This is a genomic window from Ruegeria sp. A4 (assembly GCF_056543025.1).
The window spans coordinates 53,705-109,093 of record NZ_JBQGAW010000008.1 but is presented as its reverse complement, the minus strand read 5'-3'; the positions used below and the strand labels follow the sequence as shown (position 1 = coordinate 109,093).

The following is a 55,389-nucleotide window of genomic DNA, read 5'->3' as shown; positions in this document are numbered from 1 at the left end:
ACAAGCAAAGGATAACAGATGAAAACCGCCATACTGTCGATCAGGCCAAGGACCGTAAAGCCGAACACCGCAATGCAGATCTCGGCCGCCAGCAACAAGCCCCGCACGATCTGCAAACCCAACTGACTTGTCTTTGTGGCCGCCTTCAGCCCACCGGGGGCCCGCGCGGCCAGAGCGATGACAAAAGCCGCAAAGAACCAATAGCGGATCATGACCACCATGTAGGTGTTGTAGGTTCCGGCCAGATGGCGCGAGATACCGTCCTGCAACGCAAAGACAATTGTCGCGCCCACCATCAAAGCGATGCCCGCGCCGACATTGTTCTTCTGGGTCATGCTTTGTGTGCCCGTGTCATGTGCCGCTTGCGACCATAGCCGGGCATGCGGGTTACGTTGAAACCTGCACTCTCAAGTCCCCGGCGCACGAAACCCGCGGCCGTATACGTGGCCGCTGTACCGCCTTTGACAGTGTGGTTTGCCACGTCCTGCAACAGGTCCGCGCCCCACAATTCAGGGTTCTTGGCTGGTGAAAACCCGTCGAGAAACCAGGCATCTGCCATTCCGTCCCAGTTCGGCAATGTCCTGCGCGCATCGCCGATCACCACCTCAAACCGAAGCGAATCCAACACACATGTGCGTCCTGTCCAATGCGCCAGAAACCGACTGCTCCACGGATGCAATTCAGGAAAGGCCCCAAGCGCGCGCTGCATGTCTTCCGGCGCCAAGGGAAAGGCTTCGAAACTAGTAAAGCGCAATGGCCCTTTCTGACCGGATGCCTCCCATTCCGACCAGGCGGTCAGCAGGTTCAGGCCGGTGCCGAAACCCAACTCGGCAATATGAAACCCCGGTGCAAACCGCGCAGGCAAATCATTTCCCGCCAGAAACACATGGCGCGTCTCTTCCAGCCCGTTCTGAAACGAGTAATATGGGTCGTCGAAGCGGTGCGAGACCGGTATCTGATCTTCGGTCCACGTCAATTCGGCGCGCTGGTCTGCCATTGGGGAATCCTGTAGCTAAGCGGCGCGACACTGAACAAGGAAAAGGGAATTGGCAATGGTCGATGTGACGGTTCGCGGCGCAGGAATTTTCGGCCTGTCCATCGCCTGGATTTGTGCGCGCCGCGGTGCGAAAGTGCAGGTTGTCGATCCGTCCGGTCCCGGCGCCGGGTCCAGCGGAGGTCTGGTCGGCGCATTGGCCCCGCATGTGCCGGAAAACTGGAACGCCAAGAAAGCATTTCAGTTCGACAGTCTGATCATGGCTGAACCCTTCTGGCGACAGATCGAAGACACTGGCGGGGTTTCACCCGGCTATGGCCGGCTGGGCCGCCTGCAGCCGATCCCGGACGCGCGTGGTCTGGAACTGGCCCGCCAGCGCGAAGGCACCGCAGATGAGCTTTGGCAAGGTCGGGCGGAATGGCGTGTCATCACCACGGCCCAAGCGGGTTCTTGGTGCCCACCCAGCCCCACAGGCTTTGTCATTCGCGATACGCTGACGGCACGAATGCACCCCCGGCGGGCCTGTGCCGCGCTGGTCGCAGCCCTGGAGGTCATGGGCGTTCACATTGTCAATGAAGCCGAGGACAAGGGGCAGGTCGTCCACGCCACGGGCCTTGCAGGATTGCAGGAACTGAACGACGCCTACGGCAAGACCGTCGGAAATGGTGTCAAAGGGCAGGCCGCCCTGTTGCGCTTCGACGCGGGGGAAGTGCCACAACTATTCGCCGACGCGATTCACATTGTCCCGCATGCTGACGGAACACTTGCGATCGGATCGACCTCGGAACGGGATTATGAGGACCCGACCAGCACGGACGAAGCTCTGGACGACGTGATAGACCGCGCTACGCGCGTCCTGCCCCTGTTGCACGGGGCCGAGGTGATCGAACGTTGGGCCGGTGTGCGCCCGCGCAGCAAAAGCCGTGCGCCGATGTTGGGCGCCCATCCCCTGCATCAGGGGCAGTTCATCGCCAATGGCGGGTTCAAGATCGGTTTCGGCATGGCACCCAAAATCGCCGAGGTCATGGCCGATCTTATGCTGGAAGATCGGGATACGATCCCTGATGAGTTCCGGCCCGAAACCTCATTGTGACTGCGCGACGGCTTGCATGCATTGCCGCCCGTCAGGGCCGCGCACCCACATGTTTTCACCCCTCCGGTACAACTGGGCCGTTTCGAAATGCATCAATGGTGAAGTCGCGCGGAACGAAAACGAGGCGAGCGGACCGATCAGGTCAACCGCGAAAAGCATCAGAAGCTGCGCCAGAAGCGGCCCGTGCACGACCAGCCCGCCATATCCTTCCACATCGCGCGCATAGTCCAGATCATAGTGAATACGGTGGCCATTGAAGGTCAGGGCCGAGTATCGAAACAACAACGTTGAATCGAACCCGACTTCGCGGGAATCGGTCTCATCAGTGCGCGCTGTGGGCGGTTGGGGCATTTCAGCATCCGGCGCAGGATCTTCGCGATAGACAAGATCCTGCCATTCTGTCACGCACAACTGACCGTTCTGCCAGATCTCGTGCCGCAAAGTGACAAAGCCCAACGGGCCGGACCGCCCCACCTTGGCGCTTTGACTTTCAAGAACCGATTTCTTTTCGGCGGTGATCCCTGCGATCAGAGGAGCGTGAAAGGTCAACCGCCCGCCAGCCCACATTCTGCGCGGCAACCCCATATCCGGGATCAAGCCCCCAACCTTGGGATGCCCATCCCGGCCCAATTCGTCAGCCGGTTGCGGGGTCCAGAAATAGAGCTGATGGAAGAAGGGCGGCAACTCCGAACCGCTGGCGATCGTTGGCACACCACCCAGCGCGACCTGAAATGCGGCCGCGCGGGCCGGATCCAAGAGATCGGTCTGTCGCCCTTGCGTCATTTGCCTGACCCGCGATCAGAAACCGGCCTCGGCCCGGAGTTTCTGCATCAAGTCATGCAAAGACTTTTCGTACCGGTCCGAACGCAGCTTTCCCTGATCGTCGAATTCGTTCGAACTGTTCGCCAGATGGATTTCGGGCCCCTGAAGGATGCGCGGCTGAAATGGAACCATACAGGCCCGCAGGATCATCTGCGCCCGTTCCCCGCCTGCACGACCAGCGGCCGCCGACATTACCGCAACCGGTTTGTCGGCCCATGGATTGCCTTGCGTTCGGCTGACCCAATCCAGCGCGTTCTTCAGAACACCCGATGGGCCCTTGTTGTACTCAGGTGTCGAGATGATCACCGCATCGGCTTGTGCGATCTGATTGGCCAGCGTATGAACCGCCTCGGGAATCCCTTCTCCGTCTTCCAGATCACCATCGTAGAGGGGCAGGTTCAAATCCGCTTCGACAAAGCTTGCCGGATCGAACAACCGTGCCGCCTCGCGCAGAAGCTTGCGGTTGGTCGCGTTCTGGCGCAGGGACCCGGACAGGCCAAGAAGGGTCGGTTGGGACATCGGGAAAACTCCGTTTCTGTGTTTCCCGCAAGTTAGACCGAGATCACCCCGATCCAAACCCCATTTGACGCACAGTCATTGCGCAATCCGAGCCGCCCATTGGGCGGCCCCGCTGTTCACGCCGCGCAGTGGTTACGCGTTTCCGCTGGGCACCACGACAATCTCGACACGCCGGTTTTGCGATTTTCCTTCGGGCGTCAGGTTGGACGCGACAGGGTTGTTTTCGCCCTGCCCGATCGTGCGAATGCGGTTATAGCTGACACCGTTGGCCTGAAGGATATCGGCCACGGCATTCGCGCGACGCTCTGACAGGCCCTGATTGTAGGTTGCGTCGCCGTCGCTGTCAGTGTGCCCGATGATCTGCACGTTCGAATTCGGGTAGTTGACCAGGTTCTGGCCCACTTTCACCAGATCAGACCGCAACGCCGGGCGCACGGTCGAACTGTCGGTGTCAAAGGTGATGTCATTCGGGACCGTCACAATCAGGCGATCGCCTGCGTTGACGATTGTAATTCCGTCATTCGCCAGCTGTTGACGCAGCTCCGCAGCCTGCTTGTCCAGTTGATTGCCGATCACGCCGCCCCCGGCAGCACCGATTGCAGCACCGGCCAGCGCGCCCAGACCGGGGTTCGAATTATTGGCAATCGCCCCGATTCCAGCGCCGACCAGCCCACCCAGAACGGCGCCCTGTTTGGCGTTCTGGTTCGGGTCGTCTTGTACTGTCAGCGTCCCCGGGTCGGTACAGGCCGCCAACACAAGGGCTGAACACAAACCTGTGGCCACGAAAAACTTGGAAATCGTCATGATATCACCTTCTGCTCCAGCACCCGTTATTCGGGCGTGCTTCGTTTTCCTCAGTATATCACCGTGCAGGCTTGGCGGCTCAAGCAACAATGCGGTGAAGTCGGCGAATACCCGCCAAACACGTATTCAAACCGCTTCAACGAACGTTTCTGCATTCTGCTGTTCCTGCCAGAGCTCGCGCAACGACCTGCTTTGTCCTGAAAAGCTATCTTCGGTGCATTCACTGGACCAGATACGGTCGGTGCGGAAATGGCGAAACCCGTTGCGCAATTCGCACCAGCCTGCCAGCATCGTGCATTCGATGTGATAGATCAGCGCCAAAGGGCGCACGACCCGAATCGTGCGTTCGCCTTCGCCATCTTCATAGGTGATACGGATTTTCCGCTCTGCCCTGATGGCTTCGCGGTAATGCGCGATCGAAACGCAACCCTTGTTTGGATCATCCGCCGGGGCACCCCATGGGGCAACCTGCAACCAATCCGCTGGGCAATGCAGCGCGTCGATCTTCTGGCATATCCGGCTGGCGGCCCTTTGCAGGTGACTGTCGCCGGTACGCGCAAGAAGAGACAGGCCGACCCACAAGGCTTCAACCTCTTCTGCATCGAAATTGAGCGGCGGCAGATCATAGCCGCGCCGCATCACGTACCCGATACCGGCCTCACCTTCGATGGGCGTCCGTTGCGCCTGCAACTCGCCAATATCCCGATAAACCGTGCGCACGGACACCTCCAACCTTGCGGCCAACGCCTCTGCCGTGACCGGAGCGCCCGCAGCCCGCAGGATCTGGATGATTTCAAACAATCGGGTCGAACGGCGCATTGCATCCTCCTGTCAACATGCTGACACCCTAGCACACCCCACTGACAAGAGGGTGTCAGGAGTGATGGGCCAGATTGGAATGGCATCGAAAGAAGGAGCACGAAAAATGCCTTACCTCGACACCCATGTCATGATGACACTCAGGCTGGGGCAATGGTCTCAGGACCATACTCTGCGCGCCTTCGAGATCGAGCGCGAAATCGCCATGGCCCGGCAGTGCAAGCAGCCCGTTTCACAGAAACGATCCAGACGATTTTCTTTGGGAAATCTGAAGATGCTCTGGACCAGCACGGCCTGAGATCAGAACTCGGGCCGGGCCCGAAACTTCATCGAAATCCCACCTTCCGGGTGTTTCAGACGCAGTTCTTCCGAATGCAGCATCAATCTGGGGAAGTCCAGCGCATCGCCCGTCGCATAGAATGGATCGCCCAGGATCGGGTGGCCCAGCGCCTGCATATGAACGCGAAGTTGATGAGACCGGCCCGTTTTGGGAAACAGACGCACACGCGTCGTATTGCCTTCGGTCTTCACGACACGCCAGTCCGTCACGGCAGGTTTGCCCGTCGTATGGCAAACCATCTGTCTGGGCCGGTTGGGCCAGTCCACGATCAGAGGCAAGTCCACGGTGCCGGTCTCAGGTTCCAGCTGCCCCCAGACACGGGCGACATAGGTTTTGCGGGTCTGACGCTGCTCGAATTGCATGCTCAGGTTGCGCTGCGCGTGCGGCGTCTGGGCAAAGACCATGACACCGGACGTGTCCCGATCCAGCCGGTGCACCAGCAGTGCTTGTGGAAATGCATCCTGCACCCGGGTCAACAGACAATCTGACAGATTCGCGCCCCGCCCCGGAACCGAAAGCAGGCCCGATGGTTTGTTCACCACGATCAGCTGTGCATCTTCATGCAACACATCCAGTGGGGTTTGAGGGGGTTCATAGGTGTCGCTCATGCAGGGTGCCTATCGCAGCTCGTGACCTCCCGCAACGTCGTCCTTGCATGCCCGCCCATGTTCGGTGACCTTCTCTTCAAAAGCGGAGGAGATGCCATGCACCCGACAATTGAACGCATGCAAGAGGTTGTCGCAAAGGGCGATGAGGCCTTGATCCATCAGCTCCTGGCCGAAGATGTGCAGTTCCTGCCACCCACATACTACAGCACCTGGACAGGGCGCGCACCGGTCGCTGCCGTTCTGGGGCATGTCGGGCAGGTGTTTTCAGATTTTCGTTATCGGCGCGTCATGGGCGACGGGAAAGACTGGGCATTGGAGTTTCAATGCAAAGTCGGTGATCTGGATGGTATCGGCGTGGATCTTGTTACGTTGAACGACGATGGGTTGATCCAGGTTTTCGAGGTCGTCATGCGCCCTTACAAAACGGTAGGTGCCTTGCGCGATGCAATGATGGCGCGGGTCATGACAGACGCTCGTTTTCTGGAATTCAAAAACGCGCTGAGCTGACAATGCCTCGTTCACTGGCTGCCGATCAGATTTTGCGGGTTCCGTTGCTTCCGGTGCTTGCCGCGCAGGGCCTATCGGTACGCAGGAACGCGCAGTTGCTGCCGGAACCAACTGGCCCGCGCGAAGGCCGCACAGGGCGCGGGCCGCGTCTGCGGCTTCTGATCACCGGTGACAGTTCGGCAGCCGGAGTAGGCGCAGGCACGCAGGATCAGGCATTATCCGGCCATCTGGTCAACTGTCTGGCCGGGCACTATGCGGTCGAATGGCGGCTGGAAGCGACAACAGGGCACACCACCCAGGACACGATCGACCGTCTTTCGCAAATGGAAGGCGAATTCGATGCTGTCGTTACGGCACTCGGCGTCAATGATGTCACCCGGGCTGTGACACGCCAGCAATTTGCGCGCCGCCAGACCCGCCTTATCCGCTTGCTTTCAGAAAACCTGGGGACTCGTCGCATCGTCGTAACCGCAGTCCCGCAGATGAACAGGTTTCCGGCCCTGCCTCAGCCGCTGGCCTGGGTGCTTGGACGCCAGGCTGCGCGCCTGGATCAAGGGTTGCAAGAGGTTGCGGCTGCATTTCCGCATGTTCAACACCTGCCACTCGACCTGCCGGACGACCCGGCATTGGCTGCACCGGATGGCTATCATCCCAGCCCCCGGGCGTATGCGCTTTGGGCGGATGCAGCCGCGCGCCTGTTGCTTCAGGCATGACCGCGAGCCTGCCGGATCATAGGGATCGAGTAAACGACCAGAGCCGCCCAGATCAGTGGGAATGCGATCATCCGGCCCGTGTCTATCTTCTCGCCGAACAGGGTTATCGCTGTAATGAAGATCATGGTCGGTGCGATGTATTGCAGGATGCCCATCGTGGACAGGCGCACCAGTTTGGCGCCGTTTGCATAGACCAACAACGGCAACGCCGTCACGACCCCTGCACAGGACAACAACAAGGTGTCCGACATCGCGACACCGAAATGACCAGTGCCCCGCACACCCAGAAAGGTGACATAGACCAGTGCCGGAATCAAAAGGATCAGGACCTCAAGCAGGAAACCCTGGTTCGGCCCAATCGGCAGCGAGCGCTTGAAGAACGCGTAGAATCCCCAACTGATCATCAACCCAAGAGCCGCCCAAGGCAACCGACCGGCTTCCACCACAAGTACCACCACACCCAGCGCGGCCAATCCGACCGCGAACAATTGTGTCCGTGTCAGGGGTTCCCTCAACAGGATTGCCCCCAGCGCGATACTGAACAGGGGGTTGATGTAATAACCCAACGCCGCATCCAGTGCGTTGCCCGTGGAAATGGCCCATACGTAAATCGCCCAGTTCACGGAAATAAGCGCTGCTGTCAAAGCGGCCATACCCAACATCTTAGGATTGCCAAGCGCGGCCTTCAGATCCCGGGTTCGGCCCAGGACAACCAGCAACAACCCGGCCACAGGCACTGACCAGATAACACGGTGCGCTACAACCTCAACCGCGCCCATATGATCCAGCGCTTTCATGTACAGAGGCAAGAACCCCCACAGGACATAGGCCGTGACTGCCAGCGCAAGCCCCTTTGGTGTGTCCGTGTTCTGTGAAGGTAGAAGCGTGTCTGCCACATCGGGTCTCCGGTTGATACCGGTTCGGTTTAAGGCAGAAATGAACGGGTTGAAAACTCTGAAAACAGTGAAGTGTCACATAACAATGTTTGATGAGTTGTCAAATCACGCTTTTTAGGTCAGGTCTGAAATGCGAGGCTCTGCCTCGCGCTCCGGGATATTTGTGGCCAGATGAACAAGGGACCCGCTCTTCATCTGGCCACAAATATCCCGGGGGAGTCGCCGAAGGCGGCGGGGGCAGCGCCCCCACCAAACCCCGTGGTCACACCTTCACCCGTTCGGATTTCGGGTCATACATCGGCTTGAGCGACGCCTCGGCCCGAACTTTCGTGCCACACACGTCGATTTCGTAGGTCGAGGCCAGAACGTCTGCGGCCTTCTCCCCTTCGCAGGGCACGTAACCCAAACCGATGGCGCCTCCCAGCGTGTGGCCATAGTTGCCCGAGCTGAGATAGCCCACATACTCGCCATCGCGGATGATCGGTTCATTGTGGAACAGCAGCGGCTCGGGATCGGTCAGGCGGAATTGAACCAGGCGCGATTTCGGCCCGCTTTCCTTGCGCGCGATCACCGCCTCGCGGCCGATGAAGTCGCAGCCCTTGTCCACCTTGACGGCAAAGCCCAGCCCCGCATCCACCACGTGATCCTCGCAGGTGATGTCATGGCCGAAATGGCGGAAACCTTTTTCGATCCGGCAGCTGTCCATCATGTGCATGCCACAGAGTTTCAGCCCCATGTCCTGCCCCGCATCGTGCAGCGTTTCAAAGACGTGGCCCGCCATGTCGGAAGAGACATAGATCTCCCATCCAAGCTCGCCCACATAGGTGACACGGTGGGCGCGGGCGAGGCCCATGCCGATCTCGATTTCCTGCGCGGTGCCGAAGGGGTTTGCCGCGTTGGTGAAATCGTTTGGCGAAACCTTTTCCAGCAAGGCCCGCGCATTCGGACCCATCACCGCCAGAACGCCTTCACCCACCGTGACATCGGTGATGACCACGTTGAAATCGCCCGAATGACGCATCATCCAGGTCTGGTCCGCCAGGCGCGTCGCCGCCGGGGTGACCACCAGATAGGCGGTCTCGGAAAGGCGGGTGACGGTGACATCTGCCTCGATCCCGCCGGAACGGTTCAGAAACTGCGTGTAGACGATCTTGCCATTGGGCACGGCATAGTCGCCGCCACCGACATAGTTCATGAACTTCTCGGCATCGGGGCCCTCGACCCGGATCTTGCCGAAGGAGGACATGTCGTACATGCCCACGTTTTCGCGCAAAGCGTGGTGTTCAGCGGTCGAGTTCTCGAACCAGTTCTGACGCTTCCAACTGTAGTTGTATTCGCGTTCCTGCCCTTCGTTGGCGAACCAATTGGCGCGCTCCCACCCGGCCAGTTCACCGAACACGGCACCGTGTTCATTCAGGTGGTGGTGGAATGGCGTCCGGCGCACGCCGCGCGCGGTGGCCTTTTGGCGATAGGGGTAGTGGTCGGCATAGAGCAGGCCCAGCGTTTCCTTGGACCGTTCGAAAAGATACTGTTTGTTGCCCTGGAAGGGTTGCATCCGGCTGATGTCCACATCGCCCAGGTCAAAGGGTTTTTCACCCGAATCCATCCACTCGGCCAGCGCCATGCCCGCGCCGCCCGCCGACTGGATCCCGATCGAGTTGAAGCCGGCGGCGACCCAGACATTGTCCATCTCGGGCGCAAGGCCAAGGTGATAGGCGTCGTCGGGCGTGAAGCTTTCAGGCCCGTTGAAGAAGGTGTGAATGCCTGCCTCGGCCAGCATTGGCATGCGGTTGCAGGCGGCCTCGAGGATCGGTTCGAAATGGTCGAAATCCTCGGGCAGTTGATCGAACTCGAAACTGTCTGGGATGCCCTCCATCGCCCAGGGCTTGGCGTTGGGCTCGAAGGCACCCAGCAGGATCTTGCCCGCATCCTCCTTGTAATAGGCGCATTCGTCCGGCACCCGCAGCACCGGCAGCTGGGTCAGGCCGTCGATGTTCTCGGTCACGATATAGAAGTGTTCGCAGGCGTGCAGCGGCACGTTGACGCCCGCCATGCGGCCAACTTCGTGCCCCCACATGCCGGCGCAGTTCACCACCATGTCGCATTCGATATGGCCCGAGGCGCTGCCGTCATCGGCCACCCAGTCCACGCCGGTCACGCGGCGCCCTTCCTTGACGATATCAGTGACCTTCACCCGTTCCTTGACGATGGCGCCGCGCTGGCGGGCGCCCTTGGCCAGAGCCAGCGCGATGTTGGCCGGATCACCCTGCCCGTCCAGCGGCAGATAGACCGCGCCCTTGACACCTTCAAGGTTGATATGCGGATAAAGCTCCTGCACGCGCTCATTCGAGATTTCTTCGACCTCGACGCCAAACGCCCGCGCCATCGCAGCCTGACGATAGATTTCCTCTTTGCGTTCCTCGGTCAGCGCCACGGTGATCGACCCGCAGCGCTTGAAGCCCGTGGCGACACCGGTTTCCTCTTCCAGCGCGCCATACAGCTCCTGGCTGTACTTCGCCAGCTTGGTCATGTTCGCGGTGGCGCGCAGCTGCGCGATCAGACCCGCCGCATGCCATGTGGTGCCCGAGGTGAGCTGCTTGCGTTCAAGCAACACGACGTCTTTCCAACCCTTCTTGGTCAAATGATAAGCGACCGAGCATCCGATGACGCCACCGCCGATGATGACCGCTCGGGCCTTGCTGGGAAGATCAACCATCCTGAAATCTCCGCTGTGTCAGGTTTGGCGTAGGTTGCCACGGAAGATCGACAACAAATGCACCAAAAGCGTCACGAAATCCGCAGTTTTCACCGATGTGATGCCGCTCGCTTTTGCCGACGTACGACAAAGGGCGTGACCCCGAAGAAGCTTTTGTAAACAGACGAAAACCCGTTCGGAAAACCACAGGCCAAACCAATTTCGCGTACGCTCATCGTGGTGTTCAGCAACAGGTTATTTGCCTTGGCCAGTCGCATTTCCCGGTAGAATCCGTTGGGAGTGGTTCCAAAAAAGGTTTTGAACTTACGCTCGAGGGACCGGTTCGACAGGTGCAGCGATTCGACGATCTGATTGATCGGCAGAGGGTCTTCGATATTGGCTTTCATAAGCTTTATGCACTGATCCAGCTTCGAATCGCCTGTCGCCGTCAACTTGGCGCCCGAAAATGGCTGCATCGAAGCGAAATCGCGGATGTTCTCATGCAGCATGATGTCGGCCACGGTCATCTTCGCAGGCCCCGAGATATGGCGCCCGATCACCGCCAAGGCGATATCCGTCGTGGCCTCCATCCCGGCACATGTCACAACCGCGCCCTGTTCGGTTGCGATCGACAGTTTGGCTTCGAACCGGGCGCCGCGTTCCCGCAGAAACGATGCGTTTTCCCAATGGGTTGCCAGGTCGGCCGTTCCCTGCTCGTCGATATAGCGGCTGGCGGCTTCGGCCAGCAGGAACACCTTGGCGTCCCGGAAGGTATAGTCCGACACCACCCGCCCCAACGACAAATCCGGATGGTCCGGGTCTGAATTGCCGATTACGAACAGGTAATCCGCCCTTGGCTGTGACGGCACCGCTTCTGTTTGAACCACGGCGTCACTGCTGCTGGCAATCGGGCCACCTTTGAGCGAGCGATAGGTGAAGGTGAACGGAGGGCTTGGGCATACGCGGTTGGCCAGTCTCAACACCTCAACCAACGACGCCAGCTCCAACAGCACGAAACCCGGCGCGACAAGGATGTCGAAATGCCGGATGGCCTGTTTTGGAGCGTCCGAAGTAGATTTTGCCGCCATTTTCTTCAAACGATGTTGTGACCGGCGGCCCGCAACCGGTTCGCCAGTTCTTCGATATGATTCGGCCCGATTTCGCAGCATCCGCCAACAATCGTTGCCCCCTGATCTATCCACCGCATCACCTGATCCGCATAAGCCCTGGGGCCAAGGTCATGACGTTCTTGCAGGGCATCCACGGTCGGCGCATCCTGAAGGAAATCATCCGAAATATGCGTGAAGCCATTGGCGTAGGCCCCAAAGGGCCGATTCATGCCGGACAGAACTTCCAGCGCCGCCGGGATCGCCTCGGGGCACGAACAATTGATCAACACGGCATCGGGCGAAAACTCCTTCACCAACGGAGCAATGTCCGCCAAAGGTTCGCCGGACCTGAGAAGGCTGCCATCGTCATCATTGACTGACAGAGACAGCCAAACCGGTTTTTCGCATCCGACCGTGCCACGCAATGCGCCCTCGGCCTCTTGCACCGAGGACACGGTCTCGATCAAAAACAGATCGACCCGCGCGGCCATCATGGCCACAAGTTCGGCGAACTTTTCGGCCGCATCCGCAGGGTCCGGGTTAAGGTCGGGGCGATATGAAGCGAGCAATGGCCCCAGTGCACCCGCAATCCGCCCCCCGGTTGCCGCGCGGGCAAGTTCGGCCTGTGTCAGGGCGGTGTCGATCAGGGTAGGCATATGATCCTCCATCCCCACCCGCACCAGACGAGAGCGATGGACGGCATAAGTATTGGTTGTCGCGACCGTCGCACCCCGGCTGAAATAATCGCGGTGCACTTCCGCGACCAAATCGGGGTGATCAATCATCACGCGCGTCGACCACAGCGGTGTCGCCTGATCGCCACTGCGTTTTACCAGTTCCTGCCCGATAGAGCCGTCCAAAAGAGTGATATCTGCCATGTCATTACTCCTCAGGGCACCAATACCAGTTTTCCCGGAAGGGTCTTCGATTGAAAGTCAGCCTGTGCAATACCAATATCCTTCAACGGATAGGTCCGGGAAACCAGTGGCTTGATCCGTCCGGTATTCACCAGTTCAACAAGACGGTCAAAGACTTCGAGCGCCTGGTGCGTGCACCCATGTATGGTGATGTCGCGCAGATATATGTCCCGCAGATCAGCTTCGACAATCGGGCCTGCTATTGCCCCCGAAACGGCATAGTGCCCGCCGGATTTCAGGGAAAGGATCAGCGATGGCCAGGCCGGGCCACCCACAACGTCGATCACCACATCGAACATATCCTGCGGAAGCGGGTCGTTCCGATCAAACGTATTCTCGGCCCCCTGGGATTTCACGATCTCGGCTTTCGTGCCCGCTGTTACAGCCCAAACCGACGCCCCGCGCAGGGCGGCCAGTTGCACCGCCGCCAACCCGACGCCACCCGAGGCGCCGGTGATCAGCACCTTGTGCCCGGCCGTCACGCCTGCGCGGGTCAGCAGGTTCTCCGCCGTCCCGAAGGCGCAAGGAATGGCGGCGATTTCCACATCCGAAAGGGGCGACGCGCTGACGTCATAGAGATCATCGGCTTCAACCAGACAATACTGCGCAAAAGCCCCGTCGATTTCGGAACCCAGCGCAATGAAGCCCTGCGGGTTTCCCGGGCGCGGGCGCGGCAGGTTTATCGGACAGGTCACGCGCTGACCCGGTTTGAAGGCAACACCCGGCCCAACCTGTTCCACGATGCCGCAAAGATCTCCGCCCTGAATGCGGGGAAAGTGCAATGCACCGCCCCAACCGCCCGCTTCGACCTTCTGATCAACGGCATCCGTCGCGCCGGTGACGTCCGAGGAATACCAACCGACCCGTGTGTTGATATCCGTGTTGTTCACGCCTGCGGCGGCGACCCGAACCAGAACTTGCCCTGCCCCGGGTTCAGGAACCGGGATATCATCTCGCCATTCCAGAACTTCGGGGCCACCGTGGCCCGTCAGATAGACACCGGACATCGTCTTTGGAGCATTCATTTCGCTGGCTTCTCAGGTCTGGTCGGCGGGATGGGGCGGAACCGGTCCCATCGGCACGATGTCATATCGGGCATTCAGGTCGGCCATCTTGGCCTCGTCCTCGAAATCCGCCGGGGTCATGGTTGCCAGTTCCGCAAGGAAACCATCAAACCCGGATGGTTGAAAGATCATGAGCATCCGTGCCGGTTTTTTGTCGGCAACCCGGCAGGCATGCGACACACCCGCCGGAACATGCATGGTGGTGCCCGGCGTGCACAGGTGCCAGTCTCCGTCGACATAGAAATCCACGGCGCCCTCCAGGAAATAGAACGTCTCGGCATGGCTGTCGTGGCGATGAAGGCCAAGCGCGAAGCTGGCCTTCAAGTTGTCTTCCATCAGTGTGTAGGCTCCGCCCGTGTCCTCACCGGAAACTTTCACGAAGGTATGGTCGTTTTCCCAGTCATAGTTGGGACCTTCACCAGGTCCCATCTTGGAATATCGCGGGCGCATGGGGGCCTCCTTTTTGTCAGGCGCGCAGCCGCTCGTTTGCGGGATCCCACAGCGGCTGATCCTCCTGTACCACGGCGCGGCACTTCTGGCCGTAGATTTCCACTTCGAGCTCGGTGCCCGGGTTGGCCAGATCGGCCTTGATCATGCCCAGCGCGATGGATTTGCCGACGCGGTACCCCCATGCGCCCGAAGTGGTCTCGCCCACGATCTGATCGCCCTGCCAGATGCAGGACATGTAAGGCGCATCGCAGTCACCGGCCTCGACGACCAGCGTAACGAAAGACTTCTTCACTCCACGCTGCTTTTCGGCCAGCAACGCGGCCTTGCCCGGGAAGTCCTGCGGCTTGTCGAACTTGATGAAGCGCTCCAGCCCACCTTCCAGCAGCGAGTAGTCGGTGCTCAGATCGCCCTTCCACGCGCGGTATCCCTTTTCGATGCGCAGGCTGTTCAGCGCATACATGCCAAACGGCTTGGCCCCGGCGGCGAGGATCGCGTCGTAGATCGCCGGCATGTGCTCGTTTAGCGCGTGCACCTCCCAGCCCAGTTCACCGGCGAAGGACACACGGATCAGGTGCGCGGGTTGCCCGGCCACGGTGGCGGCCTGATGGGTCAGCCAGCCCAACGAAAGGTCGGCATCGGTCAGACCCGACAGGATCTCGCGCGATTTCGGCCCGGTCACGATCAGCGTGTCGCGGGTGGTGGTCACGTCCTCGACGGTGACGCCCGCGGGCATCGCGTTCATCAGGATGTCGCGGTCGTGCCATTGCGCTGTGGCGGCGGTGATCATCACGAAATCATCCTCGCCCAGTCGCATGCAGGACATCTCGGTCAGGATGCGGCCACGGTCGTCAGCGACATAGACGAGGTTGATCCGCCCCACCTTGGGCAGACCACCGGTGATCAGCCCGCGCAGCGCCTCGGCCGCGCCTTCGCCCTTGACGACAAAGCGCGAGAAACCCGGCAGGTCGAGCACGCCGCAATGGTCGCGCACGGCCTCGCATTCTTCCTTGATCCGCTGCTCCCACGGGCCCGAGCGGCCCCAGGTGTGGGTGCTTTCCTCGGAGGTGTCATCGCCCGGTTGCGCGAACCAGTTGGCGCGCTCCCAGCCATTATAGGCGCCCATCACACCGCCCAGTTCCTTGACCTTGGCATGAACCGGCGACAGCTTCTTATCACGCGCGGCAGGCCATTCGTGATGCGGGAAGTGCATGGCGTATTCGTTGCCGTAAACTTCCATGCCCTTCTGGTTGCAGTAGTCCTGATCGGTGTAGTCGGTATAGCGGCGCGGATCGACGGCCCACATATCCCATTCGGTGGCGCCATCCACGATCCATTCGGCCAGTACCTTGCCCGCGCCGCCGCCCTGGGCGATGCCAAAGGTAAAGGTATGCGCTTCGAAGGCGTTCTTGACGCCGGGCATCGGACCGATCAGCGGCAGGCCATCGGGCGCATAGGGGATCGGGCCGTTGATCACGCGCCCTACGCCCGAGGTCGCCATCAGCGGCACCCGTTCCATCGCGTCGGTGACGATATCCTCGATCCGGTCCAGATCGTCGTTCCACAGCTGAAAGCTGAAGTCCTCGGGCATCGGGTCGTCCTCGGTCATCCAGTGCCCCTTGCAGTTGGGTTCGTAGGGGCCAAGGTTGAAGCCATGCTTTTCCTGCCGCAGGTAGTAGGAAATATCCACGTCGCGCAGCAGCGGCAGCTTGCCGCCGTTTTCCTTCGACCAGGCCTCGACCTCGGGGATCTCGTCAGTCAGCAGATACTGGTGGCTCATGACCATCGCTGGCACGGTACGGCCACCATAGGGCTTGAACCATTCACCCACACGCTGCGCGTAGTAGCCGGCGGCGTTGACGACATAGTCGCAGTCTATATCGCCCTTTTCGGTATGGACGGTCCAGGTGCCGTCGTCATGTTGGCTCACGCCTGTGGCAGGGCAGAACCGGATGATCTTCTGGCCCATGTCACGCGCGCCCTTGGCCAGCGCCTGCGTCAGCTGCGCCGGGTCGATGTCACCGTCGGTCGGGTCATACAGGACTCCCTCAAGATCATGAGTTTCCAGGAAAGGGTAGCGTTCCTTGGCCTGCTCCGGCGTCCACATCTCCATCGGAATTCCCTGATAGCGGCCCATCGACATGGCCCGCTGGAACTCCTGCATCCGTTCCTTGCTGTGCGCCAGACGGATCGACCCCGAAACATGGTAGTTCATCGGATAGTCGACCTCTTCGCCCAGACGCGAATACAGCTCGGTCGAATAGCGCTGCATGTTCATGATCGCCCACGAGGTCGAGAAGGTCGGAACGTTACCGGCCGCGTGCCAGGTCGAGCCTGCGGTCAGTTCGTTCTTTTCCAGCAGAACGCAGTCGGTCCAGCCTTTCTTGGCCAGATGATACAGCGAGGAAGCCCCCACCACACCGCCACCGATGATGACCACGCGGGCTTTTGTCGGAAAATCACTCATGTGTCTTGGTCCCTGTTACTTTGCCCGTTGGGGCAGATCGTCCGTGATGTCGTAATAGTCGCCCTTGTCAGCCACAAAGATGTGCCTCGAGAGCTTTTGGCCCGTGGGCGCATCGAACGCGCCCATGGAAATCGAGATCGTGTCCTCTTCGGTATGTTGCCAAAAGAGAAATGAGCCGCATTTGCTGCAAAACCCGCGCCGTGCGATGTCTGATGCGCGAAACCAGTTCAGCGTGTCGCGGGCCGAGAAACTCAGGTTGTCCTGATGGGTCGTGGTCGAGGCCCAGACATGGCCGGATTGCTTTCGGCACTGCCCGCAATGGCAGGCTGAAGGCGGAGAAAGGTCTCCGTCGATGGTGAAAGCAACTGAACCGCAAAGGCAGGACCCTCTGTACATAAGACTACCCCCTTGCCGCGGGTGCGGAACTGGTTCCCAGCAACACGCCGTAGATGATGAAACAGGCCGCCATCACCCGGCGCACCCATGTGTTGAACACTGCGCCCAGCGCCGCCTTGCCCATCAAAGCGCCCAACACGGTAAAACCGGTATAGCTGAGCGTTGTGATGAAAAGTGCGGTTGGCATGATCACGACCATCTGTTGCCAGATCGGCACGTCCGGCTGCACGAATTGCGAAAACGCGGCCAGATAGCCCGCGACGCTTTTTGGGTTGATCGTGGCCACTGCCAGCGCGTGCAGATAAACGTGCCGGGCCGGGCGTTCCGAGACCGGAGCGGGCTTTGTTGCGTTCATCCATCCCCGCACGCCCAACCAGATCAGAAAGCCCGCGCCGACCAGCTTGGCCACGAAAAATCCGGTCGGAGAAGCGGCAATCAGGGCCGTCACCCCCAGCGCGGACAGGATCAAAAACATGCTGGCCTGCGTCAGTATGGCCAATACACCCATCATGGCCCTTGGAAACGGCAGGCTCATCCCGTTCGAGATGCAGTTGACCGCGTTCGGCCCCGGTGTGGTGACGAATACCACCCAGAACAGCGCGAATATGGTCCAGGCCTCGAAGCTCATCAGTACACCGGCGGAGCAATGACCCAGATGGCCACGGCGGGTTCGTCATAGGGGTTGGCCCATTGATAAGGCTCATGTTTGATCCGAAAACTGTCACCCGGCCCCACCAGGAATTCACGTGACCCGATCGTCAGGTTCAATCGACCTGAAATCATATAGCCCACTTCCTGCGTCGGGCGGTTGGCCGGCGTCTGCATCCGTGATTTAGGCTCGAACGTGGAATGCACCATTTCGAAATCATCGGTCAGATCCGGCGACAGCAACTCTTCGATCAGCCCTTCTTCGTTCGACCCCATCGGGCGACGCGACCCAGCGCGCACAACGTAGCCCAATTCGTTCGCAGGGGCGGCTGAATGCGCAAACAGCATCGACATTGGCACGCCAAGGCATTCTGCAATCTGGCGCAGGTCCGAGATTGAAGGCTCGGACAAATCGCGCTCGACCTGGCTCAACCAACCGACAGAGCGATCCAGCCGAGTTGCAATCTCGGTCAGGGTCAACCCTCGGGCCTTGCGCAAGGCCCTCAGGTCAGCACCAAGGGTCGCGCTTTGGGGGGCTTGGCTGTTCACAGGCCACTCCGAATCTCGTGAAATTCTTTCCTCATTTTTCACGATGGAGCAAGCTGGTGAAATTTCCAAGCATTTTTTCACGCTCGGTTTCATTTGGGTGTCGATCATCATCGTGTGCGAAAGACAGAATTGAGGACCAGCAGGCGCACAGGCCCCTGAAACACCAGAAAAACCGCAGGGGTGCAGCAGCCGAATTTCAGTTTTTTCCGTACAAGGACTTCATTTCAAAAAGACAGCACATATCGCTCCCCCGTGGCGCTGCGGCGACATGGGAAAACCTTCGCGACAGAGACAGATCTGGAAAAGCCTGAATCGTGCAAAGCCCGCCTGGCTTTAGAGTTGAAGGCCGGCAAAAACCTTCACTTCATCCAACACATGTTGAGGCCAACGACGGGTGAAACTGTCGGCGATCGTTTCACGCTTTTCCGGCTCCAGCCCGGCAAGCAAGCTGGGAAAGCGGCGGCGATTTCTGGGCAGCGTCCACATTTCGATGCCGTTTTCGAAACAGTAACGGGCAAAACGCACGTCGACGAACTTCTCGCTGCCTTCCATGTATTCCAGTGTCGGGAACAGCGACCCGGACACCATAACGGTTCCGGTTCCCAGCTGGTGTACCCTGGTCGAGTAGGTCAGCCGTTGGTTCATACGCAACAACGTGCGCTGCCGTATCGACCTGGGCGTCGGGTTTGTGAACGTCGTGGCATGATAGCCGAAGACACGTTTTTCCAGTCCGACCCCCCGCGCCCGGCGTATGGTCTGACGGACATAGTTGTCCGCATATTCGATATCATCGTCGGCCAGAAAAACGGTATCTGCCGGATCCGGCTGGAAAATGAACTTGCCGACATCCTTGTAATCCCGGTCAGGGATCACGGCGGTGACGTTGTCGAACTCGCCCAGAAAATCGGGAATTTCCTGATATTCGTTCAGGCAGATGAAAACCCTGTCGACCTGATGCGCGATGCTTGCCACCGAATGGGGCAATACGCCGATGCGATCCGGGAATGTCGCCATATGGGCGCGTCTGATCCCTTTTGGAGGCGCTTCATCCGCGACCGTCGGATTGATGTCAGACTCTTGCATCCCTGAGAAACACCCCAAAACGAAACTTCGCTATGGATTTTGATAGGAGATCGCTTCGAAGCCTGCAAGACGAAGTCAGCCGGGCCGTTCAATCGCCCGGGAATCCCTTGGGTTGATGCACATCCGCAACGACCGCAGCGGTCAGAGCCCGGCAAACACGGCGGTCAAAATGCCTTCCAGATTTTGCGCATCCTGTTGCGTGAAAGCATCCGGCTGGTCGCTGTCAATGTCAAAAACGGCGATGACTTTTCCCGACGAATCCCGCACGGGCAGAACCAGTTCGGACCGGGTTGAGCTGGCGCAGGCGATGTGACCCGGAAACGCATCGACATCCGGCACCAGTTGCGTTTTGCCCGTTCTTGCGGCTGCACCGCAGACGCCCCGTTCGAACGGGATGACCAAACAACCATGCCCACCCTGATAGGGCCCGATCTTCAGAACGCCCGGTTCGGTGACACGGTAAAACCCGGTCCAGTCGAAACGATCGTCGGAATGGTGAACCTCGCAGGCGACAGTGGCCATAAGAGCAACCTGGTCCGTTTCGCCTTCGGTCAGGGCCGCGATGGTTTTGGCAAGCGTTTCATAATCGGCAGTCATTGATTGCAACCCCTTCGGATGGTCGGGGGCACGGCCCCCGAACCCCCGGAGTATTTGGAAAAAGATGAAGGGTCAAACGCGTTCGATGGCAATGGCCGTGCCTTCCCCCCCGCCAATGCAGATCGCCGCGACGCCCCGTTTGAGATTACGTTTTTCCAGCGCATTCAACAACGTAACGATGATGCGGGCACCAGAGGCACCGATGGGATGGCCCAGGGCGCAGGCGCCGCCATTCACATTCACCTTGTCTCGCGGCAAGCCCATTTCGTGCATGAATGCCATCGGCACAACCGCGAAGGCCTCGTTCACTTCCCACAGGTCGACGTCATCCTTGCTCCAGCCAATGCGCGACAAGAGCTTCTGCGCCGCCGGAACCGGAGCCGTCGTGAAAAGGCCGGGGGCCTGAGCATGACTCGCATGACCCAAAATCCGGGCCCGAACCGTCATGCCCTGCGCTTCGGCGGTTTCTGCCGACGCAAGAACCAGCGCCGCCGCGCCGTCCGAAATCGAAGACGAGTTGGCCGCCGTTACCGTACCGTCCTTGCGGAAGGCAGGTTTCAGCGTCGGGATCTTCTCGGGGCGGGCGGATTTCGGCTGCTCATCTGACTTAAGCAGAATTTCACCCTTGCGGGTCCGGACGGTAACGGGCGTGATTTCCTGATCGAATGCGCCATTTTCCTGCGCAGACAGCGCGTTGGACAAAGATTGCAGCGCGTATTCATCCTGTGCTTCACGGGTGAACTGATACGCCTCGGCACAGTCTTCGGCGAAAGTCCCCATCAGGCGGCCTTTGTCATAGGCATCTTCAAGGCCGTCGAGGAACATGTGATCAACCACCTGGCCGTGGCCAATGCGGGCACCGCCGCGCATTTTGGGAAGAAGGTACGGCGCGTTGGTCATGCTTTCCATGCCGCCCGCAACCATCGTATCTGCGTGACCCAATGCAATTTGGTCAAAGGACATCATTGCCGCCTTCATCCCCGAACCACACATTTTGTTCAGCGTCGTGGCGGGAACCTCTTCGCCCAGCCCCGCCGCGAATCCGGCCTGCCGCGCAGGTGCCTGGCCCTGCCCCGCCGGCAAAACGCAGCCCATCAGCACTTCGTCGACCGTCTGCACCCCTGCCTGCTGCAAAGCCGCGCGGATTGCTTCGCCCCCGAGGTCAGCCGCAGCAACACCGTCAAACATGCCCTGAAACCCGCCCATCGGTGTACGGGCGGCCCCTGCTATAACAACGTCTCTCATCCGGGTTTTCCTCCTGCTTTCCAGCTCTTGAATACCGAATGGTAAGAATTGCCGTCTAGCGTATTTCTACGACTCAATTTCAGTTTGGAAGGCGGCAGGATCATGGGGCTGACCAGCAAGACAACCGGCGAAACTCAGATCATCACCGTTCATGCCGACCGGATCGATGCTGCAATGGCCATTCAGTTCAAGGAAGACATGCGCGCCAATACCGAGGACAGCGCTCATCGCGTTGTGCTGGATCTGTCCGATGTCGAGTTCATTGACTCCAGCGGTCTGGGTGCAATCGTTGCCTCAATGAAGCAGCTGGGCAAGGATCGGAGGCTTGATCTGGCCGGATTGCAGCCAGTGGTCGAAAAGGTCTTTCGCCTGACACGCATGGATACGGTTTTCAGGCTTTTTGAAACACTGGATGACGCGTTGTCAGAGACAAACGCCTGACGGCAGCAGGGGATAGATGGCGTGGAGCCGATTGAAAACAAGACCTGTCTGGAATTGACCTTCCCTGCGACGGAATCAGAGGCCAGCGAGGGCATTGCAAAGCTCAGCGTCGGTCTGGCGGAACGGGGATTGCCCCCGCATAAAGCCGGTGATGTGAAGATTGCTTTGGCTGAAGCCATCAACAACGTCGTGGAACACGCTTACAATGGCATCGCCGCGGCCAAGGTTCAGGTCACCTGCCGATTGGACAGGGATCTTCTGGACATCTTGATCTCGGATACGGGGCGCCCGCTGCCTGGATACCGACTGCCGGATGGCACCCCTGCTCCGATTGGAACGGATCTGCAAGACCTCCCCGAAGGTGGGTTCGGCTGGTTCCTGATTCATCGCCTCACCAGTGATATCCGGTACGAGCGGCGCGGGGGATGCAATCGTCTGTCCCTGCGGTTTGACTTTGAACCCAACGAGTGATCGACCACAATTGGTCACAATAAGGTCATTTTCGAAACATTGTCGCGCCGCAAACAACCAGCATACAGTGACTCGTAGCTCAGATAGCTTCCCTCGGCGCCACATATCACAGCCCCCACCCAGTGAATGGCGCCGAGGAACTCCCACCCTGAAATCGCTGGACAATCGCTGATCAGTGAATAGCTTTCTCTTGTTCCAACGAGAGAGAATTCGCCATGCGTGATCTGCATAGCCCGGGCCGATCCGAAGTTTTTGCCACGCAAGGCATGTGCGCAACGTCGCATCCGCTGGCCGCCAAAGTGGCCATCGATATCTTGGGCCAGGGCGGCAACGCGATGGATGCCGCGATTGCCGGGGCTGTTCTCTTGGGGATTTGCGAACCTCAGATGACCGGATTGGGCGGCGATTGCTTCGTTCTGTTCAATCGTGCCGGCGAAAGCAGGATACGCGCGCTCAACGGATCGGGTCGCGCGCCGGCTGCCGCGCAATCCCAGTTGTTGCGCGATCAGGGCCTGTCATCCGTACCTTTGAATGGGCCGGATGCCGTGACCATTCCCGGAGCCGTCTATGCCTTCTGCCACCTGGCCCAGACCGAGGGTCGCCTGGGGCTGGGCGCGATTTTGAAACCGGCGATTCACTATGCTGAAGCGGGTGTTCCGGTGGCTCCTCGGGTCGCTTTCGATTGGAAATCGGGTGCCGCAACGCTTCAGGGCGCCGCCCGCGCCCACTATCTGATCGGCGGGCAAGCCCCGTCGATCGGACAGGTTTTCCGTGCGCCTGGACAGGCGGAGGTGTTGCGCCAGATCGCAGCCCACGGGCGCGACGCGTTCTATTCAGGTGAAATCGCCGATGATATGATCACCGCACTTTCGGAAAGGGGTGGTGTCCATTCCGCTGAGGATTTTCATCACACAAGATGTACTGAAACGCAGCCGATACATGGGGCCTACAAAGGTGTGGATTTGGTGGAACATCCGCCGAACGGCCAGGGCGCAACGGCGATTTTGCTGCTGAATATCCTCAAGCATTTTGACATGGCCGCGATGGATCCATTCGGAGCGGAGCGTATTCATATCGAAGCCGAGGCCACCAAACTGGCCTATGACGCGCGAAACCGATTCATCGCGGATCCCGACCACATGGCAAGAGTGGAGCGCTTTCTGGATCCGGATATCGCTGCCAGACTGGCTGCTTTGATCGATCCCCAAAAGGCGATGCCTGCTGCGGCGCCTCTGACCGAAGCAGTTCACAGGGACACGGTTTACATCACCGTCGTCGACCGCGACCAAATGGCTGTTTCGTTGATCTATTCGATCTTTCACAGCTTTGGGTCCGGTATCGCGTCGGAAAAATACGGCATATTGCTGCAAAACCGCGGGGCAGGATTCACATTGCAGCCCGGCCACCCCAACGAACTGGGCGGCGGCAAACGCCCGATGCACACGATCATTCCGGGAATGTTGGCGCAGAACGGTCGGGTCACGATGCCGTTTGGTGTCATGGGCGGTGCCTATCAGCCAACCGGACACGCGCGTTTCGTGTCAAATCTTGTCGATTTCGGGCTTGGGTTGCAGGAAAGCATCGATGCGCCGCGCGCCTTCTTTGACGGATCGGCTCTGAAACTGGAACGTGGCTACAGCGAGGCCATCGCGAAACAATTGTCCGATATCGGCCACAATATTGAAGTGCCGGAAACACCACTTGGCGGAGCGCAAGCGATCCGAATCCGAAACGACGGCGTTTTGGAAGGCGCCAGCGACCCACGCAAGGATGGCTGTGCGCTTGGATACTGATCTGCGGCAGACCCATGCCCGCCGGTTCGGCCCATCTAGTTCAGGTGGAAATGCAGGGGGTATGCACCATCTTCGAACGGTCCGAACATATTGGGAATATCCGGGTGCTCGACCGGTTCGCCTGAATAGTCTGCAACCAGATTTTGTTCTGAAACATAAGCAACATAGAAGGATTGGTCGTTCTCGGCCAGCAGGTGGTAGAACGGTTGCTCTTTCCTTGGGCGGCTGTCTTCCGGAATGGCCTGATACCATTCTTCGGTATTCGAAAACTCGGGATCCACGTCAAAAATCACCCCTCGAAAAGGGTGTTTCTTGTGACGAACCACCTGGCCCAAGCCGTATTTTGCACGTGTCTTTAGCATTGTATCAGCCCCCAACGCTTTTTTTACCCGTTTCCGGGCGGAAAAGCCAATCATTGATGTGAAAATCAGGGAAACAGTCTGTGAACCTTATACTGACAGTGTTCGAAATCGTGGCGCCGGTTTTTCTGTTGGCGGCTGTTGGTTTTACATGGGTCAAGCTGGGTTTCGAATACCGCCTGCAATTCGTCACGCGCTTTGCAACGATGCTGGCAATGCCCAGTCTGATATTTGTTGCCCTGATGCAAACCGAAATCCCGGGCAGTGATCTGTCGCGCTTCACGATGGCGACGCTGGTCGCAAATCTGCTGCTGGTGGTTGTGTTCTGGTTGATCGTTCGTGGGCTGAGACTGGACCCGCGAACATATCTGTCGCCTTTGATCTTCGGCAATACCGGAAATCTGGGCCTGCCGCTGTGTATCTTTGCCTTTGGTCAGATTGGTCTGGGATATGCTGTTGTCTTTCTGTCAGTTACCGCATTGTTTTCTTTCACTTACGGGATTTATCTGGTCGCTGGGAAAGGGGCGTGGGGACAGGTTGCGCGCCAACCTATGGCCTGGGCGACGATCCTTGGCGCAGTGTTTTTGTGGCAAGGATGGCAGACGCCGACATTTCTGACCAACACGCTGGAGCTTTTGGGGCAAATGGCTGTTCCGCTGATGTTGGTCACGTTGGGTGTGGCAATCGCCCGTCTGACCTCGCACAGCTTGGGGCGGGCGCTGTGGCTGTCAGCGCTGAAACTGGCGGTGTGCTTTACGCTGGGATGGGGAATAGGGAGATGGTTTGATTTGGATACGATCGCATTTGGCGTTCTGGTTCTTCAAATCTGTACGCCGGTTGCCGTAACCTCTTACCTGTTGGCCGAACGGTTTGGGGCCGATTCCGACGCCGTCGCCGGCATGGTCATGGTGTCCACAGTGCTTTCCGTAGCGGCGTTACCGGCTGTTCTGGCTATCATTTTATAGCGATTGTGATTTCCTCAGCGCTCAATCTGCGCTAGAATAAACAAAAAAGGCACGAGGCACATGAGCAGAATTCTTTTCGTACTCCTAGGGGTGCTGCTTCTGGCATCCTGTGGGGGCGGCTCTAAACAGCCGCCCAGCAGATTAAACGATGCGTGCAGTATTGCGCGTGAAAAACCCGACTATATCAAAGCCTTCAAGAACACCGAGCGCAAATGGGGCGTACCGGTTCACGTTCAGATGGCGACCATCTATCAGGAAAGCCGCTATCGGCATGATGCGCGCACTCCGCATAGATACGTATTGGGCGTCATCCCGATGGGTCGTCAAAGCAGCGCTTACGGCTATGGTCAGGCACTGGACGGCACATGGGAACAGTACCAGCGTGAAACAGGAAAACGCCGGGCCAAGCGCGATCGCATCCGCGACGCCTCGGATTTTATCGGCTGGTACATGAACAAAAGCTACGAGCGAAACGGTATCCACCCGGCAGATACGCGCAATCAATACCTGGCCTATCACGAAGGTCACACAGGGTACGCCCGTGGCAGCTACAACAGCAAATCCTGGTTGTTGAACGTTGCAAATGACGTAGACGCACGCGCACAACTATATCAGGCACAGTTGGCGAACTGCCGGTATTGATACGTACAAGTGGGTCAGCGATTGCCTGACCCGCTTCTCTTTTTGTCCGAGAACAGCTTCTGATCAAGGCGACCGCCTTCATTCAGGGCGCCCAGCAATACCGTTGTCTGGCTGCCCGCATTGTCGTGTATCACCCATTTGCGCAGCTCGACCGGATTGTCCGTGAACATCAGTTCGATCCGGCCCGCTTCGGGGTTCTTGGGATCCTGCGCGGTGACGACGGTGGCCGTGCCGTCAAAGCTGTGACCTACAACCATATTCGCCTGGCTCAGGTTCACGTTGCGCGCCAGCACGATGGACAGTGGTGTGCGCTTAAGCGGGTATTGCTCGGGCGGCTGGTTCGATTTCGGATCAAAGATCTGAACACTTCCGGATCTCGCCAGCACCACGGCACTGTTGGGCGGGTCATATTCAAACCGCATCTTGCCGGGGCGCTGCATCCACAGCTTGCCGGTGCTCAGCGAGCCATCGTCATTCACCTGGGTGAATGTCGTCTGAACCGTCTTCAACCCGTTCAGGTAATTGGAAATCTGCGAGAGCGGCAGCTTCTCCGCCGCCCATGCGGCGGGTGCGGCCAGTGTCAAAGCAAGGGCAAAAGCAATCTGTTTCATGCCGTACAGATAGGTCTTCTGCCCTTGTTATTAAATATCCTATTGCTCGGGGACGAGGATTTCGCGTTTCCCGACATGATTTGCTGACGAAACAACACCTTCGTCTTCCATTTGCTCAACCAGCCGCGCAGCTTTGTTGTAGCCGATGGCAAGTTTTCGCTGAATATACGAGGTCGAGCATTTGCGATCCTTGATCACGATTGCCACCGCCTGATCGTACAACGCGTCCTCTCCGTTCGTATTGCCGCCAGTGTTCAGGCCCAAAACGGCATCGATATTGTCAGCCTTTTCCTCGGCCGGACCGTCGACGACACCGCCAATGTAGTCCGGCGGACCGAACTGTTTCAGGTGGTTGACAACTTCCTCGACCTCTTCATCCGAGACAAAGGGCCCGTGGCAGCGGGTAATCTTGGCACCGCCGGCCATGTAAAGCATGTCGCCCTGCCCCAGCAGCTGTTCGGCCCCCATTTCACCCAGAATCGTGCGGCTGTCGACCTTCGACGTCACCTGGAAGGAAATCCGCGTTGGGAAGTTCGCCTTGATCGTACCGGTGATCACGTCAACCGAGGGGCGCTGTGTGGCCATGATCAGGTGAATGCCCGAGGCCCGCGCCATCTGCGCCAGACGCTGGATGCAGGCTTCGATTTCCTTTCCCGCCACCATCATCAGGTCGGCCATCTCATCGACGATGACGACGATATAGGGCATCGCTTCGGGCGCGAATTCTTCTGTCTCGAACGTTGGTTCACCGGTTTCATCGTCAAACCCGGTTTGCACCGTGCGGCTGAACATCTCGCCTTTGGCCAGCGCATCCTTCACCCGGCCGTTATAGCCCGCGATGTTGCGGACACCCATTTTGGACATCTTGCGATAGCGATCTTCCATCTCGCCCACGACCCATTTCAGGGCAACCACCGCCTTTTTCGGGTCGGTTACAACGGGCGACAGCAGATGCGGGATGCCGTCATAGACCGACAGTTCCAGCATCTTCGGGTCGATCATGATCAGGCGGCATTCATCCGGCGTCAGCTTGTACAGCAGCGACAGGATCATGGTGTTGATCGCCACCGACTTACCGGAACCGGTTGTACCAGCAATCAGTAGGTGAGGCATCTTGGCGAGGTTTGCTACGACGGACTCGCCGCCGATATCCTTGCCCAAGGCCAACGGCAGTGCCTGGTTGCCATCGCCAAAATCGCGGCTGGCCAGGATTTCGCGCAGAACCACCATTTCGCGGTTTTCGTTCGGCAGTTCGATGCCGATCACCGAACGGCCCGGAAGGGTCGAAACCCGCGCTGACAGTGCCGACATCGAACGCGCGATGTCATCGGCCAGGCCGATCACGCGGCTTGCCTTCAGCCCCGGAGCGGGCTCCAGTTCGTACATGGTGACGACCGGGCCGGGTCGAACGCTGACGATCTCACCCTTGACGCCGTAATCATCCAGCACGTTTTCCAGCATCCGCGCGTTTTCTTCCAAGGCTTCATCGCTCAGATGGTGGCGCTGAATGCTGGCCGGATTCGACAAAAGGCCCAGAGGTGGCAGTTCGAAGTCCGAGTGCCGCTCTTCAAAGGATAATGCAGGCTGTGTCTCGGCCTGTGCGCGGCGAGACGGTTGCGGTGTGCGGCGTACTGGTTGCGCGACCACGGGCTTGCGCGGCTCGGCCACCGGGATTTTCATCGCCGGGCGTGGTTGCAAAACAGCTTCTTCGACATCCTCGAATACCTCGTCCTCCAGATCCGGCTCGGGTGTATAGTGGTTCCGCATGGGTTCGGGCGCTTTTTCAAACGGCGTGGATTCTTGCCAGTCTGGCATGTCACCCGCTGTTACGGGCGGCTCGGGCGGCAGTCCTGCTGCTGTCACCGGCGGTTCCATTGGCAGGCCATCCGGCTGGCTTGCGTTCAGGATCAGCGGGCCCGGGCGACGGCCACGGCCCTTGGTCAGCGGAAGGTTCGGGTCGGGTTCGGGTGTCAACTCACCGGTGGCCACTTTTCGATTGCGCACAGCGGCCGAGATTTTCGAACGGATGCGATCTTCACCCGGCATTTCGTCGAAACCCGCGATTGGTTCCGGATCGACCAGCTCTGGCTCGGGCATGGGATCGGGACGCCTGATGAGTGACGGCATGCGCGCCAACAAACCGGACTTGACCGGAGGTTCGGGACTTTCCAGTTCAGGTTCTTCAAAGATTGGATCGGCATAAGCCAGATCATCCTCGAACACGGCCTCGGCAGCTGCGGTTCGCGCAAGTTTGCGCTCTTCCCATTGCGCGCGACGATCTCGCGCTGCCTGCGCAGCCGAAGCTGCACCACGGCCCATCAGGGTCATCAGCATGTCATATGCCATCACAAGCCCCAGCAGGAAGGCGCGGAAACCCCGCTTGACATCGGTTTTGGTGAAACCCAGCACAAAAATACCCAGTGCAATCATCCCGACCGCCATGGCCAGCGACATCAGCTTCACCAGAAAATGTGACGAAATCGGCAGCAGCGTCAGCAACGCGCCCATGACCGTATCGCCGAACAAACCGCCCAGACCATAGCTGTGGGTCGCGCGCCAGTCTGCATCAGGAACGAGGGTTGCGGCATACACCGAGACGACGGCGATCCAGATCGGCGCAAAGATCAGACGCGCAATGGCGCGATCTTCGCCGAAATGGCCCGCAAACCGAAATCCCCAACCGATCAGAACCAATGCGATGCCCCAGCTTCCCCAGCCGACGATCATGAACAAGGGCGCGGCGATCGAGGCCCCAATCCGCCCCATCCAATTTTGCACCGGCGCGTCGGTGGACACCATCCAGTTTGGATCATCGGGCGTGTAGGACCAGATCATCGCGGCCGCAGCCAAACCCAGCAGGATCAGGGCGATGCCAATCAACTCCTTGCTGCGTCGCTCCAGGGCTGCCTGCGTTGTGCTGTCCAGCAATGGATCGCGGTTGCGCGCGTTATATGATGCCATTTTGCCCTCGTACCTCACGAATAGATGCAGTCGCGGAGTGTGATCAGACCACGCTGCAACTCTGTTTTTGGGGCCACCAATGCAGCCCGGATAAATCCTTCGCCCGGGTTCTTTCCCGGATCGCCTTGTGAAAGATATGCGCCCGGCAGGACCCGGACACCGGTTTCCTTCCAGACTTTCAATGCGGTGTCTTCACCATTCTCGACCGGCAGCCACAGAAAGAACCCGGCCTCGGGCGGCATATAGCCCTGCACGCCTGCGAATACCTCATCCGCAATGGCGTATTTTTCCTGATACAGCGCGCGGTTTTGCCGAACGTGTTCCTCATCCGCCCAAACCTTTGCCGCGGCAGCTTGCAAGGGCAGAGGCAGAGGCGACCCTGCATAGGTGCGCAACTGCTTGACCTGTTTGATCGTCTTTGGACCACCTGCGACAAGCCCCGATCGCAAGCCGGCCAGGTTTGAACGTTTGGAAAGTGAGTTGAACAGCGTGATCCGTTCGGGATCAGCGCCCAGTTCCTGCGCGACAGTCAGAATACCTGTCGGGGCTTCTTCACGGTAAATCTCGGAATAACATTCATCCGCAAAAATACGGAAATCGTACTGCTCGGCCAGACGGATCAGGTCAGCCCAATACTCGCGCGAGGCAACGGCCCCCTGCGGATTGGCGGGCGAACAGATATAGGCCACGGCGGTGCGATTCAGCACGTCCGCAGGCAGGCCGGCATAGTCCGGCAGATGGCCCGTCGCGGCGGTGGCGGGCACAAAATAGGGCTGCGCGCCCACCGACAGCGAGGCGACCATGTAGACCTGATAAAACGGATTTGGGCACAGGATGATCGGCTGCTGACCGTTCTTCTGTTCCGGGCACAAAGCCATGGCGGCGTTGTATAGCCCCTCGCGCGTGCCGTTCAGCGCCATCACGTTGGCATCAGGGTCCATCTGAACCCCATATCGCCGCTTGATCCAATCCGTGATCGCCGTGCGCAGGTCATCCGACCCTTCGTTCGGGGGATATCCCTGAAACCCGGCGGCGTTTTCCATGATGACATCCGTCACCCAAGCCGGAAATTCATGTGTCGGCGCACCAATGGTCATGTGAACGACATCACCGCCCGGCTGGTGGTGATCCAACAGGGCGCGCAGACGCGGGAATGCATAAGCCGGTAGGTTCGAAAACCGCTCGGGGAAAACCATGGTACTGCCTCAATATCGGGGTCATTGGCGCCCCGTTTTTTTGGCAGATTACAGTCCGTGTGCCTCTTCGTCCAGACAAAGAGGTTCCGAATCAGGGGATTGTGGCATTCAGGCCAGCACCGTTTCCGCTGCCGAACCCAGCCGCAACAACGCCTCTTCCGAGCCGGGATAGCCCAGCATCATCAACCCGCAGCCGGGCGTTCCGGTGGGCAGGCTCAGCGCCGCCAGCCCCATCAGATTGCCAATCCGCGTGTTCCGCAGGGCCAGAAGATTCTCGGTTACGTAATAGTCGTGATCGCTGAGCAAGCGCTCCAGATTGGGCGGCAAAATCGGCGCTGTCGGCGCCAGAACCGCGTCAAACCCGGCGGTTGCCGCGTCCCAGGCGCTGCGGCATGCCTTGAGTTTGGCCCAGGCTGCCACATAGTCGGGGCCCGAATAGCCCATGCCAATGCGGAAGCGTTCGAGAATCTCGGGATACATTGCCTCGGGATTGGCTTCGATGACATCGCGCCACAGCCCATAGGCCTCTGTCGTGTATACGATGCTGGTCAACGTCATGGCCTCGTTCAACTCGGGCACTTCCAACGGCACGATCTCGGCCCCCGCGTCCGCAAGTTTGGCTACGGCTTCGTCATATGCCTTGCGCGGTGTGTCGCGCAGGTCGTCCTTGGCGATGTTCTGCAAATCGGCAAAACGGCGTCCTTTCAGCGAAGCGCCGCGCAGATCGGCAGGCGTTCCCCCCTCGAGCAGAGCCAGCACATGCGCTGCGTCCTCGACCGAACGCGCCACAGGTCCAACCGTGTCGAAACGCAGGCACAGCGGCACCACACCTTCCAGGCTGAGCCGCCCCGCAGTGGTTTTCAGCCCCACCAGATCATTCCAAGCCGCCGGGATACGCACCGAACCACCCGTGTCCGAGCCGATGCCACACGCCGCCAACCCCCAGGCGACCGATGCCGCCGCCCCCGAAGATGACCCCCCGGGCACTGCCGCCTCGTCATGAATGCAGGGCGGGGTTTCGGTGATCGGATTCAACCCGAGGCCGGAAAAGGCCAGCTCGCTCATATGTGTTTTACCCAGGCAAACGGTGCCCATCTGAGTCGCATTGCGCAGCACCAGCGCATCCGCATCCGGCACGCGATCCTTCAGCAGAGCCGAACCCGCCTCGGTCACGGTGCCGGCGGTGTCGAACAGGTCTTTCCAACTGATCGGGACCCCGTCCAGCAGCGACCGGCGCAGGCCCAGTTGCGCGCGTTGCCGAGCGGCTTCAGCCTCGGCCCGGGCGCGGTCATGGGTGACGCGGGCATAGATGCGGTCCCGATGCGGATGAGCGTCAATAGCGGACAGGTAGGTTTCCGTCAGTTCGACCGGATCGATCTGACCCATGCCAATGCCACGGCCCAAATCACACGCGGTCATTGTCAACCAATCCTGCATCTCATCCCTCCTGGTTTTTCGGCTTTGGGTGACGGTAGCGACAGGACTGCACATGGACAATCCCGAAAGGGCGCGCATATTGCAGGGCATGACACAGGCTTCTGACATTCTGATCGTGGGCGGCGGGTTGAACGGCCCTGCTTTGGCGCTGGCACTGGCACAAACCGGTCATTCGGTCACGGTGATCGATGCGCTGGCCGAAAAGGTGCGCAAGAACGCGGCATTCGACGGGCGCGCCTATGCGCTGGCTCTGGCCTCACAGCGGTTGTTGGATGCCATCGGCATTTGGGACCGCGTCGCGCAGCACGCCCAACCGATGCTGGAAATCAAGGTCACAGATGGCCATGCCGGAACGGGGCCATCGCCTTTTTTCATGCATTTCGACCATGCCGAGATCGAAGAAGGCCCGATGGGATATATGGTCGAGGATCGCCACCTGCGCCGTGCTTTTCTGGACGCGATGGCCGAAGAGCCGCGCATCACCCAGGTAAGCGGCAAATCCGTCGTTTCGCAACAGGCCGACACGGCCAGCGTGACCGTGACGTTGGATGACGGCACAACTCTGGGCGGCAGCCTGCTGGTTGGCTGTGACGGTCGCCGCAGCGGAACCGCGTCACGGGCCGGCATCAAGCGCACCGGTTGGGATTACGGCCAGACGGCATTGGTCTGCGCCATCGAACATGAGCTGCCACATAATGGCATTGCACATCAGTTTTTCATGCCACCCGGTCCGCTGGCGATTCTGCCGTTGACCGGCAATCGCAGTTCCATCGTCTGGAGCGAACGCACCGACACCGCACAGCACATCAACGCCCTGCCCGAGGATGACTACGTGCAAGTGCTGCGCCCGCGATTTGGCGATTTTCTTGGTGAAATCAGTCTGGCGGGTGATCGTTTCACTTATCCGCTGAACCTGACCATCGCCAATTCCTTCATCAGTGATCGCATGGCGCTGGTCGGGGATGCCGCGCACGGAATGCACCCCATTGCCGGTCAGGGCCTGAATGCGGGCCTGCGCGATGTCGGCGCTCTGGCTGAGGTTCTGACTTTGGCGGGACGGCGCGGCGAGGATATCGGCTCGCTTATGGTTTTGGAGCGCTATCAGGAATGGCGCCGTTTCGACACGGCCTCGCTGGCGATGGCGACGGATGTCTTCAACAAGCTGTTTTCCAACGACAACCCGCTGCTGCGGCTTGGACGTGACATTGGCATGGGGGTTGTGGGCGCTTTGCCCGGCCTCCGTCGCGGTTTCGTTCGCGAAGCGGCCGGGCTGACCGGGGATCTGCCCAGGCTGTTGCAAGGGCGCCCGATTTAATCCAGCTTCCTGGCCTCGTCGACCAGCATGACCGGAATGCCGTTGCGGATGGGAAAAGCCAAACCCGCCGCTTTCGAAACGAGCTCTCGCTTTTCGGCGTCATAGTGCAGGGTCGTATGTGTCTGCGGGCAGATCATCGCCTCGAGCATGTGGCGATCAAAGGCGTGTTCAGGGTCGGTCATTGCAGTTTTTCCTCGTTTGATCCGCCGCGCAAGGCGAATTCAATCAGCGTCACCAACGTTTCGCGCCGGGTGCGCAGGCAGGGGGCTTCCAGCAGGGCCTGTTTGTCTTCGGGGTCGAAATCCAGAAGCATAGACAATGAATTCACCAAAAGCTCATCCTCTGCGTCCTTGAGCGAATCCCAATCGGTGGACAATTGACGGGACGAAAAGAAACGCTCCAACAATGTCAGAAACGCGTTGCGGTCAAACCCGTTGTCTTTCTCGGCCTTTCCCAGATCACGGTCGAACCCGTCCCACGAGACCGCGCACCTCCGGTAGGGCGTGAACGAGTCCATCTCTGACATGACCCTGAACCGGGATATACCGGTCAACGTGATCAGGTACCGGCCATCTTCGGTTTCCGAAAACTGCGTCACCCGCCCTGCGCATCCGATACGGTGCAGCTTGTCTTCGTCATTGACCGAAGGATTGGGCTGAACCATTGCGATCAACCGTTCCTTGGTTTTCAGCGCGTCGTCCAGCATCTGAAGGTAGCGCGGCTCGAATATGTGAAGCGGCAAGCGCGAGCGGGGCAGCAGCAGTGCCCCGGGCAATGGAAAAACGGATACCGTATCCGGCAGGTCGGCGGGGTGCATCATGTACCCAATTCTAGCTCTGATGAGAGATTAGGCAAATATCATCGAACTGAGTTTGCGACGTCCGTTCAGAACAATCGGGTCATTGGCCTTGAGCGCATCGAAGATGGTGAAAAGCTGTGTCTTGGCCGCGCCCTCATTCCATTCACGATCCCGGCGGAACAGCTCCAGCAATTGCGCCACGGCTTCTTCCACATTGCCGTTCGCGTGCAGCGCCTGGGCCAGATCAAAGCGGGCCTGATGGTTGTCCGGATCCGCCTCGACAGCCGCCATCAGCTCGGCGACGGGGCCGGCATCTGCCGCCTGCTTGGCAAGTTCCAGCTGCGCATGTGCGGCTTCCAGCTCGGCCGATTTGGATATCTCGGCCGGAGCGCCGTTCAGTATCGCCTCTGCCTGCTCCAGATCACCGGTGGCGATATGCGCCCGCACCAGCCCGCCATAAGCCGCGGCGTGGTTCGGGTCTTCGCCCAGAATCGCGGCAAAGGTCTGAGCCGCGTCCGCGGCAGCACCTTCGGCAAGCATTTCCTCGGCAGCCTGCACGGCATCATCCAACTGGCCGCCCGGGCTTTCACCGCCTGCGGTTTCGATCACACGGTCCACGAAGGCCTTGATCTCGGACCCCGGCAACGCGCCTTGAAACCCGTCCACCGGCTGACCCTTGAAAAAGGCATAGACGGTCGGGATCGACTGGATGCGCATTTGCGCGGCAATTGTCTGTGCCTCATCCACATTGATCTTGACCATCTTCACCGCGCCTTTCGCGGCTGTCACAGCCTCTTCCAGCATCGGCCCAAGGGTTTTGCACGGGCCACACCAAGGTGCCCAGAAATCAACGATCACAGGTGTTTCCTGCGAGGTTTCCACCACATCGGCCATGAAAGTGGCCTCGGTCCCGTCTTTGATCAGATCGGTTGCTGGGGCGTTTCCGCCGTTCAGAAGGTCCATGGCAATCACTCTTTCGTTCGAACTTGCGCCCTATATGCAGCCGCTTGCCGCGGAAACCAAGGGCTGAGTTGCGGATCAGACGTCGAAACTGGCAAAGACCGGAGCGTGATCGCTTGGTTTTTCCCACCCACGGGCGTCCCGCAGAATGCGGCTGGAATGGCCCGCGTTCGAGATATCGGCCGTGGCCCAGATATGGTCCAGCCGGCGCCCCTTGTCCGCCGCATCCCAATCCCGGGCGCGATAGGACCACCAGCTGTAAAGCTGCCCTTCCGGGATGTCCTGACGGGTGATATCGACCCAGCCACCTGCTTCCTGTGTCTCGGCCAGATGCTCGACCTCGATGGGCGTGTGCGAGACGACCTTCAGCAGTTGTTTGTGTGACCACACATCATCCTCACGCGGAGCGATGTTCAGGTCGCCGACAAGGATGGATTTAGCCGGCTTTTCCGCACGGAACCAATCGCGCATATCAGTGAGATAGTCGAGCTTCTGGCCGAATTTCTCATTCACTTCTCGGTCCGGCACGTCGCCGCCCGCCGGGACATAAAAGTTGTGGACAGTGACACCATTTTCCAACCGCCCGGCAATATGGCGGGCATGTCCGAGACCCGCGAAATCCTTGTCGCCCACCTCTTCCATCGGCAGGCGCGACAGGATGGCGACACCGTTGTAACCCTTCTGCCCGCGCGCGATCATGTGGGTGTAGCCCAGTTCGGCAAACCCTTCGGTCGGGATCTTCTCAACCGGTGACTTGCACTCTTGCAGGCACAATACGTCAGGGGCTTCTTCTTGCAGCAATTTCAAAACGATAGGCTCACGCAGGCGAACGGAATTGATGTTCCATGTGGCAAGGGTGAAAGGCATGTCGGGGATTCCTTTGTCGCGATTGGCGCAGGTTAGCGTGGCACAAAGCCAGTTGCCACGAGAAAAGGCGGCTTCATCCCTGGACTATCCGTTGGCAGGTCAACGAGCTTCGCCGTCGAGCTTCCTCTTGCCCTGATACCTCGCCTGATGCAGACTTGTGTGCGAATGAGGAATGTCTGTTTCACCGCTGGGTCTGTTCGCGAACAGACCGGCCCGGCACGATGCTTTGGGAGGAGTGTGTCATGGCATCCGAGACCGCAGGTTCCACGCCACCGGAGAATCTGACGCCGCAGCAGCGGGACATTCCGCAGGTCAACAAGATAACGACAGATGACATCAGGGCGTCGCTGAAAGCCGGGTTTTCCGACTTTCTGGCCCGCCCTGTCCTGAGCGGCTTTTTCGGTCTGTTCTATGCAGTATTCGGAATTCTGCTGGTTTGGGCCCTGATCTGGCTTGGCCAGATCTGGATGATCATTCCCGCCATAGTCGGCTTTCCGCTGGTCGCACCTTTCGCCGCAGCGGGGCTTTATGAAATGTCGCGCCGCTTGCAGAAAGGCGAAAGCTTTGGCTGGGCTGAAATCCTCAGCGTCATGGCCAATCAACGCAAACGTGAATTGGGCTGGATGGCCTTTGTCACACTTTTCATTTTCTGGGTGTGGATCTACCAGGTTCGGCTTTGGCTGGCGATCATCCTCCAGAACGCATCCTTCTCGGACTTCGACGGGTTTTTGAACACTGTTTTCTTTACGCCGCAGGGTTGGATCTTCCTTGCCGTAGGCACCTGTGTCGGCGCGTTCCTGTCAGCCGTACTGTTTTCGGTGACCGTCGTCGCCATGCCCTTGCTGCTGGACCGGGACACCAACTTCATCTCTGCCATGTTGACCTCATTGCGCGTCGTATCCGAAAGCCCGGCGGTCATGCTCGGCTGGGCGGCGATCATCTCGGTCACCATACTGCTGTCGCTGGTTCCGGCGTTTCTGGGCCTGATCTTTACCCTTCCGATCCTTGGTCACACCACGTGGCACCTTTACCAGCGCGCCGTTGCCCCGGCGGAAGGGTGAACGCGGCAGAACTCACCTCCATCATTGGTCGAATATCGGTCAGTGCTGCTGTCTGCCTTCTGTGGAAACCACCCCTCAGCAGCGAAAAAAAGCCGGGCCATTCGGCCCGGCAGTCCAACAGGGAGGTACATGTCATAACCCGGACATGCACGGGTTGGGAGTAACCTAATTATGAGTGCAGAGTATCACTTTGATCCACATCAATCCACAACCAGTTAAGACACGAGCCTATATCCACCCGATTCTGTGACCAAAAGGCGCGCATTGGACGGATCGGGCTCGATCTTCTGACGCAGGCGATAGATGTGGGTTTCCAGCGTGTGGGTCGTGACCCCGGCATTGTATCCCCACACTTCGTGCAACAGCACATCCCGTGCCACGACACCGTCGGTTGATCGGTACAGGAACTTGAGGATGTTGGTTTCTTTCTCGGTCAGACGGATCTTGCGGTCTTCTTCCGTGATCAGCATCTTCATCGCCGGCTTGAACGTATAGGGGCCAAGAACAAATACCGCGTCCTCGGATTGTTCGTGCTGCCGCAGCTGAGCGCGGATCCGGGCCAGCAATACCGGAAATTTGAACGGTTTGGAGACATAGTCATTCGCGCCGGCGTCCAGGCCCAGGATCGTATCGGCATCGCTGTCATGACCGGTCAGCATCAGAATCGGGCTTTTGACGCCCTGTTTGCGCATCAGGCGGCACAGTTCCCGCCCGTCGGTATCCGGCAAACCCACATCAAGAATAACCAGATCATAGATCGCTTCGCGTGCGCGCTCCATCGCGGACTGGCCGTCTGACGCTTCGAAAACGTCAAAGTCTTCGGTCATGACAAGTTGCTCGCTGAGCGCCTCGCGCAGATCCTCGTCATCGTCCACCAACAGGATTTTCTTGAGTTGAGCCATTTCCCGATCCTCCAAACGCTTTTCCATCACTTGCGCGCGGAATATGCAATCAACAAGATTTGCTGCAACGGTTTCACGCCTTCGTGTCAGAGTTGGCAGAAATGTTTCACATTTCCTTTCGAAACAGCTAGGAGAAGGGCTGAGCGTTATAGGGTAACATAGATGAGCCTCATCCCCGATATCACCGAACTTCTTGCCCGGGCCCGGGCCGATCTGCGCATGGGCGTTCCAGTGGTGCTGACCGATGACAGCGGCTTTAGCGTTGTGGCGATCTCTGCGGAAACGCTCAACCCGCAACGCCTGGCCGATCTGAAAAAGCTCGGAGACCCGGTGGTGGCCATTACCGGGCGGCGGGCCGAAACACTCAAGGCGCGGGCCTATGACGGCGATCTCGCGCGCGTTTCGATTCCCGCCGATGCAGATATCACTTGGGTGCAGGCGGTTGCTGATCCCTCTGACGATCTGAACGCGCCGATGAAAGGTCCGTTGATGACCGAGCGCCATGGCAACGCCAATTTGCACCGCATCGCGATTGCGTTGGCCAAGTCCGCGCGCATTCTTCCCGCCGCGGTCGTCGTGCCGGTCGAAGACGGTCGGGCCTTTGCCGTATCGCACGGCCTGACCTGCATTGACCACACGCGCGCCGCCCCGCATCTGGCGGACCGCAGCGCCCTGCATGAGGTGGTTGCCGCGCGTCTTCCGATGGAAGTATCCGAGGCCGGCCGCCTGCATGTTTTCCGCCCCGAAGATGGCGGAGAAGAACATTACGCAGTCGAAATAGGCCGCCCGGACCGGGACAAACCAGTGCTGGCACGATTGCATTCCGCCTGTTTCACGGGCGATCTGATGGGCAGCCTGAAATGCGATTGCGGTCCGCAATTGCGGGGCGCGCTGGCACAAATGGGGGCCGAAGGGGCTGGCGTTCTTCTGTATCTGAACCAGGAAGGGCGTGGTATCGGGCTGGCCAACAAGATGCGTGCCTATTTTCTTCAAGATCAGGGTTTTGACACGGTAGAAGCAAACCACAGGCTGGGTTTCGAGGATGATGAGCGCGACTTCCGACTCGGGTCGGATATCCTGAAATCTCTGGGTTTCAACTCGGTGCGCCTGCTGACCAACAACCCTGCCAAGATCTCGATGATGGAACGCACGGGGATCGCCGTGACCGAGCGCGTTCCTTTGAAAGTGGGTGAAACCGCGCACAACCGGGGATACCTGGCCACGAAAGCCGCGAAATCCGGGCACCTGTTGTGACCCCAGACGATCTTGTGCTCACCCCGCGTGGCGTTCGCTTTCTTGGCAGGACGTTCCCCTGTTCGGTTGGCAAAGGCGGATTGAGCAACACGAAACACGAGGGTGATGGGGCGACGCCTACCGGATGCCATCGAATCGTCGGCTTGCTCTACCGGCCCGACCGGCTGGTCGCCCCCAACTTCTGGGCAATCCCGATTGGGCCGCAGGACTTGTGGTCGGATGACGTCGAGGACGGCCACTACAATCACATAGTGCCGGCCCCTTATGCGTTCAGTCATGAAAAACTGCGCCGGGCTGATCCGCTTTACGATCTGGTCCTGTTGACCGATTGGAACTGGCCGAATGCCGTTCCCGGCAAGGGATCGGCTATTTTTCTGCACCAGTGGCGCAGGCCCGGCTACCCCACCGAGGGCTGCATTGCCTTCCGTCGGGACCATCTGCACTGGATTGCAGGGCGAATTGCCCTTGGAACGCGCCTAATCATCCCTGAGGTTTGACCCGCTCGCCAAAAATGGCCGACCCGATACGAACATGGGTCGCGCCCAAGGCGATGGCCTGCTCGAAATCACCGCTCATCCCCATCGACAACCCCTCAAGCCCATTGCGTGCGGCAATCTTGGCCAAGAGGGCGAAATGCAAAGTGGGTTCTTCATCGACCGGCGGGATGCACATCAACCCGCGCACCGGCAGGTCCAGCGATCGGCATTCCGCGATAAACCCGTCCGCATCCGCAGGAAGAACGCCTGCCTTCTGCGCTTCTTCACCCGTATTGACCTGAATGAACAGATCGGGGCAGTATCCCACCTCTTGCGCCAGCCGCGCCAAGGTTTTGGCCAGTTTGGGGCGGTCGACCGAATGGATCGCATTGCACAGTTCCATCGCCTGCCTGGCCTTATTGGTCTGCAACGGGCCGATGAGATGCAGATCGACGGCATCGAATTGCTCTTTGAAAGCGGGCCATTTGCTGGCCGCCTCCTGTACGCGATTCTCACCAAAACACCTGTGGCCCTGCTCCAGCACCGCCTGAACCCGTTCGTTGGGCTGCACCTTGGACACGGCAATCAATTTGACCGAACCGGCCTTTCGTTGAGCTTTGGCTTCGGCTTTGGCGATACGTGCGGTGATTTCTTGCAACGACATGGGGCCCTCAATCTGTCTTTGGCGCAGAAAAACACCAAGTCGGCACAAAAGAAAAGGGCGAGTCCGAAGACCCGCCCTTAAACCTTACGGTTCAGATCAGCTTAGAAGTTGAACTGAGCACCGAAGTCAGCAACGATCTGGTCGTTTGCGCAGACAGAGCAGTCGTTGCGGCCGATACCACCACGCAGCGATGCACCGCCACCCAGGTCGTAGATCGCACCGAGCGCAATCTGCTGTTTGTCACCATCTGCACTACCGTCACCATAAGTGAACAGCAGAGTGGTTGCGGCGCCCAAGTTGTAGGCTGCCGACAGACCCCATGCCGTGCCATCTGTGGCCGCACCGGCAGGGCGGAAGTCCGTTCCACGGGTTGCCCCAGTGTTGTCGTCGTCTGCGACGAACAGAGTACCCGAGAAGTCGCCGAATTCAGCACCCAGTGTCAGAACGGTCAGGCTTGGGTTCGGGCCAGTGGCCGAGTCGGTCTGACCGTAAGCCAGAGCAGCGGTCACGTTGTTGAAGGTATAAGCTACGCTGATGTCCCAACGGTCGTTGCCATCGTTAACAGTGACAGGGCCCGGAGGCGTGCCAGGAGCGGGAACGGTTACGGTAGTCGCGCCAACATCGTACGACGCGCCAAATGCGAAGTCGCCAACCGAGTATTGGAAGAATACGCCATTGGAACCTGAGCCAGTAGAATCATAGGCCAAGAAGCCGTAGTCAACACCCGAATACTGACCTGCGAACAGCTCAAGGCCGACTTCGTTACCGTAGTAGTTTGCAAGGTTGTCGAACGAGCCAGCCACGTTGCCCGCGTCAACACGCAGACCGCCATAGATGACCGAGAAGCGCGCGCCGTTCAGACCAGCTTCGCCAGCTTCACCGTTCGCGTTTTCATCAGCTTGCAGACGAACACGGCCTTCAAAACGAACGCCGCTATCGGTTTCAACGATACCGTCGATGTTCAGGCGGAAACGCGATACCAGGATGGTATCGTCGACGTCTACGCCGTTAACGTCAGCAGTAACGGCATTGGTGGTTGTTACAGTACCGCCGTTCTGGGTTGTCCATACAGTCGGAGCAGCTGCCGGGCGCACCGAGCCTGTGACAGTACCTGTGCGATCTTCTTGGTAGCCAATACCAAAACGGCCGTAACCGCTGAAGTTAACTTCAGCTGCTGCAACGCCTGCGGTCGCAATCAGCGCCGTCGATGCGAAGAGAACTTTTTTCATCTTGTTTCCCTCGGTTTCATTCAAAAGAGTTTTCTACTCGACACATGCCTCGGCATATGTCTCAGCACGGACACCGTTTCGCTCTTTTTGCCCCCATTGCGCAAGCTTGGCATAAACCCGGTCACGTCATTGGGGTCAGATTGGTGCAAGGATGCCACAGTTCTTTTTTGCCCGGATCAGGCTGACACGCCTACATTTCAGAAGAATAGGCTTGTTGCAGCGAGGGTCCTTGGCTAGGAGTATGCCCTGAATACTGCACAACAAGTGAAAACAGGACCTGCTGACAATGCGCCTGCCTACGATTTTGGGATTAATCATGCTGACCACCACTATTGCGGCATGCGGGCAGAATCGAAGCACTTCGACATATTCCGCCAATCCCGCCAGCGGTAATTCCGATGAACGCGAGTTGAACGATCCTGAACGTTCGACGCTGTGGGACATTTTCGACCGCAGCACGGCCGAGCAGACCACCAATGTAAACCGGTACTTGTGGGCAGCTTCTCTGGACATATTGAATTTCCTGCCGGTGCAGGAGATCGATCCGTTTACCGGAGTGATCGTAACGGGTTACGGCACTCCTCCGGGCGGAGGACGGTCATACAGGGCGACCGTACACATCAGTGATCCGGCGCTTGCGGCCCGGTCTTTGTCCGTCGCGCTGCAATCCAGCGGCGGCGCCCCGGTAAGCGCGGCAACAACCCGCGCCGTGGAGGACGCGATTCTGTCCCGCGCGCGTCAGCTGCGCATCGCGGACAACAAGTTCTAGCACTCCGCCGAAAATCACACTAATACCACGCCGGGTTCCTACCCGGCGTTTTCATTCACGAAGGACCGCACAATGTCGCGCTATTCGGCCACCGAAATCGAAGCAAAATGGCAAGAAGCCTGGGACAAGGCAGGAATCTTCACCGCCAACCACAAGGCGGACAAGCCGAAATACTATGTGCTTGAGATGTTCCCCTACCCGTCCGGCCGAATCCATATGGGGCACGTGCGCAACTATACGATGGGCGACGTCATCGCGCGGCACAAGCTGGCCACCGGGCACAATGTTCTGCACCCCATGGGCTGGGACGCGTTCGGAATGCCAGCGGAAAACGCTGCCATGGCGATCGGCGGCCACCCCAAAGAGTGGACTTACGGCAATATCGCCGACATGCGCGCCCAGATGAAGCCACTGGGCCTGTCGATCGACTGGTCCCGTGAATTCGCCACATGTGATCCGGAATACTATGGCCAGCAGCAGGCGCTGTTCCTCGACATGCTCGAAGCCGGGCTGGTCTACCGCAAGAACGCCGTGGTCAACTGGGATCCGGTCGACATGACCGTTCTGGCCAATGAACAGGTGGAAAACGGGCGCGGATGGCGCTCGGGCGCGCTGGTGGAACGGCGCGAGCTGACGCAGTGGTTCTTTAAGATCTCGGATTATTCCGAAGAACTGCTGAACGCTCTGGACACTCTGGAAAACTGGCCCGCCAAGGTTCGGCTGATGCAGGAAAACTGGATCGGCAAGTCACGCGGCCTTCAATTCGGGTTCGAACGCACCGATGGTGGGGAACCGATCACTGTCTACACGACGCGCCCCGACACCCTGCTGGGCGCATCTTTCGTTGGGATCTCGCCCGATCACCCGATCGCCAAACAGCTTGAGACCGAAAACCCGGAAGTTGCTGAATTCGTTGCCGAATGCCGCAAAGGCGGCACCACGGAAGAGGCCATCGAAACCGGCGAAAAGCTGGGTTTCGATACCGGCATCCGCGTCAAGCACCCGTTGGACCCGAACTGGGAACTGCCGGTCTGGATCGCCAATTTCATCCTGATGGATTACGGCACCGGCGCGATCTTTGCCTGCCCGGCCCATGACCAGCGCGACCTTGATTTCTGCCGCAAATACGATCTGCCGGTGATCGATACGTTCTTTGCGCTGGACGACGACACGCCGGTCGACAAGATCGCCTTTGTCCCGCCAAAGACCGAGAAAGTCCGCTGGGTGAACCATTTCGCAGGCTTGACCGAAGCAACCGGAGAAGAAGCGATCAACACCACCATCGATTTCGCCGAAAAAGCCGGTTGGGGCGAAGGGGTCACGAAATATCGCCTGCGAGACTGGGGCTTGAGCCGTCAGCGCTATTGGGGCTGTCCGATTCCTGTCGTTCACTGCGAAAGCTGTGGTGTGGTCCCTGAAAAGAAAGAGAACCTTCCGGTTCGCCTGCCCGATGATGTCACCTTCGACAAACCGGGCAACCCGCTGGACCGCCACCCGACCTGGCGCGACTGCGCCTGCCCAAACTGTGGCGCCCCTGCCAAGCGCGAGACCGACACGATGGACACATTCGTGGATTCGTCATGGTATTTCGCCCGGTTCACCGCTCCGCGCGCGGAAACGCCCACCGATCTGGCCGAGGCGGAATACTGGATGAATGTAGACCAGTATATCGGCGGGATCGAACACGCGATTCTGCACCTGCTGTATTCGCGGTTCTTCGCCCGCGCGATGAACATCACCGGGCATTTGCCGGACAAAGCCATCGAACCCTTCGACGCGTTGTTCACGCAGGGCATGGTGACGCACGAGATCTACCAAACCCGCGATGCCAACGGTCGTCCGGTCTATCACCTGCCCGAAGAGGTCACGGACGGAAAACTGGCTGACGGCACACAGGTCGAAATCATCCCATCGGCCAAAATGTCAAAGTCCAAGAAGAACGTGGTCGACCCGGTCAGCATCATCTCGGCCTTCGGCGCCGATACCGCGCGCTGGTTCGTGCTGTCCGATTCGCCACCCGAACGGGACGTGGAATGGACGGCTGCGGGGGCCGAGGCCGCGTACAAGCATCTCAACCGTGTCTGGAATCTCTGCGACAAGATCGGCGCCATGGACCCGAACGCCACGGGTGAAGGCGATGAGGAACTGCTGCGCGAGATGCACAAAACCATCCGCGATGTGACATTGGGTGTTGAAAGCTTTGGCTTCAACGCGGCCATCGCCAAGCTTTATGCCTTCACCAACACGCTGGCGAAATCCAAGGCAGGTGCTGCGGCCCAAAAGCAGGCCATCAAAACGCTGGCACAGCTGATGTCGCCGATGACACCGCATCTGGCGGAAGATATTTGGGCCCATCAGGGCGGCGAAGGCCTTGTGGCCGTTGCGCCATGGCCCGTCGCCGACGAGGCAATGCTGGTTGATGACACTGTCACCTTGCCGATTCAGATCAACGGCAAGCGTCGCGCGGAAATCAGCGTGGCCAAGGATCTGGACAAAGCCGAGGTTGAAAAAATTGCGCTCAGCACCGAAGCTGTTCAAAAGGCGCTGGAAGGGAATGCGCCGAAGAAAGTGATCGTCGTTCCGGGCCGGATTGTGAATGTTGTCGTTTGATCGCAGAACGTTTTTGCTGATGCCGCTGGCGCTGGCCGCCTGCGGCTTTGAGCCCGTCTATGCACCTGGCGGATCGGGTTCGGCCTTGTATGGCCGCGTCGAGGTGTCGGCGCCCAACACCGTGGAAAGCTATTTGCTGGTCCAAAATCTGGAACAACAACTGGGGCGAAGCGCCGGGTCGGTGAACGATTACAAGCTGGATGTTCAGGTTTCGACCGTAACGCGTGGCGCAGCAATCACCACCACAAACGAAACGCAGCGCTACACCATCGACGGAAGCGCACAATACAACCTGCGGTCCAACGCAACCGGTCAGATCATCGCCTCGGGCTCGGTGGCGGATTTTGTGTCATATTCTGCCGCAGGATCGACCGTTTCCACATTGGCGGATGAGCGCGATGCCAAGAGACGGCTGATGATGATTCTGTCGGGTCAGATCATGAACCGACTTTACGCCACACCGGATCTGGCCGCATGAAGCTGAGCCCGCGCGAGGCTGAGGGGTATTTTGCCAAGCCGGACGCGGACAAGACCGGGCTGCTTATCTATGGCGCGGATGCGATGCGGGTTGCGCTCAAGCGGCAACAGGTGCTGGCCGCTCTGCTTGGCCCCCAAGCCGAAGAAGAAATGCGCCTGACCCGCATGCCCGGTGGCGATCTGCGTGGTGATCCCGCCCTGCTGCTGGACGCGGTCAAGGCGGTCGGCTTCTTTCCCGGTCCACGTGCCGTTTTCGTGGAAGACGCAACCGAAACCGCGGCGTCGGCAATTCTGGCCGCGCTCGAAGATTGGGCCCCCGGAGACGCCCAGATCATCGTGACCGCGGGGCAATTGAAACCCAGCTCGAAGATCCGCAAGGCGTTCGAAGGCCACCCTGCCGCCTATGCCGTCGGCATTTATGACGACCCTCCCTCACGCGCCGAAGTGGAACGGGTTCTTGCCGAGTCGGGTATGAAAAACGTGCCCCGTGATGTCATGTCTGCAATCAGCGAATTGGCAGTAAGCCTCAGCCCCGGTGATTTCGCCCAAACGATTGAAAAACTGTCTCTTTACAAACGCGGTGACAGCACTGATTTGACAATCGAAGATATCGAGGCCTGCGCTCCGCGCTCGACCGAGGCGGCGCTGGATGATGTTCTCAACGTCGTGGCCGAAGGCCGCGCCGGTGAGATCGGGCCGCTGATCCGGAGGTTGCAGGCGCAGGGCACCAACGGCGTGACTCTGTGTATCGGAGCGATGCGGCATTTTCGGACACTCTATGCCTGCGCGTCCGATCCCGGTGGTGCTGCGCAGGGCATCGGCAAGCTGCGTCCGCCGGTTTACGGTAAACGGCGTGACCGTATCCTGCGGCAGGCACAAGGTTGGGGGGCGGCCAAGCTGCAAACCGCGCTGACGGTTCTGACCGATACGGATTTGGCGCTGCGGTCTGCCGGGCAGACAGCCCCTGCCATGGCGCTGGTGGAACGCGCGATGATCCGTTTGGCGATGTTGGCGCGATCCCGCTAGGTCATTCGACCTTTTCCAGCCAGTCCGCGGCAGACCGACCAGCCCAGCGCCCGGTCGCCAGGCAAGCCGTAAGCAGATAGCCCCCGGTCGGGGCCTCCCAATCCAGCATTTCGCCAGCGCAGAACACACCCGGCAGGGCCGTCAGCATCAGCCCGTCATCCAGCGCTGCCTGTTTGATACCACCTGCGGTCGAAATGGCTTCGCCCATCGGGCGAAGGCCGGCATGCCGGATAGGCAGCTTTTTCAACATGCTCACTTGCACGGATTGAGGATGGCCGCCGCGTTTTGCCATTTCATGAAACAGGGCGATTTTCTGAGCAGACAGGTTCAGCGATTTTCTCATCCACTGGGACAGCGTTGTTTTCGACCGTTTCGCGGACAACCGCGCCAGCAGAGCCTGTTGGTCCAGATCAGGCGCCAGATCAGCAAACAATGGCTGCCCCGCGCGCAAGGCCGGTGTCAGCGAATACAGCCCTCCACCTTCCAGACCGGTTCTGGAAATCGCAGCCTCTCCTCGGCTTACCAAATCGCCTGCCATCCATCGGATCGATTTCAATGCGGCCCCGAAATGGGGCTGCATATGTGGGCTCCAATCAACGGAAATGGCTGAGTTTGCGGGTTCAAAGGGTGCCAAAGCCACGTCTTTTCCGGCCAATATCTGCGCCCAGTGACCGTCCGAGCCAAGGCGGGCCCAGCTTGCACCTCCCAGTGCCAGCACGGTGACATCCGTCGAAACACTGCGCCGCCCGTCCGGAGTGTCAAACACCGGCGCATCACTTTCCCAGCCGGCCCAACGCCAGCGGGTCCTGATCTCGACCCCGGCCTTGTCCAATCGTGCCAACCAGGCCCGCAACAAGGGCGAGGCCTTCATTGCTTCGGGAAACACGCGCCCCGTCGAGCCGACAAACAGCGTCTGCCCCAACCCGCGCGCCCAGTGCTGAACAGCTTCGGCATCAAAGTCAGACATGATCGGACGCAACCAATCTGCCGCTTCACCATAGGCGCGGATCAGGTCATCAAGCGGCTCGTCCTTGGTCAGGTTCAGCCCCGATTTCCCGGCCATCAGGAACTTGCGCGCGACCGACGGTTTGGCCTCGGCCACCAACACGGAATGCCCGGCTGCGGCCAACTGTTCTGCCGCCATCAACCCGGCGGGGCCTGCTCCGATCACCACTGCCTGCGCCATTCGCACCCTCTTGCCTTCGCCCGTCACAGGCGCAAGTTTCACATCATCATGACGAACAGCGATCCGATCTGCCCGCTTTGCGGCCGCCCGATCCCCGACGGGGCTGGCAGCCTGCATCATCTGATCCCAAAACTCAAAGGAGGCAAGGGCGGACCTACCGTTCTGCTGCATCAGATCTGCCACAAAGAGGTGCACGCCACCCTGACCGAAGCCGAACTGGCACGCAGTTTCAACACGGTCGCGGCCCTGCGTGCGCATCCAAGGCTCGAGAAATTTCTGACTTGGGTTCGCAAACGCCCCCCCGGATTTCGTTCGAAAGTTCCGGGCAAGCGGCGCGGGCGCTGATCAACCTGGCAGGATCTGGTCGCCGACAATATCTGTGAGAGGTTCGGACAGACCTTCGATCTCGATACCCTGAAAGTCCGGCACATGGGCGAATTGTGCGCCCGCAACATGCTGGAATTCCAACGTCGTATAGGCGCGTTTCCACAGCCATTCGCGGTTTTCAACAGCCCAAAGGTCAGGATTGGGCGGGGTTTCGTTGGTAAAGGCATAGAAATGCAGGTCAAAGCCGTAAGGGGCGACCTCCTGCATTGACAGCAACGACATGCCCCGGGCGCGCCAGAACGCGTCTTCGGCGGCAATATCGCCGGTTCGAAGGGTAATTTGACCGATCCGAGCCTGCGCGAAAGGCGCGTCGGGGTCTGCTGCATGCGGCGGCCGGTTGCCTTCGAAATCATGTTGCAGCAGCTCGATGACGAACCCTTCGGGATCCGCAAGATGGCACATGTAGCCGATGTCCAGAAACTGGTTCGGCGTGCTCACTGGAACGTCGAACCTGCGCAGATGAGCCGCAGCAAGATCGACATCCGGCACGGTGATTCCTATCTTCCAGTACCGCTGCCCCGTGTCGTGGGTGTACCCTCCTCCACCCGGCAGCAACACAATTTCTGCGTCTGCACCGTCATAGCCGACACGGTGGCCGGTTTCTGCTGGGCCGACGGACATGCCCAGAATGTCGCGATAAAACGCGGCCAGCCGACCCGGGTCAGCGACCCGCAGGCGCAGTGCAGACAGCCTCATGAGCACAACCTTGCGATTCCCGCCGCGATCTCGGGGTCGGCGTTCACGCTGTCGGCCACCAGATCGCGTGCGGTTTGCATCAGATGTTCGGGATCGACAATCCGGTCCACCAGGCCAAATTCATACGCCTCCTGCGCGGTGATTTTCTGACCGGCCATAAGGATCAACTTGGCCCTGGCCGGTCCGACCAGAGCCGCCAGCCGCGCGGGGTCGGACGGTTGTGGCAGAAACCCCAGCTTCATCACCGGATAGAAGAACTTGGCCGACGGCACGGCAATGCGCAGATCGCAGGCCAGCGCCATACCGTTGGCCCCGCCTGCCAAAGTGCCGTTCAGCGCGGCAACGGTCAGACAGGGCAACGCGGCAATGGCGCCGGACAGCCTTTCCCAGACATCCGATTTGGCCAGACCGCCGCGCGCTTCGTCCAGATCTGCCCCGGCGCTGAACACTTTGCCTGCGCCGGTCAGGATCAACGCCTTGGCCTCTGTCGCGGATTCGGCGATCTCGGCCAGTTCCGCGAGCATGGCCCCGGTCAGGGCGTTCGCCTTGCCGGGATTGTTGATCGTGACGGTCCACAGGCCGCCTTCTTTGGTCAAATCGATCATATCAGCCCGGCCCGTTTGCGAATGTCTTCAAGCCGCAGCGAAATTTCAGTGCCAAGAAACTCATCGGCATCATCCGAGCACATCCACAACAGCGCCCGTGCGGGCCAATCAGCGGGGATATGCACATCCCAGTCCAGCTGACTGACGGGATTTATGCCGCTGGCCTTGATCGACCGCTGCATATCGGTGGCCACCGTCCCCGGTGACAGGCCCATGGCGCGAATACCATTATGGGCTTCTTCCAGATGCAGACATTCCGTGAGCATCTTGGCCCCGGCCTTCGAGGCGCAATAGTGGCTCCAGGCCTCGACCGGATTCGATGCAGCACCGGACGAGATCGTCAGAATGCTCCCTCCTCCCGCAGCCCGCATCACTGGCAACGCCGCGCGCATCCCGTAGAAAATACCTTTCAGATTGATGTCGATGGCCTTGCTCCACGCCTCGGTGTCAGCATTCGAGAGATGAAAGATCGGATCGATCACACCCGCGTTGCCGATCAGAACATCCAACCCACCGAACCGGTCCACGCATGTGGCCACGGCTTGTTCCACCTGCGCGAAATCGCTGACGTCACAGGCCAATGCGATGGCCTGATCGCCCAATGCGGCCGCCAGAGCGTCAATCTGGTCCTGGCTGCGAGCCACCAATGCGACATTGGCGCCGGCTGCGGCAAAAACGCGCCCTGCCTCGGCCCCAATTCCTCGGCTGGCCCCGGTTATGAGAACAGTTTTTCCCTGCATTTGCCCTTCCTCACGCATTGTAATCTCTGTCGGCTACAGCCGTAGCGCGTAAACGGGGAAAGGGTCCAGCCCTTGCCCCCTTGACGATACCCGCCACAAAACCGACCATGCGCCACAAATTGATCAAGAAGGGTTACCTTATGTCCGTTTTCCTTCGCCGCAGCTGCGGCGCTGCCCTGGCTTATGCCGTTGCCACCCAAGGGGCGTTTGCCGATCTGTCGGCCGATGACGTCTGGTCCGATTGGCAGAGCTATTTCACCTCGATGGGTTACACCGTCACAGGAGACGAAAGCACCTCGGGCGACGTCACCACGATTTCCAACATGACACTTTCAGTGGCCCTTCCCGAAGAGGACGGACAGTTTCAGATGGTCATGCCAGAAATGACACTGACCGAAAATGGTGACGGGACCGTTACCATTGACCTGCCGGAAAGCTTTCCCATGGAAATCACCGGTCAGGCCGAAGACGAAAACTTCGCAGCCACTGTCACCTATTCCCACAGCCAACTGAACATGGTCGTGTCGGGCACACCGGACGACATGACCTATGACTACAAGGCTGACAATCTGGGCGTAAAACTGGATTCGATTGAGGTCGATGGTGAGGCTCTGCCCAATGATGTGTTTGGCATCGATGTCCAAGCAAGCGATCTGTCCGGCAGCTCGCGGATGCAGATCGGTGACAATCGAAACATCAGCCAGACGTTCAACGCAGCCACGTTAACTTATGATCTGAACTTTCAGGATCCTGAAAGCGGCGAAAACGGGTTGATCAACGGTCAACTGGATCAACTGGCATTCGAGGGCACCAACGTCGTCCCGCCGGATTTTGACTTTTCGGACCCAGAAGCCTTTTACAAAGCCGGTTTTTCCTTTGACGGCACCTTCACCTATGCCGCGGGCAGCACGGATCTGAGCGGGACCAGCGAAGGTCAGGCGTTCTCGATGAACAGCACGTCCGAAGGCGGGCGTTTTGCAGCCAGCATCGATGCAGAGCGTATCGTCTATGACATTGACCAGAACAGCACGAAGATGGCCGTTACCACGGCGGGCCTGCCGTTCCCGATCGAACTTTCGATGGCCAAGGCGGGCCTGAACTTCGAATTCCCCATCCAGCAATCGGACGAGGTTCAACCCTTCGGCTTTGGGCTGAACCTGACCGATTTCACCATGTCGGACATATTGTGGGGCATTTTCGACCCTGCGGGCGCGTTGCCGCGTGATCCGGCGACGATTGCGCTGGATGCGACGGGAACCGCGAAAGTGCTGATGAATATCTTCGATCCTGAAATCGACGTCGAATCCGACGAAGCGCCGGGGGAATTGCACTCTCTGAAGATCAACGAACTGCTGGTTTCGCTGGTTGGTGCCAAACTGACCGGTAACGGTGATTTTGCTTTCGACAACACCAATACCGAAGAGTTTGATGGCCTGCCCAGCCCAAGCGGCGTGGCGAACCTTCAGCTGGTGGGCGCCAACCAGTTGATCGACACCCTGATCGGCATGGGAATCATCTCGGACGAAGACGCGCTGGGTGCCCGCATGATGATGGGTCTGATGGCAGTGCCGGGCGAAGAACCGGACACACTGAACTCGAAGATCGAGTTCACCGAAGACGGCCAGATCCTAGCGAATGGTCAACGTATCAAGTGACAATCAACGGAAAGGGCCGCGCAACATGCGGCCCTTTCTCTGTCCTGCCAGTCCCTGCCCAAACCACTGAAACGGCGCGGGTTCACCGCGATCCTCAACGCACAATCTGGTCACAGGTCTTGCGAGACGGGCGGTCCAAGGCTAGGTCCTTGGCAATCAACCCGGAGGCCTCATGACCTGCTCACCAGAAGAAATCAGCCATCACTTGCTTGACGTGGCCCGCAAGGCAGGCGCGGACGCGGCGGATGCCATCGTTATCGACGGATCCTCTGTTTCCGTCGAAGTGCGGGGCGGCGCGCTGGAGCATGCCGAACGCTCGGAAGGGACTGATCTGGGATTGCGGGTGTTTCTGGGCAAACGATCCGCCATTGTGTCCAGTTCCGACAGCCGCCCTGAAACCCTTCGCGCCATGGCGGAACGAGCTGTCGCGATGGCCAGGGAGGCCCCCGAAGATCCGTTTTCCGGGCTGGCTGACAAGGACCAGCTGGTCACAGACTGGAACATAGAGTCACTGGAACTGTCAGACCCCGCCCCGGCCCCGTCTGCCGAAGCCCTGATGCAGGATGCTCTGACGGCCGAGGCCGCAGCACTGGCCGTCGCCGGCGTTACCCAGGTGTCGGATGCGGCCGCAAGCTATGGAACCCACCATGTGCATCTGGCCGCGACAAACGGGTTCACTGGCGGGTACGCGCGCAGCAGCCGGTCGGTTTCCTGTGTTGCGATCTCGGGCGAAGGCACAGGGATGGAACGGGACTATGACGGCGACAGCCGGACGTTCCAATCCGACCTGCGCAGCGCGGAGGAAATCGGGCGCACAGCAGGTGAACGCGCCGTGCAACAGGTTGGTGCGCGCAAACCTGAGACAGGAAGTTTTCCGGTGCTCTTCGACGAACGGATCTCGTCCTCGCTCATCGGCCACCTTCTGGCCGCCAGCAATGGCGCGGCGATCGCACGGGGCGCATCCTGGCTCAAGGATTGCTTGGGGCAGGGCGTTCTGCCCGCGCACCTGTCCCTGATCGAAGACCCGCATCGCCCGCGCATTTCGGGCTCGCGCCCATTTGATGCCGAGGGTTTGCCGACACAACGCCGGGCAATCGTGGAAAACGGCGTTCTGACCGGCTGGACGCTGGACCTGTCAAGCGGGCGAAAACTGGATATGGCGTCCACGGGAAATGCGGCGCGTGGGGTCTCGGGCCCGCCATCGCCCAGCAACTGGAACCTGAGCCTGACACAAGGTGACCAAAGCCGCGCCGACCTGCTGCGCGATATGGGGACCGGGTTGCTGGTCACATCCATGATCGGATCGACGATCAACCCCAATACCGGTGACTATTCAAGGGGTGCATCGGGCTTCTGGGTCGAGAATGGCGAGATCACGCATCCGGTCAATGAATGCACCATCGCGGGCAATCTGCGGGACATGCTGCGCCGGATCATCCCGGCGAACGATGCCCGCCCATACCTGTCGCGCGTGGTTCCGTCGCTTCTGATCGAAGGAATGACACTTGCCGGCAACTGATCTGCCCCTGCTGATCGAGGCGGCGCTGGAGGCCGGCAAGATCGCCACGCGCTATTCCGGCACGCAAGCGCAGCGCTGGGACAAACCCGATGGCGCCGGGCCAGTGACCGAGGCAGATCTTGCCGTGAACACGATGCTGGAGGAGCGGTTGTGTTCGGCGCGACCGGGCTATGGCTGGCTCAGTGAGGAATCCGAGGATTCCACCGACCGGCTGGACCGCAGCAGCACTTTCATCATCGACCCGATCGACGGCACCCGAAGCTTTGCAGAAGGCGCGCGCACCTGGGCACATTCCATAGCCGTCGCCGATAACGGCATGGTGACGGCGGCGGTCATTTACCTGCCGATGCGGGATTTGCTGTACACGGCGGCCCAGGGTCAGGGCGCGTCTCTCAATGGTAAGACGATCACGACCTCGGATACCGCAGAGCTTTTGCAATCAGAAATTCTGGCCGCCAAGCCAAATCTTGACGCGCGGCATTGGCGCGACGCGCAGGCGCCAGAATTCGAACGCGCGTATCGACCGTCACTTGCCTATCGCATGGCTTTGGTTGCGCAGGGGCGGTTCGATGGCATGCTGACCCTGCGCCCCAGTTGGGAATGGGATATTGCCGCCGGCGACCTGATCATCCGAGAGGCCGGCGGCATCTGTTCGGACCGTACGGGGCAACGGCTGATCTTCAACAACTTGCATCCCAGGTTGAACGGCGTGATCGCCGCCAGCGCCTTGGTTCATCAGCAATTGTCGGCACTGCTGGATCCGGCCGGGCCGGGAATCGGAACATGAGCAAACCGCGCTCACTCAGCCTGGCCGCCTACAGGGTGTTGTCATGGGGGTTGCGCAACGGGGTTGCGCCGCAATCCAACCTGCCGCGCCCCGAAGGTGAGTTGCTATGGATCCATGTTGCCACCCCGGATCGGCTGCGGGCTGTGACCGACTTCTGCCGTCGGCTGTCGCAGGTCAGGGCCAAGCTGAATTTCCTGCTGACAGCCCCCCCGGATGAGGATCTGTCCAACTGGCCAGACAGCAGGTTCCCTTTGATCAACCTGCCACAGGAACAGAGTGGCGCCGCCCGCGAGTTTATCGAATACTGGCGTCCGAACATGGGGTTGTGGGTCGGTGGCGATCTGATGCCCAACATTGTCACGCGCGCTGACGAACAGGCGATCCCGCTGGTCCTGTTCGACGCCCAATTCAGCGTCACTCTGTCCCGGAACGCCCGTTGGCTGCCGGACATCACGCGGGTGACCTTTGACTGTTTCCGCAAGATTCTCACGCCATCCGCCGAGACGGCTCGGCAGATCCGCCGCCTCGGAATCCAATCCGGAAAAGTTGCGGAATCACCGCCTTTGCGGATCAGCCCCAACCCCCGGCCCTGGCCAGAAGACGAACTCATCGAGACCACTCATACACTTGCCGGGCGTCCGGTTTGGTTGGCGGCATGGGTTCAGGACAAGGAATTCATCTCGGTTCTGACAGCCCACCGTCAGGCGCTGCGGATGCTGCATCGGCTGGTTCTGGTGTTGCACGTGGCAAACGAGCCGGAAGTCACGCCGCTGAGACGGCGGCTGGAATCGATGGACCTGCGCTGCATCAACTGGGATGAAGGGGACATGATTGAAGACACCACTCAGGTCGTCCTGACATCGGACCCCGAAAACCTGGGCCTGTGGCATCGCATGGCACCAGTGACCTTCATGGGCAGTTCGCTGGAACGCAGCGCGGGCGGTCAGGACCCGTCCGAAGCAATCGCGCTGGGGTCTGCGATCATGTTCGGACCATATGTGCACCGCCATCAGGAATTCTATTCCAGCCTGCAACAGGTGAACGCCGCCAAAGAGGTAAAAACGGCCACCGAACTGGGCGACGCCGTTGTGCAGCTTCTGGCGCCGGATCAAGCTGCCGACATGGCGTTGGCTGGATGGCAGTTGTTGACCGAAGGCGCACCGCAGGCTGACGCCCTGATCGAAATGGTACAGGATA

Annotated in this window: 58 protein-coding genes (2 of these 58 only partly in view); 22 read left to right on the top strand and 36 right to left on the bottom strand. The window is 59.5% G+C overall.

Annotated features, from left to right (window positions below):
• On the bottom strand, positions 1-335 hold the start of the coding sequence (locus ACR0E2_RS17895; RefSeq protein WP_171617232.1) for a DMT family transporter. 535 nt of this gene lie to the left of the window's left edge; only the first 335 of its 870 coding nucleotides appear in the window; its start codon is at positions 333-335; its stop codon lies off the left edge, out of view.
• Entirely contained in the window at positions 332-997 is a 666-nt protein-coding gene (gene mnmC2, locus ACR0E2_RS17890) for a tRNA (5-methylaminomethyl-2-thiouridine)(34)-methyltransferase MnmC2 (protein WP_480447411.1), read from the bottom strand. The genes ACR0E2_RS17895 and mnmC2 overlap by 4 nt, the downstream gene beginning before the upstream one ends.
• Before the next feature lie 55 nt (positions 998-1,052).
• Between mnmC2 and ACR0E2_RS17885 the strand changes: the two genes are divergently transcribed.
• Entirely contained in the window at positions 1,053-2,087 is a 1,035-nt protein-coding gene (locus ACR0E2_RS17885; RefSeq protein WP_480447410.1) for an NAD(P)/FAD-dependent oxidoreductase, read from the top strand.
• Here ACR0E2_RS17885 and ACR0E2_RS17880 read toward each other — a convergent pair.
• From ACR0E2_RS17880 to ACR0E2_RS17865, 4 genes are all read right to left on the bottom strand, one after another.
• Positions 2,079-2,870: an HTD2 family dehydratase gene (locus tag ACR0E2_RS17880; protein ID WP_480447409.1), complete on the bottom strand. Its 792-nt coding sequence runs from the start codon at positions 2,868-2,870 to the stop codon at positions 2,079-2,081. The genes ACR0E2_RS17885 and ACR0E2_RS17880 overlap by 9 nt on opposite strands.
• 15 nt (positions 2,871-2,885) lie before the next feature.
• Positions 2,886-3,428, bottom strand: coding sequence for an NADPH-dependent FMN reductase (locus tag ACR0E2_RS17875; protein WP_171119885.1), 543 nt, complete (start codon positions 3,426-3,428; stop codon positions 2,886-2,888).
• A 132-nt stretch (positions 3,429-3,560) separates the two neighbouring features.
• Entirely contained in the window at positions 3,561-4,232 is a 672-nt protein-coding gene (locus ACR0E2_RS17870; RefSeq protein WP_152459228.1) for a YiaD family glycine zipper/OmpA-like lipoprotein, read from the bottom strand.
• A 126-nt stretch (positions 4,233-4,358) separates the two neighbouring features.
• Positions 4,359-5,051, bottom strand: coding sequence for a helix-turn-helix transcriptional regulator (locus ACR0E2_RS17865; RefSeq protein ID WP_480447408.1), 693 nt, complete (start codon positions 5,049-5,051; stop codon positions 4,359-4,361).
• Positions 5,052-5,157: 106 nt separating this feature from the next.
• Here ACR0E2_RS17865 and ACR0E2_RS17860 point away from each other — a divergent pair, with 106 nt between their 5' ends.
• Positions 5,158-5,349 (top strand): hypothetical protein, encoded by a 192-nt coding sequence (locus ACR0E2_RS17860; protein WP_480447407.1) that lies wholly within the window; start codon positions 5,158-5,160, stop codon positions 5,347-5,349.
• Between the two features lie 2 nt (positions 5,350-5,351).
• Here the strand turns inward: ACR0E2_RS17860 and ACR0E2_RS17855 are convergent, their stop codons facing one another.
• Positions 5,352-5,999 carry an RluA family pseudouridine synthase gene (locus ACR0E2_RS17855; RefSeq protein ID WP_480447405.1) on the bottom strand — a complete coding sequence of 216 codons (648 nt, stop codon included), beginning with the start codon at positions 5,997-5,999 and terminating at the stop codon, positions 5,352-5,354.
• Between the two features lie 96 nt (positions 6,000-6,095).
• Here ACR0E2_RS17855 and ACR0E2_RS17850 point away from each other — a divergent pair, with 96 nt between their 5' ends.
• Both ACR0E2_RS17850 and ACR0E2_RS17845 read left to right on the top strand, forming a co-directional pair.
• Complete coding sequence (locus ACR0E2_RS17850; RefSeq protein ID WP_152459232.1) at positions 6,096-6,506, top strand: nuclear transport factor 2 family protein; 411 nt, start codon at positions 6,096-6,098, stop codon at positions 6,504-6,506.
• Between the two features lie 2 nt (positions 6,507-6,508).
• Complete coding sequence (locus tag ACR0E2_RS17845; RefSeq protein ID WP_480447404.1) at positions 6,509-7,219, top strand: SGNH/GDSL hydrolase family protein; 711 nt, start codon at positions 6,509-6,511, stop codon at positions 7,217-7,219.
• Here the strand turns inward: ACR0E2_RS17845 and rarD are convergent.
• The 13 genes from rarD to ACR0E2_RS17780 form a co-directional block, all read right to left on the bottom strand.
• The gene (gene rarD / locus ACR0E2_RS17840) at positions 7,210-8,115 is read right to left on the bottom strand and encodes an EamA family transporter RarD (protein WP_480447403.1); all 906 of its coding nucleotides are present in this window, start codon (positions 8,113-8,115) and stop codon (positions 7,210-7,212) included. The two genes, ACR0E2_RS17845 and rarD, sit on opposite strands and share 10 nt — an antisense overlap.
• Positions 8,116-8,377: 262 nt before the next feature.
• A complete protein-coding gene (locus ACR0E2_RS17835) occupies positions 8,378-10,831 on the bottom strand; it encodes a GcvT family protein (protein ID WP_480447402.1) in 2,454 nt (817 codons plus the stop codon).
• An 89-nt stretch (positions 10,832-10,920) separates the two neighbouring features.
• Positions 10,921-11,898 (bottom strand): GlxA family transcriptional regulator, encoded by a 978-nt coding sequence (locus ACR0E2_RS17830; protein WP_480447401.1) that lies wholly within the window; start codon positions 11,896-11,898, stop codon positions 10,921-10,923.
• Between the two features lie 5 nt (positions 11,899-11,903).
• Positions 11,904-12,797 carry a homocysteine S-methyltransferase family protein gene (locus ACR0E2_RS17825; RefSeq protein WP_480447400.1) on the bottom strand — a complete coding sequence of 298 codons (894 nt, stop codon included), beginning with the start codon at positions 12,795-12,797 and terminating at the stop codon, positions 11,904-11,906.
• A gap of 11 nt (positions 12,798-12,808) precedes the next feature.
• The gene (locus ACR0E2_RS17820; protein WP_480447398.1) at positions 12,809-13,861 is read right to left on the bottom strand and encodes an alcohol dehydrogenase family protein; all 1,053 of its coding nucleotides are present in this window, start codon (positions 13,859-13,861) and stop codon (positions 12,809-12,811) included.
• 12 nt (positions 13,862-13,873) lie between these two features.
• On the bottom strand, positions 13,874-14,350 hold the full coding sequence (locus tag ACR0E2_RS17815) for a cupin domain-containing protein (RefSeq protein WP_480447397.1): 477 nt from the start codon (positions 14,348-14,350) through the stop codon (positions 13,874-13,876).
• A gap of 16 nt (positions 14,351-14,366) precedes the next feature.
• Positions 14,367-16,814, bottom strand: coding sequence for a GcvT family protein (locus tag ACR0E2_RS17810; RefSeq protein ID WP_480447396.1), 2,448 nt, complete (start codon positions 16,812-16,814; stop codon positions 14,367-14,369).
• A 15-nt stretch (positions 16,815-16,829) separates the two neighbouring features.
• Positions 16,830-17,210 carry a GFA family protein gene (locus tag ACR0E2_RS17805; RefSeq protein WP_480447395.1) on the bottom strand — a complete coding sequence of 127 codons (381 nt, stop codon included), beginning with the start codon at positions 17,208-17,210 and terminating at the stop codon, positions 16,830-16,832.
• A gap of 4 nt (positions 17,211-17,214) precedes the next feature.
• Positions 17,215-17,838, bottom strand: a complete 624-nt coding sequence (locus tag ACR0E2_RS17800; RefSeq protein WP_480447394.1) for a LysE family translocator — start codon at positions 17,836-17,838, stop codon at positions 17,215-17,217.
• Entirely contained in the window at positions 17,838-18,407 is a 570-nt protein-coding gene (locus ACR0E2_RS17795; RefSeq protein ID WP_480447393.1) for a helix-turn-helix domain-containing protein, read from the bottom strand. The genes ACR0E2_RS17800 and ACR0E2_RS17795 overlap by 1 nt, the downstream gene beginning before the upstream one ends.
• A gap of 333 nt (positions 18,408-18,740) precedes the next feature.
• Positions 18,741-19,490: a hypothetical protein gene (locus ACR0E2_RS17790; RefSeq protein ID WP_152459244.1), complete on the bottom strand. Its 750-nt coding sequence runs from the start codon at positions 19,488-19,490 to the stop codon at positions 18,741-18,743.
• 141 nt (positions 19,491-19,631) lie between these two features.
• Positions 19,632-20,087 (bottom strand): GAF domain-containing protein, encoded by a 456-nt coding sequence (locus tag ACR0E2_RS17785; RefSeq protein ID WP_480447392.1) that lies wholly within the window; start codon positions 20,085-20,087, stop codon positions 19,632-19,634.
• Between the two features lie 72 nt (positions 20,088-20,159).
• Positions 20,160-21,332 carry a thiolase family protein gene (locus tag ACR0E2_RS17780; protein ID WP_224858731.1) on the bottom strand — a complete coding sequence of 391 codons (1,173 nt, stop codon included), beginning with the start codon at positions 21,330-21,332 and terminating at the stop codon, positions 20,160-20,162.
• A gap of 102 nt (positions 21,333-21,434) precedes the next feature.
• Here ACR0E2_RS17780 and ACR0E2_RS17775 point away from each other — a divergent pair, with 102 nt between their 5' ends.
• The 3 genes from ACR0E2_RS17775 to ACR0E2_RS17765 all read left to right on the top strand — a co-directional run bounded on the left by ACR0E2_RS17775 (position 21,435) and on the right by ACR0E2_RS17765 (position 24,037).
• Positions 21,435-21,773 carry an STAS domain-containing protein gene (locus ACR0E2_RS17775; protein ID WP_171230612.1) on the top strand — a complete coding sequence of 113 codons (339 nt, stop codon included), beginning with the start codon at positions 21,435-21,437 and terminating at the stop codon, positions 21,771-21,773.
• A gap of 21 nt (positions 21,774-21,794) precedes the next feature.
• Positions 21,795-22,244 carry an ATP-binding protein gene (locus tag ACR0E2_RS17770; protein ID WP_480447391.1) on the top strand — a complete coding sequence of 150 codons (450 nt, stop codon included), beginning with the start codon at positions 21,795-21,797 and terminating at the stop codon, positions 22,242-22,244.
• Between the two features lie 215 nt (positions 22,245-22,459).
• A complete protein-coding gene (locus ACR0E2_RS17765) occupies positions 22,460-24,037 on the top strand; it encodes a gamma-glutamyltransferase family protein (RefSeq protein WP_171230611.1) in 1,578 nt (525 codons plus the stop codon).
• 35 nt (positions 24,038-24,072) lie between these two features.
• Here ACR0E2_RS17765 and hspQ read toward each other — a convergent pair whose 3' ends face one another.
• On the bottom strand, positions 24,073-24,399 hold the full coding sequence (gene hspQ / locus ACR0E2_RS17760) for a heat shock protein HspQ (protein ID WP_050604943.1): 327 nt from the start codon (positions 24,397-24,399) through the stop codon (positions 24,073-24,075).
• Positions 24,400-24,479: 80 nt separating this feature from the next.
• Between hspQ and ACR0E2_RS17755 the strand changes: the two genes are divergently transcribed.
• Both ACR0E2_RS17755 and ACR0E2_RS17750 read left to right on the top strand, forming a co-directional pair.
• Complete coding sequence (locus ACR0E2_RS17755) at positions 24,480-25,361, top strand: AEC family transporter (protein WP_480447390.1); 882 nt, start codon at positions 24,480-24,482, stop codon at positions 25,359-25,361.
• A 60-nt stretch (positions 25,362-25,421) separates the two neighbouring features.
• Complete coding sequence (locus ACR0E2_RS17750; RefSeq protein WP_152459251.1) at positions 25,422-26,003, top strand: transglycosylase SLT domain-containing protein; 582 nt, start codon at positions 25,422-25,424, stop codon at positions 26,001-26,003.
• A gap of 14 nt (positions 26,004-26,017) precedes the next feature.
• Here the strand turns inward: ACR0E2_RS17750 and ACR0E2_RS17745 are convergent, their stop codons facing one another.
• The 4 genes from ACR0E2_RS17745 to ACR0E2_RS17730 form a co-directional block, all read right to left on the bottom strand.
• Entirely contained in the window at positions 26,018-26,614 is a 597-nt protein-coding gene (locus tag ACR0E2_RS17745) for a LolA family protein (RefSeq protein ID WP_170345603.1), read from the bottom strand.
• 39 nt (positions 26,615-26,653) lie between these two features.
• Entirely contained in the window at positions 26,654-29,575 is a 2,922-nt protein-coding gene (locus ACR0E2_RS17740) for a DNA translocase FtsK (protein ID WP_480447389.1), read from the bottom strand.
• Positions 29,576-29,589: 14 nt separating this feature from the next.
• Entirely contained in the window at positions 29,590-30,771 is a 1,182-nt protein-coding gene (locus ACR0E2_RS17735; RefSeq protein WP_480447388.1) for an aminotransferase class I/II-fold pyridoxal phosphate-dependent enzyme, read from the bottom strand.
• 108 nt (positions 30,772-30,879) lie between these two features.
• On the bottom strand, positions 30,880-32,208 hold the full coding sequence (locus ACR0E2_RS17730; protein WP_480447387.1) for an amidase: 1,329 nt from the start codon (positions 32,206-32,208) through the stop codon (positions 30,880-30,882).
• 88 nt (positions 32,209-32,296) lie between these two features.
• Between ACR0E2_RS17730 and ACR0E2_RS17725 the strand changes: the two genes are divergently transcribed.
• Positions 32,297-33,523, top strand: coding sequence for an FAD-dependent monooxygenase (locus ACR0E2_RS17725; protein ID WP_480447386.1), 1,227 nt, complete (start codon positions 32,297-32,299; stop codon positions 33,521-33,523).
• Here ACR0E2_RS17725 and ACR0E2_RS17720 read toward each other — a convergent pair.
• From ACR0E2_RS17720 to ACR0E2_RS17705, 4 genes are all read right to left on the bottom strand, one after another.
• Positions 33,520-33,705 carry a Trm112 family protein gene (locus ACR0E2_RS17720; RefSeq protein WP_117872046.1) on the bottom strand — a complete coding sequence of 62 codons (186 nt, stop codon included), beginning with the start codon at positions 33,703-33,705 and terminating at the stop codon, positions 33,520-33,522. The genes ACR0E2_RS17725 and ACR0E2_RS17720 overlap by 4 nt on opposite strands.
• Entirely contained in the window at positions 33,702-34,343 is a 642-nt protein-coding gene (locus ACR0E2_RS17715; protein ID WP_480447385.1) for an LON peptidase substrate-binding domain-containing protein, read from the bottom strand. Before ACR0E2_RS17715 ends, ACR0E2_RS17720 begins: the two co-directional genes overlap by 4 nt.
• Before the next feature lie 27 nt (positions 34,344-34,370).
• A complete protein-coding gene (trxA, locus tag ACR0E2_RS17710; RefSeq protein WP_480447384.1) occupies positions 34,371-35,285 on the bottom strand; it encodes a thioredoxin in 915 nt (304 codons plus the stop codon).
• Positions 35,286-35,360: 75 nt separating this feature from the next.
• Positions 35,361-36,149, bottom strand: a complete 789-nt coding sequence (locus ACR0E2_RS17705; RefSeq protein ID WP_480447383.1) for an exodeoxyribonuclease III — start codon at positions 36,147-36,149, stop codon at positions 35,361-35,363.
• Between the two features lie 242 nt (positions 36,150-36,391).
• Here ACR0E2_RS17705 and ACR0E2_RS17700 point away from each other — a divergent pair, with 242 nt between their 5' ends.
• Entirely contained in the window at positions 36,392-37,210 is an 819-nt protein-coding gene (locus ACR0E2_RS17700; protein WP_480447382.1) for a DUF2189 domain-containing protein, read from the top strand.
• Positions 37,211-37,425: 215 nt separating this feature from the next.
• On the opposite strand, the gene ACR0E2_RS17695 is transcribed toward ACR0E2_RS17700, so the two are convergent.
• Positions 37,426-38,112, bottom strand: coding sequence for a response regulator transcription factor (locus ACR0E2_RS17695; protein ID WP_117872957.1), 687 nt, complete (start codon positions 38,110-38,112; stop codon positions 37,426-37,428).
• A gap of 162 nt (positions 38,113-38,274) precedes the next feature.
• Here ACR0E2_RS17695 and ribA point away from each other — a divergent pair, with 162 nt between their 5' ends.
• Together ribA and ACR0E2_RS17685 are read left to right on the top strand one after the other, a co-directional pair.
• A complete protein-coding gene (ribA, locus tag ACR0E2_RS17690) occupies positions 38,275-39,366 on the top strand; it encodes a GTP cyclohydrolase II (RefSeq protein ID WP_152459261.1) in 1,092 nt (363 codons plus the stop codon).
• Complete coding sequence (locus tag ACR0E2_RS17685; protein WP_480447381.1) at positions 39,363-39,863, top strand: L,D-transpeptidase family protein; 501 nt, start codon at positions 39,363-39,365, stop codon at positions 39,861-39,863. The genes ribA and ACR0E2_RS17685 overlap by 4 nt, the downstream gene beginning before the upstream one ends.
• Here ACR0E2_RS17685 and ACR0E2_RS17680 read toward each other — a convergent pair.
• Together ACR0E2_RS17680 and ACR0E2_RS17675 are read right to left on the bottom strand one after the other, a co-directional pair.
• The gene (locus ACR0E2_RS17680) at positions 39,847-40,506 is read right to left on the bottom strand and encodes a YggS family pyridoxal phosphate-dependent enzyme (protein ID WP_480447380.1); all 660 of its coding nucleotides are present in this window, start codon (positions 40,504-40,506) and stop codon (positions 39,847-39,849) included. The genes ACR0E2_RS17685 and ACR0E2_RS17680 overlap by 17 nt on opposite strands.
• 101 nt (positions 40,507-40,607) lie before the next feature.
• The gene (locus tag ACR0E2_RS17675; RefSeq protein WP_480447379.1) at positions 40,608-41,735 is read right to left on the bottom strand and encodes a porin; all 1,128 of its coding nucleotides are present in this window, start codon (positions 41,733-41,735) and stop codon (positions 40,608-40,610) included.
• 286 nt (positions 41,736-42,021) lie between these two features.
• Between ACR0E2_RS17675 and ACR0E2_RS17670 the strand changes: the two genes are divergently transcribed.
• The 4 genes from ACR0E2_RS17670 to holA all read left to right on the top strand — a co-directional run bounded on the left by ACR0E2_RS17670 (position 42,022) and on the right by holA (position 46,617).
• Entirely contained in the window at positions 42,022-42,504 is a 483-nt protein-coding gene (locus tag ACR0E2_RS17670) for a DUF3576 domain-containing protein (protein ID WP_480447378.1), read from the top strand.
• 72 nt (positions 42,505-42,576) lie between these two features.
• A complete protein-coding gene (gene leuS, locus ACR0E2_RS17665; protein ID WP_480447377.1) occupies positions 42,577-45,114 on the top strand; it encodes a leucine--tRNA ligase in 2,538 nt (845 codons plus the stop codon).
• Positions 45,101-45,592, top strand: coding sequence for an LPS assembly lipoprotein LptE (lptE, locus tag ACR0E2_RS17660; RefSeq protein WP_152459267.1), 492 nt, complete (start codon positions 45,101-45,103; stop codon positions 45,590-45,592). Before leuS ends, lptE begins: the two co-directional genes overlap by 14 nt.
• Complete coding sequence (gene holA, locus ACR0E2_RS17655) at positions 45,589-46,617, top strand: DNA polymerase III subunit delta (protein ID WP_152459268.1); 1,029 nt, start codon at positions 45,589-45,591, stop codon at positions 46,615-46,617. The genes lptE and holA overlap by 4 nt, the downstream gene beginning before the upstream one ends.
• 1 nt (position 46,618) lies before the next feature.
• Here holA and ACR0E2_RS17650 read toward each other — a convergent pair whose 3' ends face one another.
• The gene (locus ACR0E2_RS17650) at positions 46,619-47,803 is read right to left on the bottom strand and encodes a TIGR03862 family flavoprotein (protein WP_480447376.1); all 1,185 of its coding nucleotides are present in this window, start codon (positions 47,801-47,803) and stop codon (positions 46,619-46,621) included.
• 48 nt (positions 47,804-47,851) lie between these two features.
• Between ACR0E2_RS17650 and ACR0E2_RS17645 the strand changes: the two genes are divergently transcribed.
• On the top strand, positions 47,852-48,148 hold the full coding sequence (locus ACR0E2_RS17645) for an HNH endonuclease (protein ID WP_171230594.1): 297 nt from the start codon (positions 47,852-47,854) through the stop codon (positions 48,146-48,148).
• On the opposite strand, the gene ACR0E2_RS17640 is transcribed toward ACR0E2_RS17645, so the two are convergent.
• Genes ACR0E2_RS17640 through ACR0E2_RS17630 form a run of 3 tightly spaced genes read right to left on the bottom strand, consistent with a single transcriptional unit; the run spans position 48,149 to position 50,231 of the window.
• Positions 48,149-48,886, bottom strand: coding sequence for a VOC family protein (locus ACR0E2_RS17640; protein ID WP_480447375.1), 738 nt, complete (start codon positions 48,884-48,886; stop codon positions 48,149-48,151). It abuts the gene before it with no gap.
• A complete protein-coding gene (locus ACR0E2_RS17635) occupies positions 48,883-49,491 on the bottom strand; it encodes an enoyl-CoA hydratase/isomerase family protein (RefSeq protein ID WP_480447374.1) in 609 nt (202 codons plus the stop codon). Before ACR0E2_RS17635 ends, ACR0E2_RS17640 begins: the two co-directional genes overlap by 4 nt.
• Complete coding sequence (locus ACR0E2_RS17630; RefSeq protein WP_171642135.1) at positions 49,488-50,231, bottom strand: SDR family oxidoreductase; 744 nt, start codon at positions 50,229-50,231, stop codon at positions 49,488-49,490. Before ACR0E2_RS17630 ends, ACR0E2_RS17635 begins: the two co-directional genes overlap by 4 nt.
• Before the next feature lie 107 nt (positions 50,232-50,338).
• Here ACR0E2_RS17630 and ACR0E2_RS17625 point away from each other — a divergent pair, with 107 nt between their 5' ends.
• From ACR0E2_RS17625 to ACR0E2_RS17610, 4 genes are all read left to right on the top strand, one after another.
• Positions 50,339-51,886: a DUF2125 domain-containing protein gene (locus tag ACR0E2_RS17625; RefSeq protein ID WP_480447373.1), complete on the top strand. Its 1,548-nt coding sequence runs from the start codon at positions 50,339-50,341 to the stop codon at positions 51,884-51,886.
• A 172-nt stretch (positions 51,887-52,058) separates the two neighbouring features.
• Positions 52,059-53,405 carry a TldD/PmbA family protein gene (locus ACR0E2_RS17620; protein ID WP_480447372.1) on the top strand — a complete coding sequence of 449 codons (1,347 nt, stop codon included), beginning with the start codon at positions 52,059-52,061 and terminating at the stop codon, positions 53,403-53,405.
• A complete protein-coding gene (locus ACR0E2_RS17615; RefSeq protein ID WP_480447371.1) occupies positions 53,392-54,192 on the top strand; it encodes an inositol monophosphatase family protein in 801 nt (266 codons plus the stop codon). Before ACR0E2_RS17620 ends, ACR0E2_RS17615 begins: the two co-directional genes overlap by 14 nt.
• Positions 54,189-55,389: the 5' portion of a 3-deoxy-D-manno-octulosonic acid transferase gene (locus tag ACR0E2_RS17610; RefSeq protein ID WP_480447370.1), read on the top strand. Its footprint extends 38 nt past the window's final position; the window shows 1,201 of its 1,239 coding nt (coding positions 1-1,201); its start codon is at positions 54,189-54,191; its stop codon lies off the right edge, out of view. Before ACR0E2_RS17615 ends, ACR0E2_RS17610 begins: the two co-directional genes overlap by 4 nt.

Coding starts and splice junctions, on each gene's coding strand:
- mnmC2 (WP_480447411.1), bottom strand. CDS start 997: ATGGCAGACCAGCGCGCCGAATTGACGTGGACCGAAGATCAGATACCG.
- ACR0E2_RS17885 (WP_480447410.1), top strand. CDS start 1,053: ATGGTCGATGTGACGGTTCGCGGCGCAGGAATTTTCGGCCTGTCCATC.
- ACR0E2_RS17880 (WP_480447409.1), bottom strand. CDS start 2,870: ATGACGCAAGGGCGACAGACCGATCTCTTGGATCCGGCCCGCGCGGCC.
- ACR0E2_RS17875 (WP_171119885.1), bottom strand. CDS start 3,428: ATGTCCCAACCGACCCTTCTTGGCCTGTCCGGGTCCCTGCGCCAGAAC.
- ACR0E2_RS17870 (WP_152459228.1), bottom strand. CDS start 4,232: ATGACGATTTCCAAGTTTTTCGTGGCCACAGGTTTGTGTTCAGCCCTT.
- ACR0E2_RS17865 (WP_480447408.1), bottom strand. CDS start 5,051: ATGCGCCGTTCGACCCGATTGTTTGAAATCATCCAGATCCTGCGGGCT.
- ACR0E2_RS17860 (WP_480447407.1), top strand. CDS start 5,158: ATGCCTTACCTCGACACCCATGTCATGATGACACTCAGGCTGGGGCAA.
- ACR0E2_RS17855 (WP_480447405.1), bottom strand. CDS start 5,999: ATGAGCGACACCTATGAACCCCCTCAAACCCCACTGGATGTGTTGCAT.
- ACR0E2_RS17850 (WP_152459232.1), top strand. CDS start 6,096: ATGCACCCGACAATTGAACGCATGCAAGAGGTTGTCGCAAAGGGCGAT.
- ACR0E2_RS17845 (WP_480447404.1), top strand. CDS start 6,509: ATGCCTCGTTCACTGGCTGCCGATCAGATTTTGCGGGTTCCGTTGCTT.
- ACR0E2_RS17835 (WP_480447402.1), bottom strand. CDS start 10,831: ATGGTTGATCTTCCCAGCAAGGCCCGAGCGGTCATCATCGGCGGTGGC.
- ACR0E2_RS17830 (WP_480447401.1), bottom strand. CDS start 11,898: ATGGCGGCAAAATCTACTTCGGACGCTCCAAAACAGGCCATCCGGCAT.
- ACR0E2_RS17825 (WP_480447400.1), bottom strand. CDS start 12,797: ATGGCAGATATCACTCTTTTGGACGGCTCTATCGGGCAGGAACTGGTA.
- ACR0E2_RS17820 (WP_480447398.1), bottom strand. CDS start 13,861: ATGAATGCTCCAAAGACGATGTCCGGTGTCTATCTGACGGGCCACGGT.
- ACR0E2_RS17815 (WP_480447397.1), bottom strand. CDS start 14,350: ATGCGCCCGCGATATTCCAAGATGGGACCTGGTGAAGGTCCCAACTAT.
- ACR0E2_RS17810 (WP_480447396.1), bottom strand. CDS start 16,814: ATGAGTGATTTTCCGACAAAAGCCCGCGTGGTCATCATCGGTGGCGGT.
- ACR0E2_RS17805 (WP_480447395.1), bottom strand. CDS start 17,210: ATGTACAGAGGGTCCTGCCTTTGCGGTTCAGTTGCTTTCACCATCGAC.
- ACR0E2_RS17800 (WP_480447394.1), bottom strand. CDS start 17,838: ATGAGCTTCGAGGCCTGGACCATATTCGCGCTGTTCTGGGTGGTATTC.
- ACR0E2_RS17790 (WP_152459244.1), bottom strand. CDS start 19,490: ATGCAAGAGTCTGACATCAATCCGACGGTCGCGGATGAAGCGCCTCCA.
- ACR0E2_RS17785 (WP_480447392.1), bottom strand. CDS start 20,087: ATGACTGCCGATTATGAAACGCTTGCCAAAACCATCGCGGCCCTGACC.
- ACR0E2_RS17780 (WP_224858731.1), bottom strand. CDS start 21,332: ATGAGAGACGTTGTTATAGCAGGGGCCGCCCGTACACCGATGGGCGGG.
- ACR0E2_RS17775 (WP_171230612.1), top strand. CDS start 21,435: ATGGGGCTGACCAGCAAGACAACCGGCGAAACTCAGATCATCACCGTT.
- ACR0E2_RS17765 (WP_171230611.1), top strand. CDS start 22,460: ATGCGTGATCTGCATAGCCCGGGCCGATCCGAAGTTTTTGCCACGCAA.
- hspQ (WP_050604943.1), bottom strand. CDS start 24,399: ATGCTAAAGACACGTGCAAAATACGGCTTGGGCCAGGTGGTTCGTCAC.
- ACR0E2_RS17750 (WP_152459251.1), top strand. CDS start 25,422: ATGAGCAGAATTCTTTTCGTACTCCTAGGGGTGCTGCTTCTGGCATCC.
- ACR0E2_RS17745 (WP_170345603.1), bottom strand. CDS start 26,614: ATGAAACAGATTGCTTTTGCCCTTGCTTTGACACTGGCCGCACCCGCC.
- ACR0E2_RS17740 (WP_480447389.1), bottom strand. CDS start 29,575: ATGGCATCATATAACGCGCGCAACCGCGATCCATTGCTGGACAGCACA.
- ACR0E2_RS17735 (WP_480447388.1), bottom strand. CDS start 30,771: ATGGTTTTCCCCGAGCGGTTTTCGAACCTACCGGCTTATGCATTCCCG.
- ACR0E2_RS17730 (WP_480447387.1), bottom strand. CDS start 32,208: ATGCAGGATTGGTTGACAATGACCGCGTGTGATTTGGGCCGTGGCATT.
- ACR0E2_RS17725 (WP_480447386.1), top strand. CDS start 32,297: ATGACACAGGCTTCTGACATTCTGATCGTGGGCGGCGGGTTGAACGGC.
- ACR0E2_RS17720 (WP_117872046.1), bottom strand. CDS start 33,705: ATGACCGACCCTGAACACGCCTTTGATCGCCACATGCTCGAGGCGATG.
- ACR0E2_RS17715 (WP_480447385.1), bottom strand. CDS start 34,343: ATGATGCACCCCGCCGACCTGCCGGATACGGTATCCGTTTTTCCATTG.
- trxA (WP_480447384.1), bottom strand. CDS start 35,285: ATGGACCTTCTGAACGGCGGAAACGCCCCAGCAACCGATCTGATCAAA.
- ACR0E2_RS17705 (WP_480447383.1), bottom strand. CDS start 36,149: ATGCCTTTCACCCTTGCCACATGGAACATCAATTCCGTTCGCCTGCGT.
- ACR0E2_RS17700 (WP_480447382.1), top strand. CDS start 36,392: ATGGCATCCGAGACCGCAGGTTCCACGCCACCGGAGAATCTGACGCCG.
- ACR0E2_RS17695 (WP_117872957.1), bottom strand. CDS start 38,112: ATGGCTCAACTCAAGAAAATCCTGTTGGTGGACGATGACGAGGATCTG.
- ribA (WP_152459261.1), top strand. CDS start 38,275: ATGAGCCTCATCCCCGATATCACCGAACTTCTTGCCCGGGCCCGGGCC.
- ACR0E2_RS17680 (WP_480447380.1), bottom strand. CDS start 40,506: ATGTCGTTGCAAGAAATCACCGCACGTATCGCCAAAGCCGAAGCCAAA.
- ACR0E2_RS17675 (WP_480447379.1), bottom strand. CDS start 41,735: ATGAAAAAAGTTCTCTTCGCATCGACGGCGCTGATTGCGACCGCAGGC.
- ACR0E2_RS17670 (WP_480447378.1), top strand. CDS start 42,022: ATGCGCCTGCCTACGATTTTGGGATTAATCATGCTGACCACCACTATT.
- leuS (WP_480447377.1), top strand. CDS start 42,577: ATGTCGCGCTATTCGGCCACCGAAATCGAAGCAAAATGGCAAGAAGCC.
- lptE (WP_152459267.1), top strand. CDS start 45,101: ATGTTGTCGTTTGATCGCAGAACGTTTTTGCTGATGCCGCTGGCGCTG.
- holA (WP_152459268.1), top strand. CDS start 45,589: ATGAAGCTGAGCCCGCGCGAGGCTGAGGGGTATTTTGCCAAGCCGGAC.
- ACR0E2_RS17650 (WP_480447376.1), bottom strand. CDS start 47,803: ATGGCGCAGGCAGTGGTGATCGGAGCAGGCCCCGCCGGGTTGATGGCG.
- ACR0E2_RS17645 (WP_171230594.1), top strand. CDS start 47,852: ATGACGAACAGCGATCCGATCTGCCCGCTTTGCGGCCGCCCGATCCCC.
- ACR0E2_RS17640 (WP_480447375.1), bottom strand. CDS start 48,886: ATGAGGCTGTCTGCACTGCGCCTGCGGGTCGCTGACCCGGGTCGGCTG.
- ACR0E2_RS17635 (WP_480447374.1), bottom strand. CDS start 49,491: ATGATCGATTTGACCAAAGAAGGCGGCCTGTGGACCGTCACGATCAAC.
- ACR0E2_RS17630 (WP_171642135.1), bottom strand. CDS start 50,231: ATGCAGGGAAAAACTGTTCTCATAACCGGGGCCAGCCGAGGAATTGGG.
- ACR0E2_RS17625 (WP_480447373.1), top strand. CDS start 50,339: ATGCGCCACAAATTGATCAAGAAGGGTTACCTTATGTCCGTTTTCCTT.
- ACR0E2_RS17620 (WP_480447372.1), top strand. CDS start 52,059: ATGACCTGCTCACCAGAAGAAATCAGCCATCACTTGCTTGACGTGGCC.